The organism is Streptomyces sp. NPDC032161, from assembly GCF_040636995.1.
GTDB lineage: Bacteria > Actinomycetota > Actinomycetes > Streptomycetales > Streptomycetaceae > Streptomyces.
Genome location: NZ_JBEZVN010000034.1, coordinates 1 through 51,341, shown reverse-complemented (window position 1 = coordinate 51,341; position 51,341 = coordinate 1). Strand labels below are relative to the sequence as shown.

Genomic DNA, 51,341 nt, shown 5'->3' with positions numbered 1-51,341 from the left:
CCCACGACCAGCCAGAGCTACACCGTCCACGCCACCGTCACGTTCTTCGAGCACGGACTTGCGAACCGCTCGCGGACGTAAACGCAACGGTGTTGACCCTGGACCTGTTGGACGATCTTGGGCCGCTGCCCGTCGCCATTACGGTGCACTTGGACGCCGGGTACGACTCGGACAAGACCCGCACCGAACTCACCGCCCGCAACCTGCGCGGGCGCATCGCGCACAAGGGGGAGAAGGCGCCGATCCAGGCCAGTCAGCGGTGGCATGTCGAGCGCACGCACTCCTGGCAGAACGCCTTCCACCGCCTCGCCTGTTGCTACGAGCGCCGCGTGGCCGTGATCAACGCCTTCTTCGACCTCGCCGACACGGTCATCACTGTTCGTAGCTTGATCCGTCGGGCCTGGACCACCCACCGCTGGGACAGTCGGCCCACGCGCCGCCGCTGAGCGCCTCGCCCTTTGTGCCTCCTACCCGCCAGCGGCAACTCGTGATGACCGCGCGGGCAATGCCTTCTCGTAGCACACCGACAGCGGATCCTGATCGTGCGGCGGGTAGTTCGCAATCTTGCGGTACCCGGCCCGCTCATACAGGCGCATCGCAGCGGGCTGCCGAACTCCCGTCTCCAAGAGCATCGACCGGCCCCCGAGCCTTAGGGCGAGCTGCTCGGCCTCTGCCAGCAGCATGTCAGCCACCCCCTTTCCCCGGACAGTCGGGGACACGAACATCCGTTTCAGCTCACATATCTCCGGACCAACCGGCTGCACAGCACAACACCCCACCACCTGGTCGTTCGTTCGAGCCAGTAGATACCGGGCTTCCGGAGCCAAAGGGGCCGGCTGGACATCGGGCGGAAGCTCATACACAGGAATCAGCTCCGACGTCATCGCATCGACCAATGAGCGCAAACCTGGATCATCGGCCATACAGGGGGAAACCGTAAACATCGCGCCATCTTCACACCGTCCTACGTTCTCCCGCTACAGCCAGATCTCAGACCGCTCACTGAATGCCCCAGCGCCAACGTTCCGAGCACCGTACGTAACAGCACCGCGGGATCCGAACGCGAAGGACAACAAGAATGATGCATCCTGTAGCCAACCTATTTGCGCGGCCTCTAAGAGGTCTGGACGAAGCCGGCACCCAGTGCCCTCGTGTCACCGCGAGTCAGGTCGATGTCACGGTCCAGGCGCCCGAAGATCGGGATGCCCGCGCCGAGAAGGACTGGCGCGGTGGTGATGGTGATCTCGTCGAGGATGCCTTCACGCAGGAAGGTCTGGATGATCTGGCCGCCGTCCGCGTACACGTTCTTCGCCCCCGCGGCGGCGAGTGCGTCAAGGAGACCATCCAGGGCGGGGTGGACGGTGATGTTCGGGTCGCTGGTGGTGAGCTTGGTGCTCAGAACGGCTACGCGCTTGCCCTCGTAGGGCCAGAAGCCGAAGGTGAGGACCTTCTCGTAGGTGTTGCGGCCCATCACGACGGTGTCGTCGTCCACCCCGGGCACGGGCCTTCCTTCGACGGAACCCGGCTGCGCGAGATCGCCGACGCCTACATCACCGCCCGCGCCTGACCCCGCCAACCAAACCACCCATCCCGCCTCGGCATCGAAGGACCTCCGACGGCCTCCCGGACCACCCGCGCCAGCACGTAACCGCCGTTCAGCGGCCTGGCATCGGGTGGCCCGGCTCTCTTTCCCTGGCCCCCCGAGGCCAGGCTGCTGAACGGCTCGCGAAGAAACCGAGCTACGCCCGTACCCGGCCCGGCCCCCGGCCCTCCGCCTGCACGCCGCTCCCGCCGAACGCCGACATCCGCATCCGCGATGTCCTCCCCATCTTGAGCACCCCGCCCGGCCTCGCCACCGACCGTGTGCGCCATTCCGCTCCAGACCGTGTCCCACGGAGACAACCTCACCCTCGAAGACCAACTCGGGGATGGGCCGGGGACCTGCCGCCGCAATACGGCTCCATAAAAAACGTTCTGGAACCTGCCGAAGCCTTCCTACACTCGGCCCGTGATCCGTTCTGCTGTTTCCAGAGATGCACAGGCCATCGGCGACCTGAAAGTCCGCGCGTGGCGAGAGGCGTACGACGGGTTCATGAGCCGCGAGTATCTTCGCGGGCTTGACCCTGTGAAAGAAGCTGACGAGTGGGCCGAGTATCTGGCCGATCTCCCAGATGAGCACCGTCTGTGGATCGCCCAGGAGGGCGATGCCGTAGTCGGGTTCTGCCGAACGGGCCCGGCTGATCAAGACCAGGATCCGGATCTCGGTTCTCGCGCTGCCGAGGTCTACGGTCTGTACATCGAGCCTGAGCGAATCGGCACTGGCCTGGGCAGGCAGCTTTTCGGGTACGCGACAGCCGATCTCGAGGAGAGAGGCTACGGCCCGCTGTGCGTGTACGCGTACCTTCCCAACTCTTCGGCAATACGTTTCTACGAAGGATCGGGTTTCCGACTTGATGGCACGACTCGCGCAGATGAAGAGGGCGGAATCGAACTCTTCGAAGCACGGCTGGTGAAGCGGGGCTGAGCGTGTCGAGCTGGCGCGGCGGCACGGCGTCTCGATGAGACGGAACCCGGCTGCGCGAGATCGTTGAGCCTACGTCGTCGCCCGCGCCTGCCCCGGCCGACCACCTGCCCTGTTTCGGCGCCGAAGGACCTCTGACGGCTTTCCGGGCCACCCACGCCAGCGCGTACCAGCCGCTCGACGGCCGGAACGCATACCACGGCCGTCATCAGGCTCGCGGTCATTGCGCTGCTCAGGGGGAGTGGTGCTGGCGTTCGCCAAGAAGCGGTGGGGCGGTGGCCCCTGAGCCGTACCCCAGGTGCAGACCGCCTGGAACATGACAGGCACATCGTGGACCGAGGCGAACACTGCCGCAGCCGCCCTTGGGCCTTCGACCCGGGGGGCATCATGGCACTCCTGGAGCGGCCTGTGGTGGTGCTTGGTTCAGGCGGCCGAGGTTCGCGTGATCAGCATGAACGTCAGCGCACCCTGCGCGAGAACAAGAATGAGCAGTGCGACTGGTTCGTCGGCCGGCGGCGGCCAGCCGACAAGTAACAGCGGGCCGCCGACTGCCATGACCAAGCCGGGGCGCCGGTCGGACAGCCGCCTGGCGAGGGTGACACCAGCGTCATGTCTCGCGACGATCGGCAGCCCGGCAGCCTGGCAGCTCGCGCGCTGGGGGGCGATGGTGCGAGCAGAACTCAGTTGTCATGGCCGAAGACTCGTCCGGTCCTCTGGGCTACGGCGTGCTGGAGTACACCTTCTTCGAGCAGGGCTTTGTCACCATGCTGATGGTCGCGCCCGGCACCCGCCGACGAGGTGTCGGGGCACACCTGCTCAACGCTGTCGAGGCGAGCTGTACCAGCCCGAAGCTGTTCACCTCGACGAACGTCTCCAACCAGCCCATGCAGCGCTTGCTGCAACGCGCCGGCTGGTGCCCGGTCGGTCTGCTCCACGGTCTGGACGATGGAGATCCCGAACTGTTCTTCCTCTGCCCGCGGAGGTCGAGTCGGCGGTAGCCGGACAGCCAGGGCATAGCACGCGCCGTCACACTCGACCGCTTCGACGACTACTGGGGCGCGAAGGCCAAGTCCGGCAAGGTCGTCTTCAACATCCTCACCGACCCCTCCGCACAGACCAACGCGCTGCTCAGCGGAGAGGTCGACGGCAGCTACCTCATCCCCACCGAGAGCTGCGCCCGTCTGAGGAACAGCGGCCAGGGCACGCTCTTCTTCGGTGAGGGCCTGACGACGATCAACGTCAACGTCACCAACATGAAAGGCCCCCTCGGCGACGTCCGGGTGCGCCGTGCGCTGTCGATGGCGCTGGACCGCAAAGGCTTCGTGAAGGCCGCCCTCGCCGGGGCCGCGAACGTCTCCACCTCCCTCCCCGTACGCCGCATGGGGCGCCGCCGAACCCCAGGTCAAGAAGGCCGCCTTCGACGACCTCCCCTCCGCTACGCGGGACCTCGACAAGGCCAGGGCCCTGATCAAGGACGCCGGGGCCGCCGGCAGAACGGTCATCATCGCCACCAGCCCCATCGGCCAGGACGTCTCCCTGCTCGCCACCGCGGTGCAGGCGGCCGGCACCGAGATCGGCCTGAACGTGCGGCTGAAGACCATCGCGCCGAACGCCTACACCGCGCTTTTCTCCGACCCCGAGGCACGGGCCGGCCTGGACATGTTCCCCGCGACCTACTATCTCTCCGTCACCGACCCCTTGGACCTCCTGTCCAGCTTCGAGACCGGCGCGTTCGAGCTGGCCGGGGGCGGCGCGAGCGCGCGTCGCGGTGTCCCCTCGCCGCGTCTACACCCTTGCCTCCACCGCCGCGTCCAGCCACTGGCACAGTTTGTCCAGTGTGCCCCGTGCTCGCTCGGCGTCGCCCGTGGTGAGGTAGTCCGCCTGGAGACCGGCGAACGTGGCATTCAGCATCGTCGCCGTGATCAGCGCCGTCCCCTCGGATGCACCGCGCAGCGTCAGGCACGAGGCCACGAACTCCGCCCTCCCCCGCACGAAATCCGGTACTGCCGCGGGAAGTCGGCCTGCCGCGGCGAGTCCTTCGATCTCGCGGATCAGCCGTGTCATGGGCAATTCGGCCTCGCCCAGGTTCCGCTCCCAGGCCGATCGTACGACGGCGCTGACCGGTACGGCGGGGTCCTCCCACCCCTCTGTCGTCCGTAGCGCTTCGTGCTGCCGTTCGTCCAGGCGCCGCATGACGGCGACGAGAAGCTCCTGTTTGTCCGCGAAGTGGTGCGTGAGGACGCGGGTGCTCTGACCCAATGCCGCGGCGATGCCGCGCAGGGTGAACTGGCCGATGCCGGTGAGGGCGAGATACTCGATCACGGCGTCGAGCACCTCGCGGCGGCGGTCCGGGTTGAACGGTCTGGGCACGGCGTCGGCGCTCCTTTCTCGGCGGATTCCGGGCTTCCCCAGTCCCCTCGGCGTGCGGCCACTGTTTCATACCGACCTCACACCCCGTAAAGGAAACACCTGTTACCTTAATCCGGTGACTGTGTCCTTCCGTCAAACACCCCTCTGGCTCTGTACGTTTACGCTCGCCGCCTTCGCGGTGCAGACCGACGACTTCATCATCATCGGCGTCCTCCCCGACCTCGCCCGCGACCTGCACGTCAGCGAGGGCGCTGCTGGGCAGCTGGTGACCGTGTACTCCCTCGTCTACGCGCTGGCCGCCCCTGCTTGGGCGCTGCTGCTCGCGCGGATCGACCGCAAGCGCGCGTTGTGCGGCGCGCTAGCCGTGTTCGCCGCCACCAACGTCGTGGTCCCGCTCGTCACCTCCTTCCCTGCGTTGATGTGCCTGCGCGTCTCCGCGGCGCTCGCCGCGGCTGTCGTCATGCCCGCCGCCCTCGCCGCAGCCACCGCTGCTGCCCCGCCCGACCGGCGTGGCCGCTATCTCGCCACGGTCATGACCGGACTGACTGGCGCGGTGCTGATCGGCGTCCCCGCTGGTACGTACATCGGTGACGCCGTCGGCTGGCAGGCGACCTTCGTGTTCGCCGGGGCGCTGGGCGCAGCGGCGCTGCTGCTGGCCCTCGTGACCGTGCCCCGCATCCCCACCGCAGCCGAACCGGCAGCAAACGTACGGAAGTTGCTGCGCCCCGTCTTGAACCGCGCCGTCCTCGTCGTCCTCCTCGTCACCGTGGTGACCGTGGCGGGCAACCTCGCCTTCCAGACGTACCTCGCGCCCTTCCTGTCCGACCTCGCCTCCGTGAACCGCAGGCAGCTGGCGCTCCTGCTGGTGCTCTCTGGCGCGGGCGGTCTCCTCGGCACGCGCCTGTCGGGACGCTTCGTCGACCAGTACGGATCGCTACGCGCCCTCGTCGCGGCGGGTGGGCTCTTCTGTGCCGGGATGGCTGCATTCTGCGGGCTGTGGGTGTCCCGTCCAGTCCCGCTCGTGCCCGTCGCCGCCCTGCTGCTGTGGTGGTCGGCGGCGGCCTGGGCTGTACCCCCCGCCATCCAGGCCCTGATGGTCGACCGGGTAGGCCCGGAGGCTGCCACCCAGGCGATGGCCCTGCACAGCAGCTCCGCGTACGTCGGAGCGGCGGCCGGCGGAGGTCTGGGCGGCGCCCTGGTGGCCGTTGACGCCGGTCTCCTTCCGGCGGTGGCCGCCGCCCTGGTCGGACTCGCGCTCGGGGGCGTGTGGTGGGTCGCGCGGTCCGCCCCGACCGCGAATGAACGTCCCGGACGCGTCTGCCGGGCCGGGGAGGCGGAGGCGGGTGCCGCCGAGGGCGAACACGGCGCGCGGACGGGGCGGGGCCACCGGCGGTGAGGAGCCGAGAGCGGTGAGGTGGCGGGCATGGGCGGGGAGCGGCGACGGCGCGGAGCCGTGGTCACCCGTGGGCCTCTCCGTCCCTGCCGAACTCCAGGAGATGCAACCCCTCATGGGGCGCGGCCACCGGGGGACGGCGCAGCCCGAGCCCCGCCGCCTTGCCCAGCATCCGGAACTCCTCCGCAGTGCGCTCCTTGCTACCCAGCAGGACGAGCATCGCCAAGTCCCGCTGACTGACCGGAAGCTGACCCTCTACGGCGGAGTCGTCCACCACCCGGTCGACCACGAGGACGGCACCGCCGTCGACGACGGCCTCGGCACACCGGCGCAGCAGCCGGACGCAGTCGTCGTCGCCCCAGTCGTGCAGGACGTGGGCCAGGACGAGGACGTCGTGGCCGCCGGGCAGCGGGTCGAAGAAGTTCCCGGGGCTCAAGGTCACGCGTCCCGCCAGCGCCGCGTCACCGCCCAGCTTGGCCTCGGCCCGGCTCATGGTCCCCGGCAGGTCGATCAGGGTGCCCCGCAGGTGGGGATGGCGGACCAGGACTTCGCGCAGGGTGCTGCCGGTGCCGCCGCCGACGTCCGCGACGCGGGATGCCGTGTTCCAGTTCCACGCCGTGGCCAGCCATGGTCCCACGGCGCGGGCGTGTCCCGACATGGCCGTGTCGAAGGAGGCCGCGAGCCGGGGATCGGTGGCCAGACTCTGCCAGAACGGTGCCCCAGCGATCTGGGGCCAGGCGGGTCGGCCTGTGGTGACGGCGGAGACGAGGCCGGGAACCGCCCGGTCGCCGGCCGCCGCCCATGCATCCGACTGATCGAGACCGCGCGCGAGACCGGAAGGGTGCCCGGAAGTCAGAACGGCACCCAGGGAGGTCAGCCGGTAGCCGTCCGGACCGCGGTCGAGCAGCCCGAGGTTGGTGAGATGACGCAGCAGCCGTCCCACGGCGTCCTCGTCCGCCCCGGTCCGTTCGGCGAGGAGGGCCGGGGCGCCGAGTCCTGTTCCGACGAGATCGAAGAGGCCGAGTGTGACGCCTGCGCGCAGGGCCCAGGGCGTGAAGAGGGTTGCCATCAGGGCGACGAGGTCGACGGCTTCGTCGGGTGCGGGGCCAGAGCTGGGATCAGAGTGGCACGTTGTGGTTCTGGGCGGTTTGGGGACGGGCGTCAGGTCCGATCCCGGCGCTACGGAATCGGGAACCTCAGGACCGGGTACGCCAGGCTCAGTGCTGGTCTTCGTCGTCCCGGACCCCCGCCGCGCCGCGCTGTCCGGCAGAGGGCGCGGGTCCTTGCTCCTCGCGTCCTTCGGCACCGGATTCGTCTGCACCGGATCGTCCTGCATCGGGACCTCCTCGCTGTTGTTGTGCTGACGTGGTCGTGCGGTTGGCAGTGGCTGTGGAGGCGCATGGGAAGCCGGCGGTGCTCCGCGTGGCCGGCCGGCTCATGGTTCCGGCTTGCCCGGACCAGGCGGCCGGATCTCGGCCGGAACCCCGGTCTCGCCGAGATGCTCCGGATGCCGCTCGGTCAGTTTCAGGAGCGCAGTCCCACTCAGTACGGCGCTCAGCACGACCATGCAGGCCACCGCCCACAGCGAGCCGGTCGCCGACAGGAGTCGGTCGGCCGCGGCGGGAGCGAGTGCCCCGCCGATCAGGACGCCGCTGTTGAAGACCAGTGCGACCGCGGTGAAGCGGTATCGGGTCGGGAAGACACCGGCCAACAGCGCGCCCAGCGGCCCCGAATAGATCCCGTACACCACCATGGCGAGGGCGAACGCCCAGGTGATGTGGGTGGGTTGGCCGGTACGGACCAACGCCATCAGGGGGAAAGCCCACGCTCCACAGAGCACCGCACCGGCCAGTGCCGTCCTGCGCCGTCCGATCCGGTCGGACAGTACGGCCGAGGCAAATCCGGTCGCCGTTTGCACTGCCAGCGCCACCAGGGTCGCCCGGAGCATGTCCGCCTTGGCCACCCCCAGGGTGCTGGTGCCGTAGGCGAGGGCGAAGGTGTGTGTGACGAAGTAGAGGACATTTCCTACCACCAGCGCCGCCACTCCGAGAAGCAGTGCCGCCGGCTGTGCGCCCATCACATCCAGCAGCGGCACGCGCTCCAAGCGCGCGCCGGACCGGTCGGCGACGAACACCGGAGACTCGGTGACGGAGAGACGCGCGTACAGCGACAGAGCGACCAGCGCCGCGCCAGCCAGGAACGGGATCCGCCAGCCCCACGCCTCGAACTGCGCCGGACTCAGCGCGCGGGCGAGCACGAGGAACACGGTGTTGGCCGCCAGCGACCCTAGGGAGGCGCCCGCCCCCGGGAACGCGGAGTGGAATCCCCGTTGAGAGGGCGGCGCGTGCTCGATGGCGAGCACGGTCGCACCCATCCCTTCCGCACCGAGGGCAATTCCTTGGGAGATACGCAGAATCATCAGCAGCGCAGGGGCGATCCAGCCCGCCTCCGCGTAAGAGGGCAGGAGGCCCATGAGAGTGGTGCTAAATCCCATGAGAAATAAGGAGAGAACCAGCGCTCGCTTCCGTCCCGTACGATCGGCGAAGTGGCCGAATGCGAGCGCGCCCAGAGGGCGAGCGACGAATGCCACCCCGACCGTGGAGAACGATACGAGCAGTGCGTTCGAGCCTTGCAGCGTGGGAAAGAAGACGTCCGGGAAGATCAATACGGCTGCAAGGCTGTAACTGAAGAAATCGAAGTACTGGATGCTCGTGCCCACCATGCTGAACAGGGAGATCCTGCGTGCCGTGGCATCCGAGACCAGCCGTGGCGGGTCACCTTTGAACGCCATGGAATGCCTCCGTAACGGTGCATCGCCCTGCCGGGAGTGAAACAGTCAACCGCCGTTGAAGCAATGCCGTGAGGGTGGAACAAGCCACTCTGTAGTCATGGCTTCTGCGGGTGTTGACGTTCGGTGCGATGGCCAGGCAGGGTGGATGGGGAGTCGAGGCGAAGTCACTAGCGGGTGCGGTGAGACGCAACGCATGACAAGAGAGCGTCCTCGATTTGTTTTCCTGGCGATCGGGGGTGAACTTCGGCTGCCTTTATTCGCGGCAATGCCACCTTTCGCTTAAAGGTCAACTCGCGTCTCTGCACTCGAATATCAGAACGGAGAATGCGATGGACAACATCAGCTGGGCTCCGGCCCGCACGGCGTGGGCTCCGGCCCGTACCGCGTGGGCTCCGGCCCGCACGGCGTGGGCTCCGGCCCGTACCGCGTGGGCTCCGGCCCGCACGGCGTGGGCTCCGGCCCGCACGGCGTGGGCTCCCGCCCGTACCGCGTGGGCTCCCGCCCACGCATCGACCGACGAGACGGGCGTCTACCAGCTCGCCCGGCTCTGACCTGATCCGGTTCCCGGACACCGTGTGGCCGCTGCCTCCCACCGGGGCGGCAGCGGCCACACATACTCGCCCCGAACCGTCCGTGCGGACGACGGGAGACGGGCGGCGAGAGACAGACAACGGCACCGACAACAAGGGAGCGGCATGAGCACGTACAGGAAAGTCCTGGTCACCGGCGGTGCGGGCTTCATCGGGCGCAACATGATCCAGGGCCTGCTCGACGACGGCTGCGAAGTCACCTCCATCGACAACTTCAAGATCGGAGGACAGGAGTACATCCCCGAGGGCATCCGGCGGAACGTGGAGTGGATCGAGGGCGACACCCGCGATCTCGACCTGCTGCTCAAGACCGTCCGGGGCCAGGACGCCGTGCTCCACCTCGCCGCGCCATCCTCCTTCCTGATGTACGAGGAGGACCCGGTCGACGGCGCGTCGGTCACCACCCACGGCTTCCTCAACGTTCTGGAGGCCATGCGCAGGAACGATGTCGGCAAACTCGTCTACGCCAGCACCAGCGCGGTGTACGAGGGCAACCCCGTCCCGTACACCGAGGACATGCTGCTTGCCCCGCCGGATCTGAAGGCGCTGTCGAAGAAGTGGAACGAGGAGGTGGCCCGACAGTACTCCAAGCGGTACGGGATCACCGCGATCGGCATGCGGCCCTTCAGCGTGTACGGGCACGACGAGTTCAGCAAGGGCGGATACGCCAATGTCATCTCGCTCTTCGTCTGGGCCCTGCTGCACGGAGCCACCCCTGTCCTGTGGGGAGACGGCAACCAGACCAGGGACTTCATCTACGTCGAGGACGCTGGCCGGGCCTTCCGTACCGCACTCGCCGCCGACTTGGCGACCCAGGAATTCAACGTAGGCACCGGCATCGAGACGACGTTCAACGAGGTGCTCAAGCTGATCGGCGACGAACTCGGCGTCGAGGCACGTCCCGAACACGTTGACGTTCCCATCACCATCTACGCCGAGCGGCTGTGGGCCGACGTCACACGCGCCACCGAGGTCCTCGGCTTCCGCCACGAGGTGGACGTGGCCGAGGGGGTCCGCCGCGTCGTCGCCGCCGCGCGTCAGGTCGACGAACCGCAGCAGCAACAGCGATTGAGCGGGGCACAGCGGTACTTCGAGACGCTCCGGCGCGGCTGAGCGGAGGGGAGCGGCACCCGTCATGACCACAGTCCTGGCGCTCACCGACTCGACCGAGGACATCCAGCACTTCTGTCCCGCAGGTTCGACCTTCGTCTTCCGCATCCGGCTGCTGCCGGCTCACGAGCACGCCTACGAGCACTTCGAGGAGATCTATCGGACCCTCAAGGAGTCGTGCGACCTCTCGACGATCGACGTGGTGGTCGCGGAGTACGTGGAGTCGCTCCCCTTGCTGTACTTCATGCGCCGTGACGGCTATTCCTGCCCCGCCCTGATGATCCCGCACAACAACCCCTACCCCCTGCACATCCTGTGCTACTTCCTTCTCGTCGCCGCTCACGCACACCCCGGTGACCTGGTCCTGTGCGGCTCGCGCCACGCACAGCGTGCATATGAGCACCTCACCGGCATCCCGGCTCGGGCCCTGTGCACCTTCGGCATCTCCGACGTGTACCGCCCGCTGCCGCGTGACGCGTCCCGGCAGCACCTGGGGCTGCCACTCGACCGCACCATCCTGCTGTACACGGGCCGCTTCATGAACGACAAGGGCCTTGAACCCCTCCTCGCCGTCGCACGCACCCTGCACAAGGAAGACCCGCGCGTATTGCTCGTGCTGTCGGCCACGCACATCGACCCGCCCTACTACAACCGGCTGGCGGGGCGGATGGACAACGTCGTTCTCTTCCACCGCCTGGACAAGGAGCAGACCGCGCACCTCTACAACGCGGCCGACCTCTTCGTGTCCTGCGCGACCAGCGTCTTCGAGACATACGGGAAGTCGCCGCTGGAGGCGCTGGCGTGCGGGGTGCCGGTCGTGGTGCCGCGCTGGGACGGCTTCCCGTACTACGTCGACGACACCAACGGGGCCCTGGCCGAGGTGGAGTTCCTACCGGAACCGGTGGACCCGGTCGCCAACCCGTACGAGTTCGCCCTCGTGGATGTCGACGACTGCGTGGCCGCCTGCCGCCGCGTCCTGGCCAGGCCCGGCCCGCACACCTACAAGGTGCCCGAATGGGCACGCTACGAGTACACGATGAGAATCCTGCCGGGGTTGATCGAGGACATGGCCCAAGGACACCGGCACGGGCCCGCGCCGGTGCGCCGAGAGGGTCCTCGCCCGCTCGACCTCGGACGCCACCCCAAGCCAGTGGCCGCCCTGCTGGAGCACTACGGGCTCACCGACGCCGGCACGCTCCTGCAACGAGCCGATGAGCTTGGTCTGTTGAACCAGAGCGACCCGGGAGAGCAGCGGTTGCTGCGCGATCTGCACAACGAACTGTTCACCGTGATGGACAGCGAGACCGCTCGCGTCCGGCAGAACCCGTGACACGCGAGCGACATACCCGACCCGAGGAAAGGGGGTGCCCGGATGACCGAACGGCCGACCGGTGAGTACGTGCTCTTCGAGGAAGTCGCCCACACCTACGACCAGTTGCCCGTGGAGTTCTTCGGATCCGTCGGCGAGCGGCTGGTCCGGCTCGCGGCGGTTCGCACCGGCAACCGGGTCCTGGACGTGGGGTGCGGCCGAGGCGCGGTCACCGTGCCGGCCGCGCGGGCCGCCGGGCCCACGGGCAGTGTGCTGGGTATCGACCTGTCGCCCAGCATGGTGGAGGAAACCGGACTTCTGGCACGGAGGTCGGGACTCGCATCGGTGCAGACTCTGGTCATGGACGGGCAGGCGCCCGAGCTCGCGCCCGCAGCGTTCGATGCGGTCGTGGGGAGCATGAGCGTACACATGCTCGACGACCTGCCCGCCGCGTACCGCGCGTACCGCACTCTCCTGCGGCCGGGCGGACGGCTGGGGCTCGCAGCCCCGGCCACGGACGTCGAGACGGGGCCTGACGGACACGCCCGGGTGCTCGGGCTGCGGACGATCGCCGACATGGCCCGGACATACGCCACCGGCAGCGGTGTCTATCCGAACAGTGAGTCATTCGGCGGACAGGCCCGGCTGTACACCGATCTGTGCCAGTGCGGATTCGAGGAAGTGCAGCTCACGGTGGAGAACGCGTTCATCAGAGCAGGATCGGCGTACGACGTGGTGCGCTGGACATGGACGCACGGTATGCGGCGGCTGTGGGAACGCGTCGAGCCGCCGCGCCGTGCGGCGCTGGAGGAGCGGATCGCCGGGGAGATCGCGGCGGACCACGTCGTCGACGGACAGGTAGTGATCCCGGTTCCAGTCCTGTACGCGACCGGGATGCGGCCGGAGGAGTGAACGCGGTGCGGGCATCGGTGCCGCCGGGGCGCTCGTGCGGCTGTGTCCGTGCTGTCCCCTGAACTCCCGCGTCCCTTCCCTGACGTGCTCACCCGCACCGCACGGCCCCAGAGACCGCCCGACTGAGGAGGCAGACCATCACCATCCAGCCGATTCCTCCCACCTCGCCGATTCCCCCCTCCGCTACGCACGAGCGTCCGCTCGACGCCGAGCGCTGGAAATGGGCCCGAAGTCAGTTCGAACTCGACCCGGAATACGTCCACTTGGCGCTCTCCATGCTGGCCCCGCACCCCAGACCGGTGAGGGAGGCCATCGAGCGCCACCGGCGGGCCTTGGACCGCAACCCCGCGCTGCACTTCCACGAACGCGACGGCCAAGTCCGCCAAGTCCTCAACAGTGCCGCCGCCTACCTGGGCGGACGGCCCGACGCGCTGGCCCTCACCGAGAGCACCACCGCAGGCCTTGCTGCCGTCTGCGCCGGCATGCGCCTGGAGCCGGGCGACGAGATCCTCAGTACCGACCACGAGCACTACGCAGCCACGGAGATCCTCCGTTTCAAGGCGGCGGCGACCGGGGCGACACGGCGGATTATCTCCCTGTACGAGCACGCGCCCGACGCGGACGCCAACCAGATCGTGGAGGCCGTCACGCGGGGCGTCGGTGAGCGTACCCGTCTGTTCGTCGTCACCTGGGTCCACTCGGGCACCGGCGTGAAACTGCCGCTGGCCGCCATCGGCGAAGCGGTCGCCGCGGCGAACGCCATGCGGCCGAGCCACCGCCGGATCGTGCTCTGCGTCGACGCCGTGCACGCCCTGGGCGTCGAGGACTTCGACGTCACCGCGCTCGGATGCGACTTCTTCGTCGCCGGATGCCACAAATGGCTCTTCGGACCGCGGGGAACCGGGGTGGTCTGGGGCAGCGACCAGGGCTGGTCGAGAGTCGCTCCGGTGACTACCTCCTTCGACGTGGAGGTCTTCTGGCCCTGGTACCTGGGACGCACCCCCGACGGCGAAGCGCCGCCCGCCCGCATGTGCTCACCAGGCGGCTTCCCCGCGTACGAGCACCGCTGGGCGCTGCACGAGGCCTTCCAGTTCCAGCTGGCCCTGGGGCGCGCTGCAGTCGCCGCACGGATCGCGGAACTCACCACGTACTGCCGACAACGGCTGGCGAAGGTCCCGGACGTCGTCATCCGCACCCCGCGATCCTCACACCTGCGCGCCGGAATGGTCTGCTTCGACGTCGCGGGACGCGATCCAGCGGACATCGTCGCCGCGTTGGAGAGGCGGCGGGTAATGGCGGGACAGACTCCCTACCGCAGCAGCGCCATCCGGTTCGCGCCCGGTGTACTCAACACCGCGGAAGACATCGACCGGGCGGTCGACGAACTGGAGCGGATCATCGCGGGAGGAGAGCAGTGATCAGCGGCGCCCCGGGCCCCCTCCACGAGCCGCACGCGCTCGGGCTGGCCGCCCAGGCCCCCCACCTACGAGGCGCTGCTCGACTGGTGGACCTTCCTGCGTGAGGCGGCGCCGGTCCATGACGACCAGGAGCTGGGCAACTGGCACGTGCTCCGGTACGACGACGTGGCGACAGCCCTGGCCGACCACCAGACCTTCTCCTCCGACATGCGCGACCTGATCGAGCAGCCCGACGCGTTCTCGACCGTCGCGCAGGGCGCGTTCCTGCGCTTCGACCCACCCGCCCACGACAGGCTGCGCTCACTGGTGAGCAAGGTCTTCACGCCCCCGCATGATCCAAGAACTGGCACCGAACATTGCCGGGATCAGCGAGGGACTACTGGACGCGATGGACGAGGCACGGGACATCGACTTCGTCGAGCAGTACGCGTATCCGCTGCCCCTGGCGGTCATTGCGGAAGTCCTGCAAATCCCGGTCGTGGACCGCGCACGGTTCCGTACGTGGTCCAACGCGCTGTTCTTCCAGGGCAGGGACGACACACCGGTCCTGGTGGCGACGGCGGAGATGCTCCGCTCCATCGATCCGCTGATCGCTGAGATGAACGCATACTTCCTGGACATCATCCGCAGCCGCAGGGCCCGGCCGGGCCCCGACCTCATCAGCAGGCTCGCCACCGTCGACGAGGGCGGGCAGCGGCTGCGCGACGAGGAGATCCTCGGAGTCTGCGGCTTCCTGCTTGTCGCCGGGCACATCACCACGACGATGCTGCTGACCAGCTCGGTTCTGCTACTGAACGAGCATCCGCAGGCCGCCGCCGACCTACGAACCGATCCTTCGCTGACGGCGAGCACGGTGGAGGAGGTCATGCGATACCGCGGCCAGCTGCCGGCCGCAGCGCGGCGCACGACGCGGGAAGTGGTCCTGCACGGCAGGAAGCTGCCCCGGGACAGCATCGTCCTATTGTGGCTGACGTCGGCCAATCAGGATCCGCGCGTGTTCCCGGACCCGGGCACGTTCGACATCCGCCGCACCCCAAACCGCCACCTCGCCCTGGGCCGGGGCATCCACTACTGCCTGGGCGCGCCACTGGCCCGCCTTGAACTGACCATCGCGCTGAAGGGATTGCTGAGGCGTTGGAGCCACTTCGCACCAAGCGGGCCGGTGAGGTACGAGGACCCGCGACACACGATCGGCGCGAAGGAGATCCCGCTGAGGGTGAGGTGGACGGAGAGCTGACGGGGCACGGCACTCGCAAATGAGCCGCACGGAGGAGGAAGGTTACCTGCGTGTTCAGGGGCCGGGAGAGCGGTCTCTTGCCGAAGGCTGGATTCCACCCTGGCATGGCGGGCCCGTTCGTCGTCATGCACTTCCCCGAAGCCGCCCGCGAAGTCGTGTGGGCGGAGACTATGACCAATCCCGCCGTGGAGGCGGCGGCAACTGCGTTCGGGTCGGTGTGCCGGGCGGCTACGTCCTGATCGACGACTCGCAACACCCTGAACGACAGCCCACGTCTGCACGCCGGCCGAAGCCGAGGCGTTCCTGCTGGCGCGAAGGATAACGAATTCGACTTCCTGTTCGATCTCTGATGCGACCCTGGTACTCGGGAGCCAGCCTCAGGTAGAGCCGAGGCAGGCCCCCGCTTGAATTCTGTGAGGATTCTCCCGCCTGCTCACCGCCCCACTCGTCAGCCCTCATCCGCTGCCCCCCGCGTCGGTCGCCCCGCCTTCGAGACCTACACTCCGCCCTCGTACGCCGCGCTGAGGGCTGGGGCCTGCGGCTGTCGCGGTAGGACCTGCCGGGCCCCTGACACCGTTCCGGCCCCGACCCGGGCGTACGGTGGAGACACGGCCGGGCGGATGCGCCGTTGGGCTTACACCTTCTGTTCCAGGCCGTTGCCGATCACCTCCCGCAGCGACAGGCGGTTCGAGTGCGCTCCAACTGGCTGACCCTGGTCTGCTGCGGGACCTGCTGGTCGAGTTGCCGCTGCCCCGCTTCGAGGGGCGGATCGTGCTCTCGCCTCGGCCGTGGACCACGTGTACGTGGGCGTGGCGATCGCGGCGGGGCTGGCGGTGCTGGTGCTCGCTACAGTTGCTCCGAAGCGCTTCCCTCTCGCCGAGGGGAGCTGACGGCACTTCGGGTGGAGGCGGGGCGGACGATGGCGGGGCAGGCGACCGGGCAGGCGACGGCGGGCTGGACCGAGGTCGGCGACGGGGTCTTCCAGCGGCGGTTCGACCCGTGCGACGTGACGGTCTCCGTCGTCGTCGGTGCGGACGGCCTGCTGGTCGTCGACACCCGCTGCAGCCTCGCCGAGGCGCGGGAGCTGCGCGAGCACCTGCGCGAGCTGTCGGCAGCACCGGTGCGGTGGGTGGTCAACACCCACATCCACTGGGACCACGTCTGGGGCAACGCGGAGTTCGTCGCCCCGCGCCAGTCGCCTCCGGCGGAGGTGTGGGGCAGCGCGCCCATGGCGGCGATGATGCGCGGCGCGGCGACCGACCCGGAGGCGGCGGAGTTCAAGGAGCGGATGACCGGCCGCAGCCCCGAGTGGGCGGCGAAGATGGCCGAGCTCGAGGAGTACGCCCCCGACCACGAGGTCGATGGCGCCCACGACCTCGACCTCGGCAACGGCCGGGTGGTCGCGCTGCGGCATCTCGGCCGCGGCCACACCGACGGCGACCTGGTTCTGCACGTCCCCGACGCGGGCGTGCTGGTGCTCGGCGACCTGGTCGAGCAGTCGGCGCCGCCGGCCTTCGGCCCCGAGTCCTTCCCTCTCGACTGGGCCCCCACACTCGACGCCGCGCTGGCCCTCGCCGGACCGGACGCACGGTTCGTGCCGGGGCACGGCGAGACGGTGGGTGCGGAGTTCGTGCGCGAGCAGGCGGAGGCGATTCGCGCTGTCGCGGAGCAGTGCAGAGCGTTGCACGCGGCGGGCGTCCCGTCGGAGGAGGCCCTGAAGGCAGGCGAGTGGCCGTTCCCGCCGGAGGCTCTGACCCACGCGATCCCGAGGGCGTATCAGCAGCTCCAAGGGTGAGTTGCAACATCCAGGGGTGCGGGGAACTGCACGACGAGCCACTCTGTGCGGATGGCCCTGTTCGTTGAGGACCATCCTGCTCATCGGTGGCTTGTCGCGCAGTTCCCCGCGCCTGATCCTTGATGTCCCGCTCGATCAGCGTTCACTCGTTGGGTGATTGGCGGACATGAGGGCGGCCCGGTCGTGATCCTCGCTCTGCGAGGAGATCAAGGAATGGTCACCGTCCCGCCACCGGCCCTGCGGCGAAGATGCAGGAGATCGCCCAGCGATACCCCCGCATGTTCGTGCACTGGCGCCTCACCACGGCCGCCGCGGAGGTCTGATGATCAGAGCGACAAGAGCCGTGCAACGGGAGATCGTTACGCACGGTTCTGTGAGAGCCGAGGGGTGAGATCCCCCTCGGCTACTCGACTGCAGCGTCTCGGGGGCGACGAGGCTGATGCACCGGCTCGGCTTCAGCCCACAGGTCCCCGCGCGGCGGGTCGCCGAGCGACGCGGGCCGAACCGCTCTCCCACCCGCAGCAGCGACGAGTCCAACTCGGCATCCCGCAAACCAACTTCGAAATCGCTCTCCGTCTCCATGACTGGTTCAAGCGCCCCGATCGGATGAGTCACGAACCACCACCACCCTGACAACGCGTCAGCTCGATTGACTTCAAAAGGGCCCTGTGACCAGGGCAAATGGAGAAGTGCGACTGGGCTAACGCCCTGATCCTTGGTAGTCCTACCGCCCACGGTCAGCAACGTCGGCTCGTCCCTGCTCGTCGAAAGGGTCCGCGAGACAGGCCTTCACCAGGCGATATCCGCCGCCGATCAGCTCCGGCGCCCGGACGGGCGCGCTCCGGATGCACTGCGCCGCGGCGGTCGAGGGTGACCGTGCCGAGCTCGCCCCGATGAAGGCGGTCGACGTAGACGGGGACGAGCTTGCCCGGGCCCTGGGACGGGATCGGCAGACGCTCGGAATCGGATGGTGCGGCCCCGGCTTGCGGGGCCTGTCAAAGCACTGCTCCCAGGCGGGTGGAGATCTCGCGGGCCGCCGCGGTCACCAGTGGAGCCAGCTCCGGCACCTTCGCGCGGGGCAGCCGATCCACGGGTGCCGACACGCTGAGTGCCGTCGTGCAGGCCCCCGACTGGTCGAAGACCGGGGCCGCGACGCAGCGGATGCCCTCCTCGTGCTCCACGTCGTCGACGGCGTAGCCGCTCTCCCTGATCTCGCTCAGCGCAGCCCTCAGCTCGCCGGCGGTGGTGATGGTCCGGGGGGTGTGTGCCGGCATACCGTTCTCGATCACCAGATCGACGGTTTCCGGTGAGGCGTGGGCCAGCATGGCCTTGCCGACACTGGTGCAGTATGCCGGCGCGCTGTTGCCGATCCGGGAGAACATACGGACCGGGTGCGCGGTCTCCACTTTGTGGATGTAGACAATGCTCGGGAAGTCTGCGACAACCAGGTGGACGGTCTCGCGGGTCCGCGAGGCGAGTTCCTGCAGGACGTCGTGCATACTCCTGGGCAGGTCCAGGCCCGCGAGGTAGGCATTGCCCAGTTGGGCGTTGCGTCGGCCCAATCGATAATTCCCGGACGGAAGTTGTTCGACCAGACGGGCTTCCAGCAGCGGTTGGAGCAGTCGGAGCAAAGTGCTCTTGTTGAGGCCGACTTTCTCGGCGAGTCCCGTGAGTGGGTATCCGGTCCCGTCGATCTCTTCTCCGAGCTTCAGAAGGATGCATATCGCCCGGCGTAGTGACGTCGAGTTGTTTCGAGGTCTTGGTGCAGGGCTCAGCTCCCGGATCACCTTGGGGTGCTCCTCTCTTCAATGAAAGCGCGGCAGGTGCTCACGGTGTTTCTTTTCCGTATTCGAGCATGAAAAAGAGCGGGGCGGCCCGTCTTTTTTCGGGCAAGGGTGGTCGCGCTCTCGCAGGGCGGAATGTTCTCAACAGTTCCATGGGTGCCGACATCGTGGCTCGTAGCCGGGCAGATGGGGGTGGGCACACCATACGGCCAGGTCAGGGTTTTTCAAACACCGGGCGGACTCGACTGTGTGAGGCATTGGGTATCGCCTGTCGCGGCCGACGGGCCGGGCTCGCTCGATCCGGTGGGGTGGTGGGCCAGGGCGGGGGTTTTCCCTTCCAGGGCCCCTCCGGTCGGTTTCTGCTTTCAAGATGGCCGGGCCTTGACAGCACTGTGGCACGCCAGCAAACATTCTGCAATGCATGCTGCTCGATCGCATTGCAAAACGCGATCAAATTGCAGTGCAGACCCTGCCGGAATTTGCACTGCAAAATCCGTCGTCCTCCAGCATGCCAGTGGCCCTGAAGAGAGTTCAGAGGCGCTCTGAGACCTACCCTCCTAAGAGGTCAGAGATGAAAAAGCAGCCCAGCTTTGCCTTCCGTTCCGCTGCGGGCGCGATAGCCTGCGCAACGACCGCGGTCGTCGTGGGGTGTTCGGCCCCGGCCGGCGGCACATCGGCCAACGGCATCACCGTCGCCGAGACGTCCGCGCCCTCCACGCTCGACCCTCAGGGATCGGCCCTCTACGCCGACCGTTTCGCCTGGCAGCTCTCGTACCAGTGCCTGATGACCACCACACCGGACGGGAAGATCGAGCCAGAGCTGGCCACCGGCTACGAACGGTCCCCGGACGGGCTCACGTACACCTTCGAACTCCGCAAGGGCGTCAAGTTCCACAACGGCGAGACGCTGACGGCCACGGACGTCGCCTTTACCTTCGACCGGCTCAAGAGCAGCCCCGACGGGATCGACAAGGAGTTGTTCCCCACCTTCGACCGCGCCGAGGCGGTCGGTGACTCCTCCGTCGTGTTCCAACTGAAGAGCCCCGACGCCGGCTTCATCAACAACATGGCGAACCCGTTGGTCTGGGGCTGTGCCGTCATGAGCAAGAAGGCCGCCACCTCGGGGAAGCCGGCGACCAGCATGGTCGGCACCGGGCCGTGGACCCAGGAATCGTACCGTCCCAACAGCGAGCTGAAGCTCAAGCGGTTCGACGGCTACTGGGGCAAGAAGACCGCGTCCGACCGACTCGACGTCCTCTACGTCCCCAGCTCCTCCACCCAGGTCAACAACCTCAAGGCGGGAGCCGTCGACCTCATCTTCACCGGCACCTCCAGCGCCCGGACGCTCTCGGGGTCCGACAAGATCGAGGTCAAGAACGTACCGACGGACTCCACACTCTTTCTCCAGGTCAACAACCTCACCAAGCCCTTCGACGACGTGAAGGTCCGTCAGGCCGTCGCACTCGCGCTCGACCGCACCGCCCTCGCGGAGGCCGCCTACAGCGGCGGCGGCGCGCGTGCCAGCGTCTACATACCCGATGGCGAGCCCTGGGCGCCCAAGCCCGCGGACCTGCCGAACTCGACCCAGGACCTCGCGAAGGCCAAGGCGCTCCTTACCGAAGCCGGCTTCCCCAACGGCTTCTCGACCTCCCTGATGTACATCAGCGGTTACGACCCCGGCACCAACGACCTCACCGCGGCCGTGCAGGCCCAGCTCGCCAAGGTGGGCATCAAGGTTGCGCTGGACCCCCTGGAGCGCGGGGCCTGGCTCGACAAGCTGACGAACGCCAAGCACGCCCTCAGCTGGAACTCCCAGTCCTCCTACCCCGACCCCTACCAGTACGTAGCCCCCGCCGACGGCCGTCAGGGCCCCGTCCCGCCCGCGCTGAAGAAGCTCCTCGACGAAGCCCTGCGCGCCAAGGACCAGGCGGCCTACCAGCAGGCACTCATCGCCGTGGAGAAGTGGGAGGCCGAGAACGTCTACCCGACCGTCACCCTGCTCGCGACGAACATCCTGGTCGCGCACGACAAGGGGCTGAGCGGAGTCGAGATGCCGCCGAGCCAGAGCCGCGCCTTCCTGGCCCAGGTGAGCCGTGGCTAGTACTTCCGGGAACGGGCGCGTCCCCGGCGGCGCGCCCGCGACGGCCCACGAGCCGGGGCCGCTGCTCACGGTCGACTCACTCACCGTCCGCTACGGGTCCGCGAAGCGGCCCGCCGTGGACGACGTCTCCTTCACGATCTCGCGCGGTGAACGCGTGGGACTGGTCGGGGAGTCCGGGTCCGGCAAGTCCACGCTGGCGGCGGCCGTCCTGAGGCTGCTCCCGGCGACGGCCTCGGTCAGCGGTGGCATCACCCTGGACAGCCACGATCTGGCGGCGCTCGGGCCGAGGGAACTGCGGGCCCTGCGCAGCACCCTGATGGCCCGTGTCCCACAGGACCCGCTCGGCAACCTCAACCCGGTCTTCACGATCGGAAGGCAACTGTCCGACGTGGTGTCCGCGCACCGCAAGCTCGGTCGGAGCGAGCGCACCGAGATCATCGAGGACGCGCTGCGCCGGGTCGGCATCGGTGACGCCGCGGTCAAGCGGCGCAGCTATCCGCACGAGCTGTCGGGCGGTATGCGCCAGCGCGTCATGATCGCCATGGCACTGCTCAACCACCCTGATCTACTGATCGCGGACGAGCCCACCACCGCACTGGACCTCACCGTTCAATCGCAGGTCATCGAGTTGCTGCGGGAACGCGTAGCCGGTTCGGGCATGACGCTCCTGCTGATCTCCCACGACGTCGGAGTGGTCTTCGAACTGTGCACGACCGTGATGGTGATGTACGAGGGGCGGATCGTGGAGCGGGGCACGGCCCGGGAGGTGCTGAGCAGCCCCTCCCACCCCTATACCCGGTCCCTGCTCGCCGCCGCGCACGGCGGGACCTTTGACGGTGGTCCTGATCCCCGGAAGGTGACGGCATGAGTGGCAATCAGTCTCCGCGAAGCGCCGCCGGGCGGCCGGACCTGGTACTCGAGGTCCGGGACGCCGTCAAGCACTTCCGGATGAGGCGCACCGGTCTGACGGGCGCACGTCCGCAGGTGCACGCGGTGGACGGAGTCAGCCTGCGGCTGCGCGCCGGACGCACGCTCGGCCTTGTCGGTGAGTCGGGCTGCGGGAAGTCGACGTTGGGGCGGCTGATCACCGGCCTCGACGTCCCGACCTCCGGTTCGGTGCTGGTCGGCGGCCATCTGCGGCCTGCCGGCGCCGGCACGGGTGGAAAGGTGCAGGCCGTGTTCCAGGACCCGGCGAGCGCGCTGGACCCGCGCATGACCGTGCGCGCCAGCATCGCCGAGGCCCTGCCCGGCGTGGACGTGCCCGAGCGTGAGGAACGCGTCGCCGGTGTCCTCGACGCTGTGGGCCTGCTGCCCGAGCACGGTTCCCGCTACCCCCACCAGCTCTCCGGCGGCCAGCAGCAGCGCGTCTGCATCGCCCGCGCGATGGTCGCCGGACCGGATCTCGTCCTGCTCGACGAGGCGGTCGCCTCGCTGGACGCCTCGCTCCAGGCCCAGGTCCTGGACCTGCTGGAACGGCTCCAGCACGAGAGCGGTACCGCATACGTGTTCATCTCGCACGACCTGCGCGCGGTGCGCCGGATCAGTCACTCGATGGCCGTCATGTATCTCGGTCAGATCGTCGAGGAGGCACCGGCCGAGGCGTTCGACCGGGGGCTCCTGCACCCGTACGCCGTCGCCCTTCGCTCGACCGAGCCCGGCATCTTCCAGGACGACGCGCCCGTCGAACGCATCGTGCTGAGGGGCGAGCCGCCGAGCGCGGTCGACCCGCCGGCCGGCTGCCGGTTCGCACCGCGCTGTCCGATCGCCGACGACCACTGCACCCGGGTCGCGCCCGAGCTCACGGAAGTGACGGCCGGGCACCGGGTGCGCTGTCACAGACCTGGCGGTCTGACGCTGACACAGGTCGCGGACACCCGAACCGTCACAACGGGTGCTGATCTGGGAGGAGAGTCTTGACCCTCTACCTGGCCAAGAAACTGACCAGTGCCCTCGGCGTTCTGCTGGTGCTCTCGGCACTGGTGTTCTTCGCCGGCCGGGGGCTGGTGCCGGGCAACGCCGCGGCGGTGATCGCCGGGCCCAAGGCCTCGCCCGAGACGATCGCCGCCATCGAGCACGAACTGGGCCTGGACCAGCCGCTCTACCGCCAGTACGCCGACTGGCTGTCGGATGCGGTACGCGGGGACTTCGGTCTGTCGCCGATCTCCGGGCAGGAGAACCTGGAGGTGATCTCCCAGCAGGCTCCGGTCTCCTTCCAACTGGCGCTGATGGGGCTGCTCATCGCGGTGCTGATCGGTCTGCCGGTCGGCGTGATCGCGGCAAGCCGCTCCGGCAAGGGCCTCGACTGGGGCATCCGCCTTCCCCTCCTCGTGGTGTTCGCCTTCCCCGGGTTCGTTTCCGGTTCCTTCGCGCTCTACCTGGCCGCGAACCACCTGACCAACCTCTACTCGGCGAGCTACATCCCGTTCAGCGTCAACGGCATGGGAAACCTCCAGACGATGCTGCTGCCGGCGCTGGCCGTCGGCATTCCCACGGCTCCGCTGGTCGCCCAGATGACCCGTTCCTCGATGATCGAGACCCTTGCCCAACCGCATGTCACCACGGCACGCACGAACGGCATCGCGGAGTGGCGCATCACGTACGTCTACTCGCTGCGTGCCGCTCTGCCGCCGGTACTCACACTGATCGGTTTCATCTTCGGCTTCCTCGTCGGCGGCCTGTTCATCGTGGAGGAGATCTTCAGCCTGCCGGGACTGGGGCGCGGTGTGCTCGCCTCGATCTCGGACCGAGACTTCTCCCAGCTCACCGCCCAGGCACTCGTCATCGCCGCCGCGTTCATCGTCGGCAACCTGCTCGTCGACATCGCGCTGCCGTTCGTCGACCGCCGAATCATCCACACCTAGGACACCGGAGTCAGCGTGACCAACACCGTCGCCCGCCCATCCCCTCCGGCGAGCGCCTCCAGGCGCTTCCTCCGTTGGCCGGTGCGCGGGCTCGTCGCCAACATCGCCGTGCTCCTCATCATCGGCTACATCGTCCTCGCGGTCTTCGGCTCCGTCATCACGCCGTACGAACCCAACGAGGTCGGAGTCGGGCCGCGGCTGTCGTCGCCGTCGCCGGACCACTGGCTGGGAACGGACGCGCTGGGCCGCGACCAGCTCTCCCGTATCATCGCCGCCGCCCGCCCGGCTCTGCTGTCCGCGCTGTACGCAGTGCTGTTCGCCCTGGTGATCGGCACCACCATCGGCATCGCGGCGGGCTTCCTCGGCCGGCTCTGGGACGGGGTCCTGTCCCGCTTCGTCGATCTGCTGTTCGCCATCCCCGAATACCTGCTCGCGATCCTCGTGATCGCGGTGATGGGCAGCGGTCTGATCAACGCCTCGCTGGCGATCGGCATCGTGAGCATTCCCCGGTTCGCCCGCATCGCCCGGAGTTCGACACTGGAGGTCGCGCAACGCAGCTTCGTCGACGCCGCCCGGCTGTGCGGGCGCGGCAAGTCCTGGATCATGTTCCGCCACGTCCTGCCCAACATCGCCTCCCCTATCGTCATCATGACCGCGATCAGCCTGTCGACCGCGGAAGGGGCCTACGCGGCGTTGAGCTTCCTCGGGTTCGGCGTCCGACCGCCCGACGCCGACTACGGCAGCATGATCTCCTCCTCCCAGCAGTACCTGCTCACCGATCCCTGGATCGTCGCGTTCCCGGCGATCGCCTTCGTGGTGCTCGTCCTCGCGTTCAACCTGCTCGGTGACGTCATGCGCGACCAGTTGGACCCGCATACCCGCACCGCATCCGGCGCCTGACCGTCCGGTGCCGTGACCGGACGGACGCATCGGCCCGCGACATCCGGTCACAGCACTGGCGCCCCGCCCCGCACCCGTCTTGCCCCGCCTTCGTTCCGCAGGAGAACCACCACCGTGTCAGACTTCACCGCCCCGCTCGACGAGCACGTCCCTGAAATCCTGGAGCGCCACGGCGTACCGGGCGCCGCCGTGGGCATCATGGCCGACGGCGAAACGACGCTGCTCGGCTACGGCATCACCAACGTGGCGCACAGCCTCCCCGTGGACCCGGACACCATCTTCCAGATCGGCTCGATCTCCAAGACGATGCTCGGCTTCGTCATCGGGCGGCTGGCCGACCAGCATCTGGTGGATCTGGACGGTCCCGTGGCCCCGCTCCTCCCCGCCGACACGGGCCTCGACGAGCGCATCACCCTGCGCCACCTGATCACACACACCTCGGGCATCGACGCGCAGAACATGATCGCCGACGCCCCGGCGCTGCTCGCCGGTCACGCCGACGACTCCGTCCAGGCGTCGCTCGCCCACTTCGCCCGCCGCCCGCTGCTCTTCGCCCCCGGAACGGACTACTCGTACAGCGGCCCCGGAATCATGGTGGCCGCAGCGGTGGTGGAACGGGTCACCGGACGGCACTACGCGGACGTCCTCCAGGACGAGGTCCTCGCCCCGGCCAGCATGTCCGGGACGTTCACCACGGCCGATCAGGTCGTGACCCGGCGGGTCGCAGCTCCGCACGGCCGCAACTCCGACGGCGGGCCCACGCTCCTGATCGACCAGGGATGGCAGCGGCACTGGCAGCTGCCGGGCTGGGACGTGCCGGGCGGCGGTGTCCTCAGCAGTGCGCGGGACCTCATGCAGTACGCAGCCCACGTCACACTGCCCGGCGCGCCCAGCGGTCTCTTCCACCCCCACGCGCACCGCGGCCGCGCGGGCCACGACATCGGCCTGGCCTGGATGATCGAGGAACGGGCGGGCCGGGCAGCGGCGGCGCACGACGGCCTGACCATCGGCTACGCGAGCCGGCTGGTGCTCGTCCCCTCACTGCATCTCGCGTACGCCGTCCTCACCAACTCCCTTGAGGGCGCGGCCGTGGCGGACGAGATCGAGCGACTGATCCTCACGGAGGCGACGGGCGAGCCGCCCATCCGTCAGCTGCGAGGCATCGACGGTGATCTGGCCGAGGCCCTGCTCGGCACCTACGACTGCGGGTTCTACGGCACGATCACCCTCGTCCGGGGGACGCGTGACGGCGAGCTGCGCCTGGTCGCCGAGCCGGCCCGCACGGAGCCGGGCCAGTACGTCATCGAGCTCGACGCCCCGGACCGGCTCGTCCTGGCCCCGCCGGACACCCTCGTGGCGCTCGGGGAGGACGGCGGCCCACTGGGGGACGCTCTCTCCTTCGTCCGCGAGGCGGACGGCACCGTCCGCGCACTGCGGTACCACGACCGGCTCGCGCGACGGCTCCGCTGACGACCGGGCCCCGCGCCAACGTCGTACGGGGGCGCGCTCCCTCATCGCGGTCGCGGCCGATGCTGCGCGCTCCGCCGTAGGGCATGAACCGCGTGCCGTGCCGCTTCCCGGGTCCGCAGGCCGACTCTCGCGGACCCGGGGTGCCCGGAGGGCCACAACCTCCGGCAGGTGCAGCCGGTTGCGCGGCGCGGCCGCGCCGACGAAGTCGGTTGAACGGTCCGGGAGAAGGGCACCCAGGCGGCCGAGTACCTTGGCGCGGAGGTGGCCGCGACGTCGTGCGCCGACGGGAGGACGGCCGCTGACTGGACGGCCTACGCGCCGATCGTCGTGCACCGGCCCTCTCTCTCGGGCGGCCGGAGGGGCACCGGTGCACGGCGGCGGACGGAACGAGATTCTCGGCACCGCCTACAGCAACCACGACCTGTTCGTCTTCCTCGAATGCGCCGTCATCGCCGACCCCGCAGGTGGAGGAGACCGCCGATTCTCTCGCGCTCGGTATCGGCCGTTTTCTGGCCGGCCGCTGGACGGCGTCCGGCGTACCGATGCGACGTTCTGGCGTGCGGGCACCCGCGTCCTGCCGGGCGTGGAGAGCCGGGCAAGGCGCCGTTCGTATCGGGCCGGGTGGCGGCGACTCACGGTCCGAACGGCGGTCGGGGCCGCGGTCGCCGAGGGCGGTCACCTCCTCAGCCGGGACCCCGATGCCACAGCTCGGTCCCTTCAGTCCCTGTGGGAGGACCGCGACCAGGCCCTCGCCGCGTTGGAGACGGGCGGGATCGGTGCGGCCTTCGCCCTCGCCGTCCGGTGGTGCGGCGTACGGGTGACTGACGCGTAAGTGCTGGCAGTGCATGCGCGAGTGGTTTCGCCCCCTGCACGAGGCGCTCGCCGTGCCCCCGGGCATATCGGAGCTCACCGGCCCGCGCCGCCGCCTCCACGTCCCGCACGACTTCTCCGACGATGACGCACAGATACGCATCGATACCCGGACACCTGCGGTTCAACGAGGACCTGGTCGCCGACCTCATCGTCAAGAAACTCGCCCTGGAGGACGTCTCCTTCACCTGGCGCCGCGCGGGCAAGGACACCCACGTCCTCGTCAAGAAACGCCAGACCCCGCCCAAGACGCTGCGCCTGCCGGGGTCGTGTGGCCTCCCGCAAGGGTCGTCCGAGGTTGGCCGACACGGGACGGCAGGCGGGTCTGTCTCCCTCGGTCGGCTGCCGATGTCCGATATTCGGCTTCTGTTCGACCATTGACTATGGACATCCCTATACCTACGATCTCGCTTGTCCATGGTTGTCCATATACAAATTGGTGGGTCGATGAAGATCGCGGTTGTCGGCAGTTACGGAGCCGGCCTCACCATGCGGGTCCCCAAGGCGCCTGCGGCGGGCGAGACCGTCTCGGGTGGCCTGTTCGATCCGGGCGCCGGCGGCAAAGGCAGCAACCAGGCCATCGGTGCCGCCCGGCTGGGTGCCGAGGTCTCCCTGCTCACTGCAGTGGGCGATGACGAATTCGGCAGCTCCGCACGGGAGTTGTGGCGGCGCGAGGGAGTCGGGGCCGAGCATGTGCTGACGGCCGGGGCGCCCACCATGGTCGGGTTCATCCTGGTCGAACCGTCCGGGGAGAACCGCATCGCCATCGCCCCGGGCGCGCTGGACGAACTGGACGCCGCCGCTGTCGAATCCTTCCGCGCCGAGATCACTTCCGCCGACATCCTGGTCGTCTCGATGGAGATCCCCGAGGAGGCCGTGGTCGCCGCGCTCCGCATCGGCCGCGAGACCGGTACGCGGACCCTGCTGAACCCGGCGCCCGCCCGTTCGCTCCCTGAGGAGTGCTGGCCGCTCATCGACGTACTCACGCCGAATCAGACGGAGGCACCTGTGCTCCTCGGCATCGAGGAGGGGCACGGGCTCGGCGACGAGGAATTGGCCCGCGCGCTGCACGAGCGCACTGGGGGCATCGTCGTCATCACCCGGGGCGGTGAGGGTGCACTGGTCGCCCAGGCCTCCGGTGTCACCAGCGTGCCGCCTCACCCGGCCCGGACCGTCGTCGACACCACGGGCGCCGGCGACTCCTTCACTGCCGCATTCGCCGTCGCCCTGTCCGAGGGACAGCCCGTCGAGCGGGCCGTGGAGTTCGCCGCCGTCGCAGGCTCCCACACCGTGTCGATCGCGGGCGTCGTACCCGCCCTCCCCACCAGAGCCCAGCTGAACGCCCTGATTGGAAACGCCTCGTGACCTCGACAACCTCCAAGCCGCCGGCCACCGCGGCGCCATCGCCCGACGAGTCCGCCCGGCAGTTCCCGCCCGCGCTGCGCAGGCTGCTGCACGCGCGTGAGGCCGGCGTGTTCGCCGCGCTCGTCCTGCTCTTCCTGCTGGGCACCGTGCTCTCACCGACCTTCGCCCAGTCCGACAACCTGCTCTCGGTGGGCCAGCAGATCGCGCAGATCGGGATCATGGCCGTCGGGGCGACCTTCGTCATCCTCAACGGCGAGATCGACCTCTCGGTCGGCTCCACCTACGCGCTGTCCGCGATCTCTACGGGAATGCTCATCGCGGACGGCTGGAACTGGCCCTCGGCCATGCTCGTCGGACTGGCCGTGGGAGCCGTGGCCGGGCTCTTGAACGGGCTGGCCGTGGTGATGCTGGGCGTACCATCCTTCATCGTCACCCTGGGCACGCTCAGCGTCTTCCGCGGCATCGCCCTGCTCATCTCCGACGGCGCCCCGATCTCGCTGAGTTCCTCCCAGCCCGGCGTCGCGGAGTTCAACCTCCTCGGCCAGGGGCAGCTGTTCGGCCTGGTGCCCATGCAATTCGTCTTCTTCGCGGCCGTCGCGGCCGTCGGCGTGGTCTTGCTGGCGCGTTCGCGCTTCGGCTTCAACACCTACGCGGTCGGCGGCAACCAGGAGGCCGCCCGGCTCGTCGGCGTCAACGTCAAGCGGGTCAAGCTCACCGCCTTCGTCCTCTCCGGCTTCACGGCGGGCCTCGCCGGCGTCCTCGGCCTGTCCTTCCTCTCCTACGTACAGGGCGTGACCGGCCAGGGACTGGAACTCACCGTCATCTCCGCCGTCATCATCGGTGGTGCCGCGCTCTTCGGCGGCTCGGGCACCATGTGGGGCACCGTCATCGGCGTCGCCTTCATCGGCCTGCTCCAGAACATCCTCAACATCAAGGGCATTTCGTCCTTCTGGCAGACGGTCGTCACCGGCCTCGTCATCGTCGCCGCCGTCGCGGCCGACACCTGGCAGCGAAGGCGCAAGAGCCGAGCCTGAGCACCGCGACCAGCGTCCGCCGCCCCCGCGAGCCGCTCACCCGCCGGCCGCCCACCGTCCCGCCTCTCCACTTCCTCCGGCCCCACGGACACGACGAAGGAGTCACGATGTCCCCGCGTACCGTTCTCAGATCGCTCAGCGCCGCGACGGCCGTAGCCGCGGCCCTCACCCTCACTGCGTGCGGCGCCGTCACCGCCGGCGACGCCACCGGCTCCGACGACGGCTCCTTCAAGCTCGCCCCGTACATCCAGCAGCGGATCGACGACGACAAGCCGATGCGTATCAAGCTGAGCTACCACGACCCGTCCCTCGCCTTCGCCACCCCGATCAGCTCCGGCATGAAGAAGGCCGGCAAGGAGTTCGGAGCCGACGTCTCCCTCATCGGCCCCACCGGCGGCGACGCCGCCAAGCAGGTCTCCGAGATCCAGACGCTCATCCAGCAGAAGGCCGTGGACGGACTCGCCGTCTCCTCCGCCTCCAGCGACGCACTCAAGCCGGTCATCAGCCAGGCCTACAAGGCCGGCATCCCGATCATCTCCTTCAACACCGACAACCCCGACTCCCAGCAGATGGGCTTCGTCGGCCAGGACCTCAAGGGCTCCGGCAAGGCCCAGGCCGAAGAGCTCCGCAAGAACCTGAACAAGAACGTCAAGGGCAAGTCCGTGGTGGTCTTCTCCGTCGACACCGGCGCCGGCTGGTCGCACGACCGCTTCAACGGCTTCAAGGAGGGCCTCGACGGAAGCGGCCTGAACATCGTCGGCCCGGTGAACGTCGGCAATGAACCCAGCACCGCGTACAACACCGTCGAGTCCACCATGTCCGGCCAGTCCGACGTGATCGCCGTCGCCGGTCTGGACTGCTGCTCGACCACGGCCGCCGCGAAGTGGGTGGCCCAGTCCGGCCACGCGGACGACATCACGATGGGCGGCTTCGACCTGCTCACCCAGACGGCCGAGTACATCAACCGCGGCGTCCTGGACTTCACCATCAGCCAGAACCCGTCCGAGCAGGGTTACCAGGCGGTGAAGGTGCTGCACGACTTCCTCTCCAAGGGCACCGAGATCACCGGCGTGGACACCGGCGCGCAGTTCATCACCCGCGGCAACCTCGACGACGCGACGGTGGAGGACTGATGACCGCCGCACCCCGAGACGCCTCCACAGAGGGCCCGGCCCGGCCCAAGGACCTTGGCACCACCTGCCAAGCCATCCGCATCCGCGGCCTCTCCCGCAACTTCGGTCCGGTCCGCGCCCTGCGCGATGTCTCCTTCGACGTCCCCACGGGTGAGATCACCGCACTGCTGGGCGAGAACGGAGCCGGCAAGTCGACCCTGCTGAAGATCCTGGCGGGCCTCCAGCCTCCCAGCGAGGGCAGCGTCACCGTCTTCGACGAAGAGGTCACCTCCTACGAGCCCAGCGCGATGCTCGGCCGGCACGGAGTCGCGATCGTCCCCCAGGAACTGTCACTGCTGCCCGACCGCACCGTGGCGGAGAACGTGCTCAGCGGCGTCGAGCCGGGCAACCGCTGGTTCCCCTCGCGGCGCCGGATGCTGGAGCGCACCACCGAACTCCTTGCGGAACTGGACCTCCGCCTGGACCCGAACGCCTCCGTAGGCACCCTGGACCTGGCCACCCAGCAGCTCATCGTGGTGGCGCGCTCCATCGCCCGGGGCTGTCGCGTGCTGATCCTGGACGAACCGACGGCGATGCTCACCCCCGCCGAGGCCGACCGGCTGTTCACCCTGATGGACAAGCTCAAGACGGGCGGGACGACCATGCTCTACGTCTCGCATCGCATGCCCGAGGTCTTCCGCCTGGCCGACCACATCCAGGTGCTGCGTGACGGAGCCCACGTCGCCTCCTGGCGCAGCGCGGAGACCACCCCCGACCAGGCGGTCGCCGCGATGGTCGGCCGCGAGCTGGGCCAGTTCACCCGCCGCGCGGGACGGAAGGCCGAACCGGACGCCGAACCCGCCCTGAGCGTACGGGAACTGAGCGGCAGGCGTCACAGCGGAGTCACCTTCGACCTGCGCCCCGGCGAGATCCTCGGCGTGGCCGGACTGCCCGATTCCGGCCGGGTCGAGCTGCTGCACAACGTCTTCGGCGGGGACCCCGGCACCGGCGGCACCGTGGAACTGCTGGGCAAGCCCTTCGAACGACGCAACCCCATCGCCAGTGTCGAACGCCGGCTGGCGTTCGTCCCCGGCGAGCGCCGCGCCCAGGGCCTGCTGACCACGATGAGCGTCGGCGACAACATCGGCGCGCTCACCACGAGGGCGTTCAGTCGACTCGGCCTCATCCGCCGCCGCACCTTCGACTCGGCAGCGGCCGAGCAGGCGCAGCGGCTTAGGGTGAAGACGGCCACCATGAGCCAGCCCATCACCAGCCTGTCCGGCGGCAACCAGCAAAAGGCCGTGCTGGGACGCTGGCTGGCGATCAACCCCGGGGTGCTGATCCTCGACGAACCTACGCGTGGCGTGGACATCGGCGCGAAGGCCGAGATCTACGCGCAGTTGTCCGCGCTCGCGGAAAAGGGCCTGGCGATCCTCTGCTCCTCCTCCGACCTGCCCGAACTGCTCACCCTGACCGACCGGATCGCGGTGATGAGCCAGGGCCGCCTGGTGGCCGTCGTCGACACCGCCGAGGCCACCGAGGAGTCCGTCATGACCCTCGCCACCGGAGCGGCGCCGGCCGCGGCCTGAGACCGGCCGACCATGAGCCCCGCACCCGGGCCCCACCGGCCCCCGAGGTCCGAAGGGCCACCGGGTTACGACCGCCCCAGATGAAAGGAATCCACCATGAAACGCTCCGGCATCCTCAACGCCGAACTGAGCGGGGTCCTGGCCACGCTCGGCCACACCGACCTGCTGCTCGTCGTGGACGCGGGCTTCCCCGTGCCGCGCGACGCGCACCGCATCGACCTCGCCCTGGCCGAGAACCTGCCCGACCTGCGGACGGTGCTCGGCCTGATCGCCGACGAACTCGTCGTCGAGGGCGTGGTCCGGGCCGAGGACGTCCCCACCCACAATCCCCGCCTCGACACCTGGCTGCACGAACACTTCGCCGATGCCGAGTTCACCACCCGCCCGCACGCGGAGGTGCTCCAGGACCTGGCCCGGCAGGCCAAGGCCGTCGTACGCACCGGAGCCTTCGAGCCCTGGGGCAACATCGGCCTGTACTGCGGCGTGAACGCCTCCCGGTGGTTCGGTGGAGAAGGCGTCGTCGTACCGGAGCAGTACGCGTCCAAGCTCTGAGCCGCCCCGGCCCGACCAGCGGAGCCGTGACGGCTCCCGTCATTCCGCAGCGGCCCCATGAAGAACATCCGGCGGCCGATCCGCCGGGCCCCTGCCGCTTTCGACCCTAGGGAGATCACCCCATGTCCGAAACCACTACCATCGCCGCCGAACTCACCCTCACCCCCGCCGAGTTGGCGCCGTACATCCAGCACACCAAGATCGATTCGGATGCGACGCGCGACCAGATGATTGCCCATGCCCGGGAGGCCGTCACCCACGGCTTCAACGCCGCGATGGTGCCCGCCTCCTGGCTGCCCGTCGTGGTCGCCGAACTGAGCGGCACCGGCGTGGAGGTCGCCTCCGCCCTGGACTTCCCGACCGTCGGCGTCATGACCAGCGCCGGAAAGGCCGCCGAGGCCGCGGAGATCGCCCGGCTCGGCGCGACCCAGCTCGACATGGGCGCCCAGGTCGGCTGGCTCAAGAGCGGGCGCTACGACGACTTCCGCGAGGACATCGCGGGCGTCGTCCGGGCCTCGGGCCTGCCCGTCAAGGTCATGCTGGAACTGCCGCTGCTCACCGACGACGAGAAGGAGGCCGCCGTCGAACTCGCCATGGAGGCGGGCGCCGCCTTCCTGAAGAACGCCAGCAGCGGACAGGTCGAGACTGCGAATCCGGCCAGCGTTCGTTACCTTGTTGACCGAGCGCGGGACGGGGTCCGGGTGAAGGCGTCCGGTTCGATCAAGACCTACCAGCAGGGTCTTGATCTCCTGCGCGCGGGCGCCTCCCTGCTCGGGACCAGCGCCGGCCTGGCGATCATCACCGACACTGGTGACGAGACGACCGTCAGCTACTGACCAGCCACCACAGCCGTACCCCGGCCGCCCACGGCGGCCGGGGTACGGCTCCCACGTCCGGAGCGACGCCCGTCCTCCGGATGAAACCGGAGAAGGAGATGCGACCACTGTGACGGCCGACAAAAGGGGAGTCCCGGGCATCAAGCGGGATGTCCCCACGGCGATCCACGTCCAGATCTCGGAACACATCCGACTGCGTATCGCCAGCGGCGAGTGGCCAGCGCACTACCGCCTCAAGGCCGAGCCGGAACTGGCTCAGGAGTTCGGCGTCAGTCGCGGCACCCTGCGACGCGCTCTGACCACGCTCATCGAGGAGGGCCTGCTGCGGCAGGTGCGAGGACGCGGTACCTTCGTCACCTCGACGACGATCGAACCCGCCATCGCCCAGAAGCTGAGCACTCTGTCCGAGGACTTCGCCAGCCAGGGCGTCGTGACCACTACCTCGGTGCGGGAGTGCTCGCTGATCGTCCCGCACCAGCCCGTCGCCGCTCTCCTGGACGTCGCCCCCGGTACCCGGGTGCTGCGCCTGGTGCGGGTCCGCAGGACCGACCAGGGGCCGGTTGCGCTGCTCTTCAACTTCGTACGAACCGACCTCGCGCCCGGAATCGAGAAGATGGACTTCACGTCCTCCAGCCTCTTCGGCGTCCTGGAGGGCACCTACGGACTGAAGATCGCCACGGCCCGCCGTACCTTCGGCGCCGAGGCCGCCACCACTGACGTGGCCACCGCCCTCGACCTGAGCGAGGGCGCCCCTGTGCAGTACCTCCAGCAGGTCACCTACCTCGCAGACGACCGGCCGGTGGAGTACTCGGACGTATGGATCCACAGCGGCCGACTGCGAGTCACCTCGCTGCTGCTGCGCAGATGAGCACCGCGAAGGTCTGTTCCTCCTCCGAGCAGACGAACCCGGCGCACCCGCTGCTCTGCACAGAGAAGGGTCCGGCCACAGCAGGAGAGCGACGGTCCGCCGGACGAGGACTGGTGGCCTGCGGTGCCGGCCGCGAACTGCGCGCGGTCCCCAAGGACTGCGTACACGTGCCGCTGCCGAGATCGCCCAGCGCGACCGTAAGACAGTTCGCGTCAAACTCCAGGCCCCCGCGCCGCGCGGCCCCGGCCACGCGGGAGGCCGTCTTCCACGAGCGGGACCGCCGCGTCGGATGTGTGAACCAGCGGTTCACCGTGGCGACCACGCCCTTGCCCCTGCTGACCCGCGACGGGTCCGACCGGGCGGTGTGGCGGATCACCGGCCGCGACCGGGGCGAGGAACGCCGCGCCTTGGCCGCGCTGCCGAAGGCACGGTGAGCACGGCGGGCGGACCCGGCCTCTCCCCAAGGCCGGGTCCGCCTGCCATCTCGCCCCGCGTTGATGCTTCTATTGGTGGTCAAGCGGTCTGGAGCCAGTCGCGGTAGGTGTGGGTGAGGTCGTCGAGTCGGCGGATCCCGCGTTCGCCATCGGAGATTCTGCTTGGCCGGACGCCGAGGTGTCGTGCGGCAGCGGTCAGGGTGATGTTCTTGGGCTGCCGCAAGGGACGTAGGTCCGCGATCTCGGGAACGCTGATCGTGGTGGTCGGACAGCGGAAGATCTCGTGGGCGATGGCTCGTTCCAGGAGTCGGATGATCTCCTTCGCCCTGTGGGCGCAGCACCATGAGCGACAGGAGAATGCGCTGCCGCTGAAGCAGTGCGTCGTTGACCTGGCCAGTCCCGAGCTGAGCGGCGACCAGTTGCTGGGGCCGCCCGAGATGGCGGCGCTGGCCGGCATCACCGCTTCCACGCTGCGGTCCTGCATCTCCCGCAGCAACAGCGAGGTCCCCATGCCGCAGGCCACCGTCGGCGGCCGTGCGCAGTGGTCGCGCCCGGTCGCCGAGGATCGGGCTGAGGTTCGCCGACGCTCGCCGGAAGAGGAGCGGGCTGTCATGTCGGCCGGTGACCGGGACAACCTGTCGCCCGGAGCCGCCGACGTGCACGGCCCTCATGCTCTCACCGGGGTGGTGTGTGATTCCGGATGCGGCATCGCACACCACCCCAGCGCCCTGAGCTAGTGCCGCTCCCGGCAACGTTTGCCCCGTCGCGCCGCCCGGCACTTCCCCGAGCTCTCAGCTTCGTTCGAGCAGGGGAGACCCCATTCGAGGGTTTCCGGCCGCCTTGCGATCGCACGCACCGGACGACGCTCCTTCCGGGTAAACCTTGCCGGTCACGGCGCTAGACGCCGCTCTCGTACATGACCCAGTTGGTGCGCGCGGCGACAGTGTTGTAAAGGGCCTGGGCCTGAAGGTTGTCTTCTGCGGTGACCCATTGCACGAAGGATCGTCCCTCAGCAGCGGCGAGTGCTCTCAGCCGTTGGATGAGCGCCCGTCCGACGCCCCGCCCGCGGACTGCGGGATCGGTGAACAGGTCATCGAGGAAGATGCCCGTCGTCCCGGTGTACGGGGAGGGGATGGGGCGGTGGTGCGCGAATCCGACGATGGCTCCGTCGACCTCCGCGACGAGGGCGTCGCATTCGTGCCCGGGATCCGTCAGCCAGGCCCAGGCGCGTGAGACGACCTCCTCGGACTCCTGCAGCCGGTAGAACTCGCGGTACTGGCGGAACAGCACGCGCCAGCGGGCTTCGTCCGCGGCGGCGAGGGGGCGGATGGTCGGGGCATTCGATGTCATGTGCTTCTCTTTCTGTCTTCGTGCACGGGCGGGATACAGCACGAGGACGGAGGCGCGCGAGCGGCGGCAATACGAAAGAGAGCGCGTAACGGAATAGCTCGAAATGTAGTAACGATACTATGTATTCTCATGAGCAACGATAACAGATCGAGTGAGATCGCCGAGCTGATGAGGCGGCGCATCGTGGGGATGCGCGCAGGGGAGAGGCTGCCGGGCGTGCGGGAGCTTGCTGCGGAGTTCCGGGCGAGCGCCGCGACGATCTCGTCCGCGCTGTCCTCGCTGACTGTGCTGGGGCTCGTGCGGGCCGAGCCCGGGCGAGGCACATTCGTGGCCGGGCGGGAGCGGATGCCCGAGTCTGACTTCTCCTGGCAGTCCCAGGCACTCGGGCGGGTCAGGGTCGACGCGGACCGGGCCTCGCGGCTGGGGAGCTACGGCACGCCTGAGCATCTTCCGCTCTCCTGGGGGTATCTCTCCCCGGAGCTGCAGCCGGGGGAGGAGCTGCGCCGGATCGGGTCACGGGCGGCGAGGAGTGGTCGGGGGTGGGGGATGACCCCGCCGGCGGGGTCGCCCGAACTGCGACGGATTCTCGCGGCGGAGTACGGTGCTGAGCCGAGCGACGTGCTCGTGGTCTCAGGCGGGCAGCAGGGGCTGGTCTTCGCTCTGCGCACGCTCGCCGAGCCCGGGGCCACGGTCATCACCGAGAGCCCCAGCTATCCGGGCGCGATCCTCGCGGCGCAGAGCGCGGGCCTGCGGCTCGCCGCGGTCCCCGCCGACGGCGACGGCATCCTCGTGGACCGTCTCGCCGACGAGCTCGAACGGACGAAGGCACGTGTGGTCTATCTCCAGCCGAGCTATGCGAACCCGACCGGTGCGGTGCTGAGTGCGCGGCGTCGCGCGCAGGTCCTCGCCCTCGCCTCCGCGCACGGTGCCTTCATCGTCGAGGACGACTGGGCCAGGCACCTCTGGCTCGACCGCTCCGCGCCGGCCCCGCTCTTCGCTGAGGATCCTGACGGGCACGTGGTGACGATCCTCACGCTCTCCAAGCCTGTCTCGCCCAGCCTCCGGCTCGGCGCGATCCTCGCGCGCGGGCCGGCCGGCACGCGGCTGCGGGCCTCGCGCACCGCCGATGACCTCTGCGTCTCGCCGCTCGTGCAGGAGATCGCGCTCGAGCTTCTCTCCTCCAGCGCCTGGCCCCGGCACCTGAGGCGGTTGCGGGCCGCGCTCGTCGGCAGGCGCGACACGATGGCGGATGCGATCCGGAGCACGCTGCCCGACGTGCGCCTCCCGCGGATCCCGTCTGGGGGACTCCACCTCTGGGCCCGGTTGCCGGAGGGGCTGGACAGCGCCGAGGTCAGCGCCGCCGCCTACGCGGCCGGGGTCCTCGTCGGCGACGGGCGGCACTTCTTCGTCGACGAGCCGCCCGCACCGCACCTCCGCTTCTCCTACGGTGCCGCCACAGGGCCCCAGATCGCCGAAGGCATCCGCAGGCTCGCTCAACACCTTTGACGAGCCGGTGCGTGATAGCGGGGGTGAGGGAGTCGTCGGTGGTGGGGGACATGATTCGCACGTGTCGAGCAAGGTCGATCGTGTGGTCCTCGCGCATCGGCTGTTCACCGGTGTCTCCCGGCGGCATCTGGCCTGCCTGGTGGAGGAGCTGGCTCAGCCGTGGCAGGCGTGTGTCGGAGCGGCGACGTCTCGATGCCCGTGGCGGTGCTCGGAAGCGGGCCGCGGGCGCTGGAGTCCGGCATCAACTGGTCTTCGTTGACCGGCTGGTGGCCGCTCTGATCCATCTGCGGCACGATCCTCCGCAGACGGCGGGGGAGTGTTCAGCCGTCGGGCGGCTTCCTCTTGTGCGCGACCGTTCAGTCGGCGGCGCCTGGGTGGCTGAATGGTGGCCCAGGGCGAATCCGCCCTGGCCGCGGCCGGGGGAGGTGCCCGGCCCTCTCCCGGCCGGGACGACCTGCAGGACCTGGCACCTGCCCTGCCTGTCAGCCCTTCGCGTTCCGGAAGCTGCGAGGAGATCCGGTGCAGGGCATCGCCTGTGGGATCAGGAGCACGTACCGGATGGGTGATCAGGCGCGTGCGGACCCGTGCTCGCCGGAGGCGCGGAGCGGAGGAGATGGTGCAGCCATGTGTCCGGATCTGAAGAACAACGTGATCGTTCACTGAAGGCTGCGGCAAGAGACACCCGTAATGATCCGGCCCGGGTTTCGTCCGCCCGAGCCAGGACCCCGCGGGTGCAGGTGCAGCGGGCAGGTCCGGAGCCTCTGAAGGGTGATGAACCGGTTCGGGCGCGTGTCCTCGAACCCTGTGCGAAGCCCACGGACAGGGGGGCTCTTGCAAGGGCCGTTCGGCATTCGAGCACCCGTCCTGATCGCCAGGACGAGGCCGGGTGCGCAACCGGCTTTGTCCGGGACGTCGGCGCAGGGCCTGCGTGGTTTGCGGCAGCCGTCCATGAGCGACAGGGCCAGTCCACGCGATCCGCACGACACACCCTGCGAACGGCGTTGACTGCTTCTCATGCTTGGGTTCCCGGAGGGTGCCGCGTCAGGGAGACGGTGGCCCAGACCGTCCGGCAGCCGTCGCGTCCCACGTGTGTGCCAAGTGCCCGGGTGCAGCTGGCAATGATCCCCAGGCCACGGCCGAAACCGGATTTGTCGTGCCAGTGCTTGACGGTTCGTTCCGTACCCTGGTCGCGCACCTGAATGCGCAGGTGACTTCTGTTCTGCTGCAGGTTGGTGATGATGACGGTGCTGTTGGTATGGAGAATGGCGTTCGTGGCGAGTTCCGTGGTGATCAGCAAGGTCGTGTGCCGGACACCTTCGTCCGTCAAGTGCTGCTGATCGAGCCATAAGCGGGTCAGGTATCGGCAAACAGGGACAGCTCGGTCCACCGCCGGGAGGTGCAGGGTGGTGGACCGCGATTGGAGCCATCCGGTGGTCGGCGCGCCCGCCACCGGGGTGTCAGGCCATCGTTCGACTTCTTGCGGGGTAAGCGCGATACACGCATATGCACTGGTCGTCGACATGACTCTCCTGGTGCTTGTGAGGGGCGCAGGCGGTAGACGGGCCTGGTGTCCCGGAGCGGCGCGTGGGGGCGCCGCCGACGTGTCGAGGGTGTTCCTCACGTATGCGAGAAGAAGGAGCATGGGCACTGTGCGTCCGCGGGGCTTGTACAGATGGACGGCGGTGGGTGCGAAGAAGCAAGGGCGCATACGGGGCGCCGGTTCCACGGCCCGTACGCCCCTTTCTGCCGGCGGCGTGACGCGCCTTTGCGCAGGGGGCTTTCCGGCCTCCTGGCCAGATGCATCGGCATCCACCTCTTCCGGGCCAAAGACGGCGACAACCGCCGTACCCATGCAGGACGGCGGTCTGTCGGGTGGTCTGGTAAGGGAGCGGCGTGTTCACGACGGCCTTGCCGCGACGTGCTGAGACCGGCGCTGGATCCTGAACGTCGGTCGGCGTCAGCCGGCGCCGGGTGACGCCGGCTGACGCGTCCAACTCCTCTCACGGGGCGCCCATAGTGGGGACCCTCCCTTTCAGCGGCCGGCGCGAATCAGCCGCCTGATCGGTTGGGTAGCCACCTCCCCGAGGGAGGGCGGGTGGCCAACCGTTGGACGTAACCGTTATGCGTCGAGTCTGCATATGGCGGCAATGGGTGACAGCGGAATATAACCCGAATGGCTCACTTCGGTCTGATGAAATGTTCGGGTTCTGCCTGGTTTAGAAATGGACGAACGAGCGGCTGCCCGTTACTGCACGGTGATTTTCTGACGTCTTATCAGGACCTTTCGTTTGGGGCGTTCGCCGCCCGAGGTGGCAATCGCGAACCGTCTGATGATCAATCAGTTACTTCTGAAGTCGTCACCGTGAAGGTTCGGCTCGTGATTTCGGTGGCACAGCACTGATTTTTTGTCGCCTGAATTTCGCGGGGGCGGGAAGGGCGGTGCGCACACTGTTCCGGTAGTGAATGATGTGGCGTTTGATTTTCCGCTTTGCGTGGTACTCCGATCGAGTGGTTCGGTGCTTCTTCTCTTGAGATGTCGCTAATCCGTCCCGCTTTACTGGACTATGAACCGGCGGGTCGCCCATCCCTTCCCGGGGACGTTGCTGCTACCCGTTCCGGTCTTCGCTCCCGTCACAGTGAAGTGTGCGGTGACCAGATGGTGTTCTCGCTGCCGGCGCAGGCCGTCCCTCTGGGAAGAGAAGGGCACCGCTCCGCCGACGTCGTTGCCAATGAGCGCGCACGTCATTTCTAGGGAGTGCCAGCATGTTCCGTTCCCGTCTTGCCGCCGCTACTGTCGCCGCCGCCCTGGCGGCGGGCGCCGTGGTGGGCTTCGCCCCCCTGGCCGCAGCGGCCCCCGCCGCTGTGGCCGCCTCACCCTGCGTCAACGACCTGCAGGCCGCGCAGACGTCCAACAATGCCGCCATCGCCGCCGACCAGGCCAACGACACCAAGACCGCCTTCTCCAACAACCTGAGCACCGCCACCTCGCTCGCCTCCGCGCTCGGCGACTGCGCCGGGCAGCCGTCGGTGGTGGGGGCCAATATCCTTACGGCTTCCGCGACCAACGCGACCGCCATCGTGTACAACCTGCTCGGAGCCGCCGGTTCGGCCCTGAGGTCCGAGCAGGCGACCGCTTCGTCGATCAGCCAGGCGCTCGCCAGCGCGACCTGACCGGCGTACGGCGGGTGCCTGCGGCCAGGCCCCCTCATCCCGGCCGTCGCCTGGCCCTCAGGTTCCCGGTCTGGGGACCGGTGCGCAGGCCGGCTTCCCACCGCCGCCCGGGCGGCGGTGGGAAGCCGGTGCAGCCGGTGAGAAGTCTCTCGCCCTGTCCACGCGCAGCCAAAGTGTCCGGTGTCCCGCACGGTCCGGACGTCTGGCAGCCGGCGAACCCTCACGAGACCCGCTGTCCGCTTTCTCTCCGCGCTCACGGCGCGGGCATACGTGTATGCCCGAAAAACGATTTACTTTCCCTTACCGCATGTCGAGGTCATTGTGCTGGTCACTGCTTTCTTCAATTCCCTGTGCCGCACCTGCTGTATGACTTCCCGGTTTCTGATCCCTATCCTTTCAAACCCTGCGCTCGCAGGCGAGGAACCAGGATTCCGCAGCTGCGCCCCAGGCGGATCGCCCTGGGGCGCAGCGCGCATGCGCGGAGTGTGGAATGGAGTGGATCAGTCGCCCCCTGCCCGCCGACTGACACTGGAGCTGGATTTGTCTGGCTGCGTTCGAGTCAAGCTTTCCGGAGGTCCGGACTGGGTTCCCCTTCCTGCCGTATGGGAGGTCAAGTCCGTGGAGATCGAACCAAAAGTGAAGATCCTGTGCGGCAACGCCTATGAACACTTCGATTTCTCGGGCTGTTACTGCCTCTATGAAGGCGAGCAACTGCCCATCTACCGCTGGTGCCACCGCACGTATGTGGCCGAATAGGCTCATCCCGTGATCCTGAAGGGAAAGTTTCCATGGTCAATCCACCAGCATCTGAGGGTGACTCGTGACACGGCGGACCGGAGGCCGGGCCCGGGACGCCGTGGTCACCGGCATCGGGCTGTGCCTTCCGGGTTCAGGAGCACCGGTGTTCACCGCGGACGATCTCTGGAACGTCGCGTCCACCGGAACGTCCTGCCTCATCAAGAACGGCGTCTACTACGGCAGCGTGGACCTGCCGGACGCAACGTTCGACGAACGTGTCCCCGGCATTCCCGAGTTCTTCTCACGCCACTACACAGACGCCCACCGCTTCGGACTGGTGTCGCTGGCGCAGGCGTGCGAGGACGCCGGCCTCGAGGTCCAGCACGATCTGGAAGAGGCCGCCATCCTGGTGGGCCGCGGCGGTGTGGACGCCAACATCGACAGCTATCTCGCCGTCCTCAGGGCCGACCCCGCGACCTACCCGGTCGCGGATGCGCTGGAGATGTTCGTCGCGGCCGAGCAGGCCGTCACCCCCTCGGATGTCGCACTGGTCCAAGGCGCGCTCACCCGGTCCAAGGGAGCCAATTACACCGTCTCCTGCGGCTGCGCGTCCTCAGCCCTCCAGATCGGCAACGCACAACGCCTCATCGCCGCTGGCGAGGTCGATGTCGCCGTGGTGACCGGAGTCGACGTCTTCAGCGTCACGCTCATCCGCAACATCCAGCGCCTGCTGAGCGGAGCCCAGAGGGCCTACGACGTCATGCGGTCCCAGGACATGCCCAGTCTCCTGCCGTCGTTCGACGCCCTGATGCGTCCCTACGACCGGCGTGCCGAATGCATCAACCACGGCGAGGGGTCCGCGACCCTCGTCATGGAGAGCAGGGAACACGCCTTCAGCCGGGACGCCCGCCCCTACGGGCAAGTCCTCTCGCAAGCAACCACCCGCGACGGGCTGGCCAATCCCCTGGCCAGCGACGAGAGCGGAAAAGCACTGGTCTGCGCAGTGCGGCGATGCCTCGGCGACACCTGGGAGATCAACCAGGTGCCCTACATCCACGGCGGCAGCGACGGCAACGTCGTCGTCACGGCCTTCGAGGCGAACGCCATCAAAGAACTGTACGGCCCCGCGTCGAGCGATCTGCTTATGACTTCGCAGGAGGGCTGCTTCGGCCACAACGGCGCCCCGGCCGGCTGTGTCGGGGTGGCTCTGACCCTGCTCATGATGAACCACGGCCAGGTGTGCCCCACCGCCAACTGCGAACAGCCCGCGGACCAGCTGACCTTCGATCCGGTTCCAGGAACAGCACCCCGCCGCCTCGACTTCGACTACGCCTTCAGCTTCAACTACCAGGTCGGCGGCGTGAAAAGCGCGATCCTCCTGGGAAGTCCCGACGTCTGAGCCGCCCACCGCCCGGCCGTCTCCTTGTCGACAGGCCGTCGCCCCGAGGCCGGCGACGGCTCAGTCTCAGCTCCACAGTTCCTCACGCCCCCGCAGCCCTGGCCAGGGCGCCCCCAAGCACGCACGTGCACACCGGCGCGCTCTACCGCGCGGCATATCTCCCTCTTCCCTAGCCGCACATACCGCCCCCACGTTCCTCATGAACGACAAGGAGACCCTCGTGGCCCACCGCAGGCACCCCCGCCATCCAGCGCATGCGCCCATCGCCGTCATCGGCATGGGCTGCCGACTCCCCGGAGACGCCGACTCCCCGGCCGCCTTATGGCGTCTGCTGGTCAAGGGCCGCGAAGCGGTGAGCACCCCCCCACCCGGTCGCGAGACGGCCAACCCGGCGGACAGGCCGCCCACCGAAGCACAACCCCCCTTCCACCGAGGCGGCTACCTGAAAGACGTCTCGCGGTTCGACGCGGACTTCTTCGGGGTTTCCGGACGCGAGGCCGATGTACTCGATCCCCAGCACCGGCTGCTGCTCGAGGTTGTCTGGGAGGCCCTGGAACATGCCGGGTTGCCACCCGAGCGGCTCACCGGATCCCCGACAGGCGTCTTCACGGGGCTGAGCTACAACGACTACATGGACCAGCTGGCCGGCCGGCCCCAGGAACTCGAAGGCTCCATCCTGACAAACGGGCACTGCGTCGCCGCCGGCCGTGTCTCCTACCTCCTGGGCCTGCACGGCCCCAGCATCGCCCTCGACACCGCCTGCTCGTCCTCCCTGGTCGCGTTCCACCTGGCCTGCGAGTCACTGCACCGCGAGGAGTGCGATCTCGCCCTGGCCGCCGGCGTCACGCTCATGCTCGCCCCACGCGTCACCCGCTCCTTCGCCAGGATGGGCATGTTGTCCCCGACCGGACGCTGCCATACCTTCGACGCCGCCGCGGACGGATTCGTCCGCGGCGAGGGCTGCGGCGCTGTCGTCCTCAAACGCCTGGCCGATGCCCGCAGGGACGGCGACCGCATCCTCGCCGTCGTCCGCGGATCCGCCGTGAACCAGGACGGCCGGTCCGACGGCCTCGCCGCCCCGTCCCTCACGGCCCAGCAGACCCTCTACCGCACGGCAATCGACCGAGCCGGCGTCGACCCCGCCCGGATCTCGCTGGTCGAAGCCCACGGCACGGGCACCCCCGTCGGTGACCCCGTCGAGTTCGCCGGCCTGGCCGCCGTGTACGGCAACGGCCTCTCCCCATGCGCCCTGGGCTCGGCCAAGACCATCCTCGGCCACCTGGAACCTGCCGCAGGCATCACCGGGCTGATCAAGACCGTGCTGTGCCTCCAGCACGGGATCATCCCGCCCAACCTGAACTTCACCCGATGGAACCCGGCCATCGCCGCGGACGCCACCCGCTTCTTCGTCCCGGTCGAATGCACCCCATGGCCCGGCAACCAACCGGTCAGACTTGCCGCGGTCTCCTCATTCGGCTTCTCCGGCACCAACGCCCACGTCATCCTGCAGCAAGCGCCAAAGCCCCGCCCTCGTGCCAGCCTGCCCGCCCCCCGCAGGCCTCGGCCCTTGCCGCCCGAGGTGATCCTGGTCGCGGCCGGATCCCGCCAAGCCCTCCCGGCCGCCGCCCGCCACCTGGCCGAGTGGCTGGACAACGACGGCGCCGACGCCCCGCTGCGCGACATCGCCCACACGCTGGCCCTACGCCGCAGCCCCGGTCGAGGACGCCTCGCGGTCGTCGCCCGTTCCCGCGCCGAGACGGTCGACGCGCTGCGCCAGTTCGTTGACGGTCGGCCGCATCCAGCCCTCATCTCAGGCACAACCGACGTCACCGCCCCCCGCCAGCCCGTATGGGTGTTCTCCGGCCAGGGCTCCCAATGGTCCGGCATGGGCCGCGAACTCCTCGCCCACAACAAGGCCTTCGCGAAAGCACTGACCGACGTGGACGCCCTCATCCGCAACGAGGCGGGCTTCTCCGTCCTGGAACTGATCCGGGCCGGCGAACCCGTCACAGGATGCTCAAGGGTCCAACCAGCCCTCTTCGCCCTGCAGATCGCCCTCGCCGCGACATGGCAGGCACACGGCGTCCGACCCGCCGCCGTCATCGGCCACTCCATGGGGGAAGCCGCAGCCGCAGTTGTGGCCGGAGCTCTCACCCTCGCCGACGGCGTCCGCGTCATCTGCCGCCGCTCGGCACTACTGGAGCGAATCGCCGGGACGGGAGCGATGGCCAGCGTCGGCCTGGCCCAGGCCACGATCCAAGCCACCCTCGCCGACACCCACGTCGACGCCGTGTCCGTGGCAGTCCTGGCCGCACCCGACACCACCATCATCTCCGGCGACGCCGACCAGGTCGCCCACCTGATCAGCCAATGGGACCAGCTCGGCATCCCCGCCAATGCCATCGCCGTCGACGTCGCCTCCCACAGCCCTCACGTCGATCCCCTCCTGCCCGAACTGCGCCAGGCACTCTCCGGCCTGACCCCCCGCCCGCCCCGTATCCCCTTCTACTCCACCGTGGCCGAAGAGCCCCGCCACGCCCCCCTTCTCGACGCCGCCTACTGGTGCGACAACCTGCGCCGCCCCGTCCGCTTCCACCCCGCCGTCGTCGCCGCCGCCCAGGACCGCCACCAGATCTACATCGAGATCTCACCCCACCCCGTGGTCACCCGGTCCCTCACCGACAGTCTGGCCGAACTGGTGCCCGACGCCGTGACTCTGCCCACACTGCGCCGCGCACAGGACGAACCCACCACCTTCCGCGCCCAGCTGGCAACCCTCCATTGCAACGGCGGTACGGTCGACTGGACCCCCCTGTACGGCGACGGCGACCTGGTGGATACCCCCACCATCACCTTCGACCGCACCCGCCACTGGGCCGCCGGCCGAGCGCTGCCGACCGACGCGGACGCCCTGCCCGGCCGGCACACCGAGACCCCCGGCGACCAGGTCCGCCACACCTGGAGCGCCACCGCCCCAGCCCTCCACCTGCCCTGGCTCAACGACCACCACGTCCACGGCAACCCCGTCCTCCCCGGAGCCGGCTTCTGCGCCCTCCTCCACACCACTGCCCACACCGCACTCACCGGTACGCCCACGGACATCGGCCTCACCGACATCACCTTCCAAGACCTACTGCGTCTGGACGACGACACCCAGATGAGCACCACCATCACGCTCACCACCGGCGAGCAGGCCGTCTGCGAGATCCACTCCCGAAACCCGGACGGCTCCTGGCAACTGCACGCCGCAGCCATCGCCCGCCGCGGGCTCGCACCCCACGACGTCCGTGCCACATCCGTGCCCGGCCTCAGCGACAGGCATCCCGTTCCCCTCGATCCAGCCAGGCTCTACGCCAGCCTGCGCGCCTGCGGGCTCGAGCACGGTCCCGCCTTCACCGGCATTACCACATTGCGCACGACGAGCCGCCAGGACAGCTTCTGGGCCGACATCCAGCTACCACCCGCAGCCCGCATCCCCGAACCCGCCCTCAGCGCCCACCCCGTCCTCCTCGACCTGTGCCTGCAACTACTCGTAGCCGGGCTCGGCTTCGAGAGCACACCCGCACCGATCCTGCCGGTCCAGGTTCGCGCCCTGCGGATCCTCGGCGACCCCGCGCAGGCCGCCCACGCCCACGCACGGGTGACCGAGAACAACGGCACGACGCTCACCGGAGACGTCCGCGTCCTGGATACCCAAGGCCAGCCCGTTCTCGCCCTCGACGGCGTGCGGTTCACCCGCCGCGAATCCACCGAACGCAACACCGTCGACCAGTGGTTCATGGAACTCGGCTGGCACCGAGCACCCTCACCCCGCACAGCGCCGACCCCACCCGGGAACTGGCTCATCATGGACGAGGGCGACGGCCAGGCCGAACACCTGGCCGCACTCCTGCGCGCCGCCGGAGCCGAGACACACGTGCGGCAATGCCCGCCGGACGTGGAGGAACTCCCACCCCTGGCCGACACCTTCGGCCAGCACCTGGCCACCAGTACGGACCCTTGGCGCGCCGTAGTCCTGCTGTTCGCAGCACCGCCCGCCCCCGACACCGACCCCGTTCAGGGCGCACAGCAACGGGCCCGACTACTGCTCGCCCTCGCCCAGGCCGCCGACGAGCACCGCGGGGCACCGCGCGTGTACGCCGTCACCCGCCACGCGTACGCCGTCGCCGCAGACGAGACCGGTCACCCGGCCCACAGCACCGTACGCGGCGTGGCACGCGTCATGGCCGTCGAGCAGCCCCGCATGCGGCCCACCCTCATCGACACCGACCCCGGCGAGAACGGGCTGCGAGCTCTTGCCGCCGAACTCCTCGCCGACGCACCCGAGGACGAGGTCGCACTACGCGGTGACACCCGACACGTCGCGCGCATCGACCGCGCCCCCATCACCCCCACCGAACGCGCCGCCTGCACCACCCGAACCGTCCGATTCGGGCAGGACGGGTTCCGCCTGCGCGTCGGACAACTCGGCGATCTCGACAGTCTCGAACTGGCCGCGACCGGCCGCCGCCAGCCCGGCGAAGGCGAAGTCGAAGTACGCGTCGATGCCACGGGCCTCAACTTCCGCGACGTCCTGACCTCCCTCGGCATGCTCGGCTCCGAGCCGGCCACCCCCTACCGCATCGGCTTCGAGTGCGCAGGCGAAGTCAGCGCCGTAGGACCCGGCGTACACCACGTCCACCCTGGAGACCTGGTGCTTGCCGCCCAGTTCGAAGGAGGCGCCTTCGGCTCCTTCATTACTCTTCCCGCCACTGCCGTCACCCCCATGCCACCGGCCTTGGCACCCACCACGGCTGCAGCGCTGCCCACGGCGTTCCTCACCGCCTGGTACGCCCTGCGGCACGTCGCCCAGCTCGCCCCGGGCGAGCGCGTACTGATCCACTCCGCCACCGGAGGCACCGGCCTGGCCGCGATCGCCGTGGCCCACCTCCTGGGCGCGGACGTCCTGGCGACGGCCGGCAGCGAAGACAAACGCCGCCACCTGCGCGGCATGGGGATCCGCTGTGTCATGGACTCGCGCACCCTGGACTTCGCCGAACAGACCCGCCGAGCCACCGACGGCCAGGGAGTCGATGTCGTCCTCAACTCCCTGGCCGGCCCCGCGGTCCGAGCCGGCCTCGAAAGCCTGCGCCCGTTCGGCAGGTTCATCGAACTCGGTGTACGCGACATCCTGGCTGACGCCCCCCTCGGGCTCGCCCCCCTGCGCCACAACATCACTTTCAGCACGGTCGACCTCATCGAACTCCAGCAGCGGCGCCCGGAGCTGTTCGCCACGGTGTTCCGCGAGGTCATGGACCATATCGCCGCCCAGCGGCTCAAACCGCTCCTGTGCACCGAGTACCCGCTCGACCGGGCAGCCGACGCCTTCCACCTGATGGCCCGTGCCGGGCACATCGGCAAGATCGTGCTGACCGTCCCCGACTGGGGAGAGGCCACGGCTGTTCTGCCCGACGGACCACCCGTCGTCCGCGCCGACGGCGCCTACATCATCACCGGCGGTCTGGGAGGCCTGGGACTGGCAACCGCCCGCTGGCTGGCTGAACAGGGCGCCAGCCGCATCATTCTCAACGGCCGCCGGCCCGCCTCACTCGAAACCGCGCGAACCATCAACACCCTCACCTCCAGTACCACGGTCGTCCTCGGCGACATCTCCCGCCCCGGCACCGCCCAGCGACTGGTCACGGCCGCCACCCACGGGGGAGTGCCCCTGCGCGGGATCGTGCATTGCGCCATGGTCCTCGACGACGCGGCGCTGGCCACCGTCCGGGACCACCAGCTCAAACGGGTGTGGGCCCCCAAGGTCACCGGCGCCTGGAACCTTCACCAGGCCACTGCGGCCCACTCGCTGGACTGGTTCGTTCTGTACTCGTCGATGAGTTCCCTTCTGGGCAACGCCGGACAAGGAACATACGCGGCAGCCAACGCCTGGCTCGACGCCTTCGCCGCCTGGCGCACCCGCAACGGCCTGCCCACGTTGGCCGTCGACTGGGGCCCCTGGGGCGAAACGGGGCAGGCCATCGACTTTGCCGAGCGCGGTTACGAGACAATCCCCACCCGCAAGGGCCTGGAGGCTCTGCATTCCCTCCTCGCCCACCAGCGGGTCCAGACGGCCGTCATCCCGGGCCCGGCTCGGACCTGGATCCCCAGCGCCGCCGCGCACTCCAGCCTCTTCGAGCTCCTCGCTCCGGCTCCGGCCGAAGGCGCCGAACTCGCCGCGGATGAGGGCAATGCCCTGAAACGCCCCCAGGGCGGCATCCGTCCCCAGCTCGAGGCACTGCCCGCCGGCATCGCCCGCCAGACCGCCCTGGAGAGCTACCTGGCCGACCATATCCGCGCCATCCTGCGCACCGGCAGCAGCACGCTTGACCCGCATACCCCCCTCAAGTCCCTCGGGTTCGACTCGCTCCTGGCCACGGAACTGCGCATCCGCCTCGATACCGACCTCGACGTCCGCCTGGCCGGCAACTTCGTCTGGCAGCATCCCACCGTCGCCTCCCTTGCTGCGGCCTTGGCCATCCACATGGGCCTGGCTCCACGGGACGAACCGCCCCTTTCCGGTACCAGCTCGTAGCGCCCGGGCAGGCCGCTGTGCGCTCTGGTGTGCTGCGATGACTGAGGGAAGCAGTGCGTGACGTTGATGGCGCCGGCGCCATCAACTCCGTTCGTGTCGTCGCCGACTGGGGAGCACTCCTGGCTGCCGCGATCGCCACACTGGTTGGTGATCCCCCTGGCCCCCGAGACGGTGCTGGACGCGCATCATCTCCTGATGAAGTACGGCGCCTTGTGCCCTCGGGGAAGGCAAGGGTATCGAGGAGCATGCACGGGAGCTGTTCCTCGCCGACAAGTCCGTCCGCGATTCGTCAGCTTCACTAAATTGCGGATACGAGGCCGGACCGCCCCAGCGGCGAGGGTCGCGAAGCGGAAAGGTCCCCTGCGGTTGTAGGGGCCGGCGTCGCTGCCGAGGCTGAGCGAGAAGCAGTTCACTTGACTGGAGGCGGAGCTGGGCAAGGGGCCGGCTGCGCACGGGTGGGAAGACCAGCGCTGGACCCTGAGCCGTGTGAAGACGGTGATCGGCCGACGCTTCCACCTGACCCGCACGGTCCGGGGTGTGCGAAGGCTGCTGGTGCGCAACGGCTGGTCCTGCCAGGTCCCGGCCCGTCGGGCGATGGGGCGGGACGACGAGGCGGTGGCCGGGTGGGGGGAAGGAGGCCCTGCGCGGAAGGCTCGCGGCGGCCTGGCCGGACTCCGGTGGTGCGGGTCCGCGACCGTTCCCGCAGACGGATCTCCATCGTCGCACTGACCTGTAACAAGCCCGGCCGCTGGCCCGCTGATCTACCGGCCACGCAGATACAACGGCCGCCGCGACGGGCGCAAGAGCTTTCCTGGCGGGACTACCGGGACCCTCTGATCGCAGCCCACCAGCAGCTCGGCGGCCCGATCGTGCTCGTCTGGGACAACCTCGACGTCCACAAGGCGCTGGCCCGCGGGAGTTCGCCGGCTCCCGGGAGTGGCTGACCATCTACTACCTGCTGCACCCGACCTCAACCCCGTCGAAGGAACCTGGTCCCTCCTGCGGCGCAGCTGGCTCCTCAACGTCGCCTTCACCACCCCCGAACACCTCGTCCAGCGCATCCGACGCGGACTACGGCACATCCAGTACCGCAGGGACCTCATAGACGGCTGCCCTACCGAGACTGGCCTGACCATCAGACCCGCCTGAGCAACGACGCGACCGCTTAGGACTTGTCCGGTCGATCATGTGACTGCCTTGCGCCTGGATCGTTGATGCGGGCATGGGGCGGGGTGATCTGAGTGATGCCGAGTGGGAACGGCTGCGGCCGTTCCTTCCTGTCAGCAACGGGCGCTGTGGCCGGTGGCGGGACCATCGGCAGGTGATCAACGGGATTCTGCACCGGGTTCGGACCGGTGTGCAGTGGCGTGACCTGCCGGAACGG

44 protein-coding genes and 5 pseudogenes are annotated in these 51,341 nt (G+C 68.9%); 38 read left to right on the top strand and 11 right to left on the bottom strand.

Features of this window, described 5'->3' with window-relative positions:
- On the top strand, positions 1-446 hold a 446-nt coding region (locus tag AB0E67_RS31075), incomplete at its 5' end, for a transposase (RefSeq protein WP_362032954.1).
- Positions 447-467: 21 nt separating this feature from the next.
- Here the strand turns inward: AB0E67_RS31075 and AB0E67_RS31070 are convergent.
- Positions 468-923 (bottom strand): GNAT family N-acetyltransferase, encoded by a 456-nt coding sequence (locus AB0E67_RS31070; RefSeq protein ID WP_362032952.1) that lies wholly within the window; start codon positions 921-923, stop codon positions 468-470.
- A 191-nt stretch (positions 924-1,114) separates the two neighbouring features.
- Positions 1,115-1,501, bottom strand: a complete 387-nt coding sequence (locus AB0E67_RS31065) for a dihydrofolate reductase family protein (protein WP_362032949.1) — start codon at positions 1,499-1,501, stop codon at positions 1,115-1,117.
- A 507-nt stretch (positions 1,502-2,008) separates the two neighbouring features.
- Here AB0E67_RS31065 and AB0E67_RS31060 point away from each other — a divergent pair.
- Positions 2,009-2,524 carry a GNAT family N-acetyltransferase gene (locus tag AB0E67_RS31060; RefSeq protein ID WP_362032947.1) on the top strand — a complete coding sequence of 172 codons (516 nt, stop codon included), beginning with the start codon at positions 2,009-2,011 and terminating at the stop codon, positions 2,522-2,524.
- A 444-nt stretch (positions 2,525-2,968) separates the two neighbouring features.
- Here the strand turns inward: AB0E67_RS31060 and AB0E67_RS31055 are convergent.
- A pseudogene (locus AB0E67_RS31055) lies at positions 2,969-3,127 on the bottom strand (MFS transporter); the annotation flags it as partial.
- An 83-nt stretch (positions 3,128-3,210) separates the two neighbouring features.
- Between AB0E67_RS31055 and AB0E67_RS31050 the strand changes: the two are divergent.
- Positions 3,211-3,519 (top strand): GNAT family N-acetyltransferase, encoded by a 309-nt coding sequence (locus AB0E67_RS31050; RefSeq protein WP_362032944.1) that lies wholly within the window; start codon positions 3,211-3,213, stop codon positions 3,517-3,519.
- Between the two features lie 15 nt (positions 3,520-3,534).
- Positions 3,535-4,234 (top strand): annotated as a pseudogene (locus AB0E67_RS31045) (ABC transporter substrate-binding protein); the annotation flags it as partial.
- 72 nt (positions 4,235-4,306) lie between these two features.
- Here the strand turns inward: AB0E67_RS31045 and AB0E67_RS31040 are convergent.
- Positions 4,307-4,891 (bottom strand): TetR/AcrR family transcriptional regulator, encoded by a 585-nt coding sequence (locus tag AB0E67_RS31040; RefSeq protein ID WP_362032941.1) that lies wholly within the window; start codon positions 4,889-4,891, stop codon positions 4,307-4,309.
- Positions 4,892-5,006: 115 nt separating this feature from the next.
- Here AB0E67_RS31040 and AB0E67_RS31035 point away from each other — a divergent pair, with 115 nt between their 5' ends.
- Entirely contained in the window at positions 5,007-6,287 is a 1,281-nt protein-coding gene (locus AB0E67_RS31035) for an MFS transporter (RefSeq protein ID WP_362032938.1), read from the top strand.
- A gap of 61 nt (positions 6,288-6,348) precedes the next feature.
- Here AB0E67_RS31035 and AB0E67_RS31030 read toward each other — a convergent pair whose 3' ends face one another.
- Positions 6,349-7,353: a methyltransferase gene (locus AB0E67_RS31030; RefSeq protein WP_362032936.1), complete on the bottom strand. Its 1,005-nt coding sequence runs from the start codon at positions 7,351-7,353 to the stop codon at positions 6,349-6,351.
- 366 nt (positions 7,354-7,719) lie between these two features.
- Complete coding sequence (locus tag AB0E67_RS31025) at positions 7,720-9,075, bottom strand: MFS transporter (protein ID WP_362032934.1); 1,356 nt, start codon at positions 9,073-9,075, stop codon at positions 7,720-7,722.
- A 329-nt stretch (positions 9,076-9,404) separates the two neighbouring features.
- On the opposite strand from AB0E67_RS31025, the gene AB0E67_RS31020 reads away from it, so the two are divergent.
- The 5 genes from AB0E67_RS31020 (at position 9,405) to AB0E67_RS31000 (ending at position 14,414) form a co-directional block, all read left to right on the top strand.
- On the top strand, positions 9,405-9,626 hold the full coding sequence (locus tag AB0E67_RS31020) for a hypothetical protein (protein ID WP_362032931.1): 222 nt from the start codon (positions 9,405-9,407) through the stop codon (positions 9,624-9,626).
- 144 nt (positions 9,627-9,770) lie between these two features.
- Positions 9,771-10,778 carry an NAD-dependent epimerase/dehydratase family protein gene (locus AB0E67_RS31015; protein WP_362032928.1) on the top strand — a complete coding sequence of 336 codons (1,008 nt, stop codon included), beginning with the start codon at positions 9,771-9,773 and terminating at the stop codon, positions 10,776-10,778.
- 22 nt (positions 10,779-10,800) lie between these two features.
- Complete coding sequence (locus tag AB0E67_RS31010) at positions 10,801-12,105, top strand: glycosyltransferase family 4 protein (protein ID WP_362032925.1); 1,305 nt, start codon at positions 10,801-10,803, stop codon at positions 12,103-12,105.
- A 42-nt stretch (positions 12,106-12,147) separates the two neighbouring features.
- Entirely contained in the window at positions 12,148-12,996 is an 849-nt protein-coding gene (locus tag AB0E67_RS31005) for a class I SAM-dependent methyltransferase (protein ID WP_362032923.1), read from the top strand.
- A gap of 299 nt (positions 12,997-13,295) precedes the next feature.
- Positions 13,296-14,414 (top strand): aminotransferase class V-fold PLP-dependent enzyme, encoded by a 1,119-nt coding sequence (locus AB0E67_RS31000; protein WP_362032920.1) that lies wholly within the window; start codon positions 13,296-13,298, stop codon positions 14,412-14,414.
- A 65-nt stretch (positions 14,415-14,479) separates the two neighbouring features.
- Here the strand turns inward: AB0E67_RS31000 and AB0E67_RS30995 are convergent, their stop codons facing one another.
- Entirely contained in the window at positions 14,480-14,737 is a 258-nt protein-coding gene (locus AB0E67_RS30995) for a hypothetical protein (RefSeq protein ID WP_362032917.1), read from the bottom strand.
- An 8-nt stretch (positions 14,738-14,745) separates the two neighbouring features.
- Between AB0E67_RS30995 and AB0E67_RS30990 the strand changes: the two genes are divergently transcribed.
- The 3 genes and pseudogenes from AB0E67_RS30990 to AB0E67_RS30980 form a co-directional block, all read left to right on the top strand.
- A complete protein-coding gene (locus AB0E67_RS30990) occupies positions 14,746-15,651 on the top strand; it encodes a cytochrome P450 (RefSeq protein WP_362032914.1) in 906 nt (301 codons plus the stop codon).
- A gap of 919 nt (positions 15,652-16,570) precedes the next feature.
- A complete protein-coding gene (locus AB0E67_RS30985; protein WP_362032911.1) occupies positions 16,571-17,446 on the top strand; it encodes an MBL fold metallo-hydrolase in 876 nt (291 codons plus the stop codon).
- Positions 17,447-17,867: 421 nt separating this feature from the next.
- Positions 17,868-18,056: pseudogene (locus AB0E67_RS30980) on the top strand (winged helix-turn-helix domain-containing protein); the annotation flags it as partial.
- Positions 18,057-18,441: 385 nt separating this feature from the next.
- Here the strand turns inward: AB0E67_RS30980 and AB0E67_RS30975 are convergent.
- Positions 18,442-19,233, bottom strand: coding sequence for an IclR family transcriptional regulator (locus tag AB0E67_RS30975; RefSeq protein ID WP_362032909.1), 792 nt, complete (start codon positions 19,231-19,233; stop codon positions 18,442-18,444).
- A gap of 568 nt (positions 19,234-19,801) precedes the next feature.
- On the opposite strand from AB0E67_RS30975, the gene AB0E67_RS30970 reads away from it, so the two are divergent.
- The 15 genes from AB0E67_RS30970 (at position 19,802) to AB0E67_RS30900 (ending at position 35,222) form a co-directional block, all read left to right on the top strand.
- The gene (locus AB0E67_RS30970; protein WP_362032907.1) at positions 19,802-21,331 is read left to right on the top strand and encodes an ABC transporter substrate-binding protein; all 1,530 of its coding nucleotides are present in this window, start codon (positions 19,802-19,804) and stop codon (positions 21,329-21,331) included.
- Positions 21,324-22,199, top strand: a complete 876-nt coding sequence (locus AB0E67_RS30965; RefSeq protein ID WP_362032904.1) for an ABC transporter ATP-binding protein — start codon at positions 21,324-21,326, stop codon at positions 22,197-22,199. The genes AB0E67_RS30970 and AB0E67_RS30965 overlap by 8 nt, the downstream gene beginning before the upstream one ends.
- Positions 22,196-23,248, top strand: a complete 1,053-nt coding sequence (locus AB0E67_RS30960) for an oligopeptide/dipeptide ABC transporter ATP-binding protein (RefSeq protein WP_362032901.1) — start codon at positions 22,196-22,198, stop codon at positions 23,246-23,248. Before AB0E67_RS30965 ends, AB0E67_RS30960 begins: the two co-directional genes overlap by 4 nt.
- On the top strand, positions 23,245-24,192 hold the full coding sequence (locus AB0E67_RS30955) for an ABC transporter permease (protein WP_362032898.1): 948 nt from the start codon (positions 23,245-23,247) through the stop codon (positions 24,190-24,192). The genes AB0E67_RS30960 and AB0E67_RS30955 overlap by 4 nt, the downstream gene beginning before the upstream one ends.
- Before the next feature lie 15 nt (positions 24,193-24,207).
- The gene (locus AB0E67_RS30950; RefSeq protein ID WP_362032895.1) at positions 24,208-25,092 is read left to right on the top strand and encodes an ABC transporter permease; all 885 of its coding nucleotides are present in this window, start codon (positions 24,208-24,210) and stop codon (positions 25,090-25,092) included.
- 114 nt (positions 25,093-25,206) lie between these two features.
- Positions 25,207-26,562 carry a serine hydrolase domain-containing protein gene (locus AB0E67_RS30945; RefSeq protein ID WP_362032892.1) on the top strand — a complete coding sequence of 452 codons (1,356 nt, stop codon included), beginning with the start codon at positions 25,207-25,209 and terminating at the stop codon, positions 26,560-26,562.
- Between the two features lie 954 nt (positions 26,563-27,516).
- Positions 27,517-27,813: a hypothetical protein gene (locus AB0E67_RS30940; protein WP_362032889.1), complete on the top strand. Its 297-nt coding sequence runs from the start codon at positions 27,517-27,519 to the stop codon at positions 27,811-27,813.
- Between the two features lie 66 nt (positions 27,814-27,879).
- Positions 27,880-28,797: a ribokinase gene (locus tag AB0E67_RS30935; RefSeq protein ID WP_362032886.1), complete on the top strand. Its 918-nt coding sequence runs from the start codon at positions 27,880-27,882 to the stop codon at positions 28,795-28,797.
- A complete protein-coding gene (locus tag AB0E67_RS30930; protein ID WP_362032883.1) occupies positions 28,794-29,831 on the top strand; it encodes an ABC transporter permease in 1,038 nt (345 codons plus the stop codon). The genes AB0E67_RS30935 and AB0E67_RS30930 overlap by 4 nt, the downstream gene beginning before the upstream one ends.
- 107 nt (positions 29,832-29,938) lie before the next feature.
- Positions 29,939-30,964 (top strand): substrate-binding domain-containing protein, encoded by a 1,026-nt coding sequence (locus tag AB0E67_RS30925; protein WP_362032880.1) that lies wholly within the window; start codon positions 29,939-29,941, stop codon positions 30,962-30,964.
- On the top strand, positions 30,964-32,532 hold the full coding sequence (locus AB0E67_RS30920) for a sugar ABC transporter ATP-binding protein (RefSeq protein WP_362032877.1): 1,569 nt from the start codon (positions 30,964-30,966) through the stop codon (positions 32,530-32,532). Before AB0E67_RS30925 ends, AB0E67_RS30920 begins: the two co-directional genes overlap by 1 nt.
- 96 nt (positions 32,533-32,628) lie before the next feature.
- Positions 32,629-33,084, top strand: a complete 456-nt coding sequence (gene rbsD / locus AB0E67_RS30915; protein ID WP_362032874.1) for a D-ribose pyranase — start codon at positions 32,629-32,631, stop codon at positions 33,082-33,084.
- Positions 33,085-33,206: 122 nt separating this feature from the next.
- Positions 33,207-33,920 carry a deoxyribose-phosphate aldolase gene (gene deoC, locus AB0E67_RS30910; RefSeq protein WP_362032871.1) on the top strand — a complete coding sequence of 238 codons (714 nt, stop codon included), beginning with the start codon at positions 33,207-33,209 and terminating at the stop codon, positions 33,918-33,920.
- Positions 33,921-34,029: 109 nt separating this feature from the next.
- Entirely contained in the window at positions 34,030-34,788 is a 759-nt protein-coding gene (locus AB0E67_RS30905; RefSeq protein WP_362032868.1) for a GntR family transcriptional regulator, read from the top strand.
- Positions 34,785-35,222 carry a hypothetical protein gene (locus tag AB0E67_RS30900; protein ID WP_362032865.1) on the top strand — a complete coding sequence of 146 codons (438 nt, stop codon included), beginning with the start codon at positions 34,785-34,787 and terminating at the stop codon, positions 35,220-35,222. The genes AB0E67_RS30905 and AB0E67_RS30900 overlap by 4 nt, the downstream gene beginning before the upstream one ends.
- Positions 35,223-35,301: 79 nt before the next feature.
- Here AB0E67_RS30900 and AB0E67_RS30895 read toward each other — a convergent pair whose 3' ends face one another.
- Positions 35,302-35,445, bottom strand: a complete 144-nt coding sequence (locus AB0E67_RS30895) for a helix-turn-helix transcriptional regulator (protein ID WP_362032863.1) — start codon at positions 35,443-35,445, stop codon at positions 35,302-35,304.
- Between the two features lie 88 nt (positions 35,446-35,533).
- Here AB0E67_RS30895 and AB0E67_RS30890 point away from each other — a divergent pair, with 88 nt between their 5' ends.
- The gene (locus AB0E67_RS30890; protein WP_362032860.1) at positions 35,534-35,959 is read left to right on the top strand and encodes a hypothetical protein; all 426 of its coding nucleotides are present in this window, start codon (positions 35,534-35,536) and stop codon (positions 35,957-35,959) included.
- Between the two features lie 160 nt (positions 35,960-36,119).
- Here the strand turns inward: AB0E67_RS30890 and AB0E67_RS30885 are convergent, their stop codons facing one another.
- On the bottom strand, positions 36,120-36,572 hold the full coding sequence (locus tag AB0E67_RS30885) for a GNAT family N-acetyltransferase (protein WP_362032857.1): 453 nt from the start codon (positions 36,570-36,572) through the stop codon (positions 36,120-36,122).
- A gap of 129 nt (positions 36,573-36,701) precedes the next feature.
- Here AB0E67_RS30885 and AB0E67_RS30880 point away from each other — a divergent pair, with 129 nt between their 5' ends.
- Together AB0E67_RS30880 and AB0E67_RS30875 are read left to right on the top strand one after the other, a co-directional pair.
- Positions 36,702-38,078 (top strand): PLP-dependent aminotransferase family protein, encoded by a 1,377-nt coding sequence (locus tag AB0E67_RS30880; protein WP_362032854.1) that lies wholly within the window; start codon positions 36,702-36,704, stop codon positions 38,076-38,078.
- Positions 38,079-38,139: 61 nt separating this feature from the next.
- A pseudogene (locus tag AB0E67_RS30875) lies at positions 38,140-38,386 on the top strand (IS5/IS1182 family transposase); the annotation flags it as partial.
- A gap of 704 nt (positions 38,387-39,090) precedes the next feature.
- Here the strand turns inward: AB0E67_RS30875 and AB0E67_RS30870 are convergent.
- Positions 39,091-39,600, bottom strand: coding sequence for an ATP-binding protein (locus AB0E67_RS30870; RefSeq protein WP_362032851.1), 510 nt, complete (start codon positions 39,598-39,600; stop codon positions 39,091-39,093).
- 1,241 nt (positions 39,601-40,841) lie between these two features.
- On the opposite strand from AB0E67_RS30870, the gene AB0E67_RS30865 reads away from it, so the two are divergent.
- From AB0E67_RS30865 to AB0E67_RS30835, 7 genes and pseudogenes are all read left to right on the top strand, one after another.
- Positions 40,842-41,249 (top strand): hypothetical protein, encoded by a 408-nt coding sequence (locus tag AB0E67_RS30865; protein ID WP_362032848.1) that lies wholly within the window; start codon positions 40,842-40,844, stop codon positions 41,247-41,249.
- 366 nt (positions 41,250-41,615) lie between these two features.
- Complete coding sequence (locus tag AB0E67_RS30860; protein ID WP_362032965.1) at positions 41,616-42,005, top strand: DUF5988 family protein; 390 nt, start codon at positions 41,616-41,618, stop codon at positions 42,003-42,005.
- Positions 42,006-42,105: 100 nt separating this feature from the next.
- Complete coding sequence (locus AB0E67_RS30855) at positions 42,106-43,386, top strand: beta-ketoacyl synthase N-terminal-like domain-containing protein (protein WP_362032962.1); 1,281 nt, start codon at positions 42,106-42,108, stop codon at positions 43,384-43,386.
- Positions 43,387-43,585: 199 nt separating this feature from the next.
- Positions 43,586-49,957 (top strand): type I polyketide synthase, encoded by a 6,372-nt coding sequence (locus tag AB0E67_RS30850; RefSeq protein WP_362032845.1) that lies wholly within the window; start codon positions 43,586-43,588, stop codon positions 49,955-49,957.
- Between the two features lie 417 nt (positions 49,958-50,374).
- On the top strand, positions 50,375-50,686 hold the full coding sequence (locus tag AB0E67_RS30845; protein WP_362032960.1) for a winged helix-turn-helix domain-containing protein: 312 nt from the start codon (positions 50,375-50,377) through the stop codon (positions 50,684-50,686).
- Positions 50,581-51,106, top strand: a pseudogene (locus AB0E67_RS30840) (transposase). The gene AB0E67_RS30845 and the pseudogene AB0E67_RS30840 overlap by 106 nt, the downstream one beginning before the upstream one ends.
- Before the next feature lie 73 nt (positions 51,107-51,179).
- Positions 51,180-51,341 (top strand): transposase (locus AB0E67_RS30835; protein ID WP_362032957.1); only part of this gene is annotated, 162 nt, incomplete at its 3' end.

Excerpts from the sequence above, each read along its gene's own strand:
- AB0E67_RS31010 (WP_362032925.1), top strand. The coding sequence starts at position 10,801 with ATGACCACAGTCCTGGCGCTCACCGACTCGACCGAGGACATCCAGCAC.
- AB0E67_RS31020 (WP_362032931.1), top strand. The coding sequence starts at position 9,405 with ATGGACAACATCAGCTGGGCTCCGGCCCGCACGGCGTGGGCTCCGGCC.
- AB0E67_RS30870 (WP_362032851.1), bottom strand. The coding sequence starts at position 39,600 with ATGTCGACGACCAGTGCATATGCGTGTATCGCGCTTACCCCGCAAGAA.
- AB0E67_RS30940 (WP_362032889.1), top strand. The coding sequence starts at position 27,517 with ATGACGCACAGATACGCATCGATACCCGGACACCTGCGGTTCAACGAG.
- AB0E67_RS30865 (WP_362032848.1), top strand. The coding sequence starts at position 40,842 with ATGTTCCGTTCCCGTCTTGCCGCCGCTACTGTCGCCGCCGCCCTGGCG.
- AB0E67_RS30935 (WP_362032886.1), top strand. The coding sequence starts at position 27,880 with ATGAAGATCGCGGTTGTCGGCAGTTACGGAGCCGGCCTCACCATGCGG.
- AB0E67_RS31025 (WP_362032934.1), bottom strand. The coding sequence starts at position 9,075 with ATGGCGTTCAAAGGTGACCCGCCACGGCTGGTCTCGGATGCCACGGCA.
- AB0E67_RS31050 (WP_362032944.1), top strand. The coding sequence starts at position 3,211 with ATGGCCGAAGACTCGTCCGGTCCTCTGGGCTACGGCGTGCTGGAGTAC.
- AB0E67_RS31005 (WP_362032923.1), top strand. The coding sequence starts at position 12,148 with ATGACCGAACGGCCGACCGGTGAGTACGTGCTCTTCGAGGAAGTCGCC.
- AB0E67_RS30960 (WP_362032901.1), top strand. The coding sequence starts at position 22,196 with ATGAGTGGCAATCAGTCTCCGCGAAGCGCCGCCGGGCGGCCGGACCTG.
- rbsD (WP_362032874.1), top strand. The coding sequence starts at position 32,629 with ATGAAACGCTCCGGCATCCTCAACGCCGAACTGAGCGGGGTCCTGGCC.
- AB0E67_RS30880 (WP_362032854.1), top strand. The coding sequence starts at position 36,702 with ATGAGCAACGATAACAGATCGAGTGAGATCGCCGAGCTGATGAGGCGG.
- AB0E67_RS30885 (WP_362032857.1), bottom strand. The coding sequence starts at position 36,572 with ATGACATCGAATGCCCCGACCATCCGCCCCCTCGCCGCCGCGGACGAA.
- AB0E67_RS30850 (WP_362032845.1), top strand. The coding sequence starts at position 43,586 with ATGAACGACAAGGAGACCCTCGTGGCCCACCGCAGGCACCCCCGCCAT.
- AB0E67_RS30920 (WP_362032877.1), top strand. The coding sequence starts at position 30,964 with ATGACCGCCGCACCCCGAGACGCCTCCACAGAGGGCCCGGCCCGGCCC.
- AB0E67_RS31015 (WP_362032928.1), top strand. The coding sequence starts at position 9,771 with ATGAGCACGTACAGGAAAGTCCTGGTCACCGGCGGTGCGGGCTTCATC.
- deoC (WP_362032871.1), top strand. The coding sequence starts at position 33,207 with ATGTCCGAAACCACTACCATCGCCGCCGAACTCACCCTCACCCCCGCC.
- AB0E67_RS30985 (WP_362032911.1), top strand. The coding sequence starts at position 16,571 with ATGGCGGGGCAGGCGACCGGGCAGGCGACGGCGGGCTGGACCGAGGTC.
- AB0E67_RS30925 (WP_362032880.1), top strand. The coding sequence starts at position 29,939 with ATGTCCCCGCGTACCGTTCTCAGATCGCTCAGCGCCGCGACGGCCGTA.
- AB0E67_RS30970 (WP_362032907.1), top strand. The coding sequence starts at position 19,802 with ATGAAAAAGCAGCCCAGCTTTGCCTTCCGTTCCGCTGCGGGCGCGATA.
- AB0E67_RS30860 (WP_362032965.1), top strand. The coding sequence starts at position 41,616 with ATGACTTCCCGGTTTCTGATCCCTATCCTTTCAAACCCTGCGCTCGCA.
- AB0E67_RS30890 (WP_362032860.1), top strand. The coding sequence starts at position 35,534 with ATGATCTCCTTCGCCCTGTGGGCGCAGCACCATGAGCGACAGGAGAAT.
- AB0E67_RS31070 (WP_362032952.1), bottom strand. The coding sequence starts at position 923 with ATGGCCGATGATCCAGGTTTGCGCTCATTGGTCGATGCGATGACGTCG.
- AB0E67_RS30900 (WP_362032865.1), top strand. The coding sequence starts at position 34,785 with ATGAGCACCGCGAAGGTCTGTTCCTCCTCCGAGCAGACGAACCCGGCG.
- AB0E67_RS30990 (WP_362032914.1), top strand. The coding sequence starts at position 14,746 with ATGATCCAAGAACTGGCACCGAACATTGCCGGGATCAGCGAGGGACTA.
- AB0E67_RS31030 (WP_362032936.1), bottom strand. The coding sequence starts at position 7,353 with ATGGCAACCCTCTTCACGCCCTGGGCCCTGCGCGCAGGCGTCACACTC.